This window comes from Promicromonospora sp. NPDC023805 (genome assembly GCF_040639635.1).
In the GTDB taxonomy this organism is placed as follows: domain Bacteria; phylum Actinomycetota; class Actinomycetes; order Actinomycetales; family Cellulomonadaceae; genus Promicromonospora.
This window is the reverse complement of record NZ_JBFAAH010000008.1, coordinates 112,624-167,834: the sequence shown is the minus strand read 5'-3', so window position 1 is coordinate 167,834 and position 55,211 is coordinate 112,624. Positions and strand designations below refer to the sequence as shown.

56 protein-coding genes and 1 pseudogene (2 of these 57 only partly in view) are annotated in these 55,211 nt (G+C 70.6%); 35 read left to right on the top strand and 22 right to left on the bottom strand.

Annotated features, from left to right (window positions below; genetic code table 11):
* Positions 1-422: the 5' portion of a CGNR zinc finger domain-containing protein gene (locus AB0F70_RS10910; RefSeq protein WP_357447503.1), read on the bottom strand. It extends 106 nt beyond the left edge of the window; the window shows 422 of its 528 coding nt (coding positions 1-422); the start codon lies at positions 420-422; its stop codon lies off the left edge, out of view.
* A gap of 25 nt (positions 423-447) precedes the next feature.
* On the opposite strand from AB0F70_RS10910, the gene AB0F70_RS10905 reads away from it, so the two are divergent.
* Positions 448-1,371, top strand: a complete 924-nt coding sequence (locus AB0F70_RS10905; RefSeq protein WP_357447500.1) for an AEC family transporter — start codon at positions 448-450, stop codon at positions 1,369-1,371.
* Positions 1,372-1,422: 51 nt separating this feature from the next.
* On the opposite strand, the gene AB0F70_RS10900 is transcribed toward AB0F70_RS10905, so the two are convergent.
* Entirely contained in the window at positions 1,423-2,076 is a 654-nt protein-coding gene (locus AB0F70_RS10900) for a TetR/AcrR family transcriptional regulator (RefSeq protein ID WP_357447497.1), read from the bottom strand.
* 51 nt (positions 2,077-2,127) lie between these two features.
* Here AB0F70_RS10900 and AB0F70_RS10895 point away from each other — a divergent pair, with 51 nt between their 5' ends.
* Both AB0F70_RS10895 and AB0F70_RS10890 read left to right on the top strand, forming a co-directional pair.
* The gene (locus AB0F70_RS10895) at positions 2,128-3,156 is read left to right on the top strand and encodes an aldehyde reductase (protein ID WP_357447494.1); all 1,029 of its coding nucleotides are present in this window, start codon (positions 2,128-2,130) and stop codon (positions 3,154-3,156) included.
* A gap of 257 nt (positions 3,157-3,413) precedes the next feature.
* Positions 3,414-3,977 (top strand): hypothetical protein, encoded by a 564-nt coding sequence (locus AB0F70_RS10890; RefSeq protein WP_357447491.1) that lies wholly within the window; start codon positions 3,414-3,416, stop codon positions 3,975-3,977.
* 75 nt (positions 3,978-4,052) lie between these two features.
* Here the strand turns inward: AB0F70_RS10890 and AB0F70_RS10885 are convergent, their stop codons facing one another.
* Positions 4,053-5,060, bottom strand: a complete 1,008-nt coding sequence (locus tag AB0F70_RS10885; protein WP_357447488.1) for an NAD(P)/FAD-dependent oxidoreductase — start codon at positions 5,058-5,060, stop codon at positions 4,053-4,055.
* A 92-nt stretch (positions 5,061-5,152) separates the two neighbouring features.
* On the opposite strand from AB0F70_RS10885, the gene AB0F70_RS10880 reads away from it, so the two are divergent.
* From AB0F70_RS10880 to AB0F70_RS10865, 4 genes are all read left to right on the top strand, one after another.
* Positions 5,153-5,755, top strand: a complete 603-nt coding sequence (locus tag AB0F70_RS10880) for an XRE family transcriptional regulator (RefSeq protein ID WP_357447485.1) — start codon at positions 5,153-5,155, stop codon at positions 5,753-5,755.
* Between the two features lie 10 nt (positions 5,756-5,765).
* Entirely contained in the window at positions 5,766-6,605 is an 840-nt protein-coding gene (locus AB0F70_RS10875) for a hypothetical protein (protein WP_357447482.1), read from the top strand.
* 110 nt (positions 6,606-6,715) lie between these two features.
* A complete protein-coding gene (locus AB0F70_RS10870; RefSeq protein WP_357447479.1) occupies positions 6,716-7,264 on the top strand; it encodes a hypothetical protein in 549 nt (182 codons plus the stop codon).
* Positions 7,265-7,362: 98 nt separating this feature from the next.
* On the top strand, positions 7,363-8,670 hold the full coding sequence (locus AB0F70_RS10865; protein WP_357447476.1) for an MFS transporter: 1,308 nt from the start codon (positions 7,363-7,365) through the stop codon (positions 8,668-8,670).
* A 14-nt stretch (positions 8,671-8,684) separates the two neighbouring features.
* On the opposite strand, the gene AB0F70_RS10860 is transcribed toward AB0F70_RS10865, so the two are convergent.
* Entirely contained in the window at positions 8,685-9,617 is a 933-nt protein-coding gene (locus AB0F70_RS10860) for an NAD(P)-dependent oxidoreductase (protein ID WP_357447473.1), read from the bottom strand.
* Positions 9,618-9,721: 104 nt separating this feature from the next.
* Here AB0F70_RS10860 and AB0F70_RS10855 point away from each other — a divergent pair, with 104 nt between their 5' ends.
* The 4 genes from AB0F70_RS10855 (at position 9,722) to AB0F70_RS10840 (ending at position 13,152) form a co-directional block, all read left to right on the top strand.
* Positions 9,722-10,717: an NADP-dependent oxidoreductase gene (locus AB0F70_RS10855; protein ID WP_357447469.1), complete on the top strand. Its 996-nt coding sequence runs from the start codon at positions 9,722-9,724 to the stop codon at positions 10,715-10,717.
* Positions 10,718-10,785: 68 nt separating this feature from the next.
* Complete coding sequence (locus AB0F70_RS10850) at positions 10,786-11,652, top strand: alpha/beta hydrolase (RefSeq protein WP_357447466.1); 867 nt, start codon at positions 10,786-10,788, stop codon at positions 11,650-11,652.
* A 7-nt stretch (positions 11,653-11,659) separates the two neighbouring features.
* Positions 11,660-12,451: a strictosidine synthase gene (locus AB0F70_RS10845; RefSeq protein ID WP_357447464.1), complete on the top strand. Its 792-nt coding sequence runs from the start codon at positions 11,660-11,662 to the stop codon at positions 12,449-12,451.
* Positions 12,452-12,552: 101 nt separating this feature from the next.
* A complete protein-coding gene (locus AB0F70_RS10840) occupies positions 12,553-13,152 on the top strand; it encodes a TetR/AcrR family transcriptional regulator (RefSeq protein WP_357447461.1) in 600 nt (199 codons plus the stop codon).
* 78 nt (positions 13,153-13,230) lie between these two features.
* On the opposite strand, the gene AB0F70_RS10835 is transcribed toward AB0F70_RS10840, so the two are convergent.
* The gene (locus AB0F70_RS10835) at positions 13,231-13,641 is read right to left on the bottom strand and encodes a nitroreductase/quinone reductase family protein (RefSeq protein ID WP_357447458.1); all 411 of its coding nucleotides are present in this window, start codon (positions 13,639-13,641) and stop codon (positions 13,231-13,233) included.
* A 351-nt stretch (positions 13,642-13,992) separates the two neighbouring features.
* On the opposite strand from AB0F70_RS10835, the gene AB0F70_RS10830 reads away from it, so the two are divergent.
* Complete coding sequence (locus tag AB0F70_RS10830) at positions 13,993-17,988, top strand: S8 family serine peptidase (RefSeq protein WP_357447455.1); 3,996 nt, start codon at positions 13,993-13,995, stop codon at positions 17,986-17,988.
* Positions 17,989-18,086: 98 nt separating this feature from the next.
* Here AB0F70_RS10830 and AB0F70_RS10825 read toward each other — a convergent pair whose 3' ends face one another.
* Positions 18,087-19,511: an MFS transporter gene (locus AB0F70_RS10825; RefSeq protein ID WP_357447452.1), complete on the bottom strand. Its 1,425-nt coding sequence runs from the start codon at positions 19,509-19,511 to the stop codon at positions 18,087-18,089.
* A gap of 90 nt (positions 19,512-19,601) precedes the next feature.
* Here AB0F70_RS10825 and AB0F70_RS10820 point away from each other — a divergent pair, with 90 nt between their 5' ends.
* Positions 19,602-20,060, top strand: a complete 459-nt coding sequence (locus AB0F70_RS10820) for a helix-turn-helix domain-containing protein (protein WP_357447450.1) — start codon at positions 19,602-19,604, stop codon at positions 20,058-20,060.
* Between the two features lie 276 nt (positions 20,061-20,336).
* Here the strand turns inward: AB0F70_RS10820 and AB0F70_RS10815 are convergent, their stop codons facing one another.
* The gene (locus AB0F70_RS10815; protein WP_357447447.1) at positions 20,337-21,092 is read right to left on the bottom strand and encodes an aminotransferase class IV; all 756 of its coding nucleotides are present in this window, start codon (positions 21,090-21,092) and stop codon (positions 20,337-20,339) included.
* An 86-nt stretch (positions 21,093-21,178) separates the two neighbouring features.
* Between AB0F70_RS10815 and AB0F70_RS10810 the strand changes: the two genes are divergently transcribed.
* Positions 21,179-22,195: a LacI family DNA-binding transcriptional regulator gene (locus AB0F70_RS10810; protein WP_357447444.1), complete on the top strand. Its 1,017-nt coding sequence runs from the start codon at positions 21,179-21,181 to the stop codon at positions 22,193-22,195.
* A gap of 11 nt (positions 22,196-22,206) precedes the next feature.
* On the opposite strand, the gene AB0F70_RS10805 is transcribed toward AB0F70_RS10810, so the two are convergent.
* Both AB0F70_RS10805 and AB0F70_RS10800 read right to left on the bottom strand, forming a co-directional pair.
* Complete coding sequence (locus tag AB0F70_RS10805; protein ID WP_357447441.1) at positions 22,207-23,124, bottom strand: helix-turn-helix transcriptional regulator; 918 nt, start codon at positions 23,122-23,124, stop codon at positions 22,207-22,209.
* A gap of 75 nt (positions 23,125-23,199) precedes the next feature.
* A complete protein-coding gene (locus AB0F70_RS10800) occupies positions 23,200-24,450 on the bottom strand; it encodes a multidrug effflux MFS transporter (protein WP_357447438.1) in 1,251 nt (416 codons plus the stop codon).
* Between the two features lie 101 nt (positions 24,451-24,551).
* Here AB0F70_RS10800 and AB0F70_RS10795 point away from each other — a divergent pair, with 101 nt between their 5' ends.
* Positions 24,552-25,445, top strand: a complete 894-nt coding sequence (locus AB0F70_RS10795; protein WP_357447435.1) for a helix-turn-helix transcriptional regulator — start codon at positions 24,552-24,554, stop codon at positions 25,443-25,445.
* A gap of 36 nt (positions 25,446-25,481) precedes the next feature.
* On the opposite strand, the gene AB0F70_RS10790 is transcribed toward AB0F70_RS10795, so the two are convergent.
* Positions 25,482-26,642, bottom strand: a complete 1,161-nt coding sequence (locus AB0F70_RS10790) for an alpha/beta hydrolase (protein ID WP_357447432.1) — start codon at positions 26,640-26,642, stop codon at positions 25,482-25,484.
* Positions 26,643-26,866: 224 nt separating this feature from the next.
* On the opposite strand from AB0F70_RS10790, the gene AB0F70_RS10785 reads away from it, so the two are divergent.
* Complete coding sequence (locus tag AB0F70_RS10785; protein ID WP_357447429.1) at positions 26,867-27,268, top strand: cupin domain-containing protein; 402 nt, start codon at positions 26,867-26,869, stop codon at positions 27,266-27,268.
* A gap of 102 nt (positions 27,269-27,370) precedes the next feature.
* Here AB0F70_RS10785 and AB0F70_RS10780 read toward each other — a convergent pair whose 3' ends face one another.
* The gene (locus tag AB0F70_RS10780; RefSeq protein WP_357447426.1) at positions 27,371-28,393 is read right to left on the bottom strand and encodes a zinc-dependent alcohol dehydrogenase family protein; all 1,023 of its coding nucleotides are present in this window, start codon (positions 28,391-28,393) and stop codon (positions 27,371-27,373) included.
* A 372-nt stretch (positions 28,394-28,765) separates the two neighbouring features.
* On the opposite strand from AB0F70_RS10780, the gene AB0F70_RS10775 reads away from it, so the two are divergent.
* Entirely contained in the window at positions 28,766-29,866 is a 1,101-nt protein-coding gene (locus tag AB0F70_RS10775) for an AI-2E family transporter (RefSeq protein ID WP_357447423.1), read from the top strand.
* Positions 29,867-29,871: 5 nt separating this feature from the next.
* Here the strand turns inward: AB0F70_RS10775 and AB0F70_RS10770 are convergent, their stop codons facing one another.
* On the bottom strand, positions 29,872-30,267 hold the full coding sequence (locus AB0F70_RS10770; RefSeq protein WP_357447420.1) for a type II toxin-antitoxin system VapC family toxin: 396 nt from the start codon (positions 30,265-30,267) through the stop codon (positions 29,872-29,874).
* A complete protein-coding gene (locus tag AB0F70_RS10765; RefSeq protein ID WP_357447417.1) occupies positions 30,258-30,482 on the bottom strand; it encodes a type II toxin-antitoxin system prevent-host-death family antitoxin in 225 nt (74 codons plus the stop codon). Before AB0F70_RS10765 ends, AB0F70_RS10770 begins: the two co-directional genes overlap by 10 nt.
* 202 nt (positions 30,483-30,684) lie before the next feature.
* Between AB0F70_RS10765 and AB0F70_RS10760 the strand changes: the two genes are divergently transcribed.
* A complete protein-coding gene (locus tag AB0F70_RS10760; RefSeq protein ID WP_357447414.1) occupies positions 30,685-31,680 on the top strand; it encodes a LacI family DNA-binding transcriptional regulator in 996 nt (331 codons plus the stop codon).
* On the opposite strand, the gene AB0F70_RS10755 is transcribed toward AB0F70_RS10760, so the two are convergent.
* Positions 31,594-33,174, bottom strand: a complete 1,581-nt coding sequence (locus tag AB0F70_RS10755) for a family 43 glycosylhydrolase (protein WP_357447411.1) — start codon at positions 33,172-33,174, stop codon at positions 31,594-31,596. The genes AB0F70_RS10760 and AB0F70_RS10755 overlap by 87 nt on opposite strands.
* A 184-nt stretch (positions 33,175-33,358) precedes the next feature.
* Here AB0F70_RS10755 and AB0F70_RS10750 point away from each other — a divergent pair.
* From AB0F70_RS10750 to AB0F70_RS10740, 3 genes and pseudogenes are all read left to right on the top strand, one after another.
* Positions 33,359-33,709: pseudogene (locus AB0F70_RS10750) on the top strand (aminocyclopropane-1-carboxylate deaminase/D-cysteine desulfhydrase family protein); the annotation flags it as partial.
* 222 nt (positions 33,710-33,931) lie between these two features.
* Positions 33,932-34,216, top strand: a complete 285-nt coding sequence (locus tag AB0F70_RS10745; protein ID WP_357447408.1) for a UBP-type zinc finger domain-containing protein — start codon at positions 33,932-33,934, stop codon at positions 34,214-34,216.
* A gap of 116 nt (positions 34,217-34,332) precedes the next feature.
* Positions 34,333-34,638: a hypothetical protein gene (locus AB0F70_RS10740; RefSeq protein ID WP_357447405.1), complete on the top strand. Its 306-nt coding sequence runs from the start codon at positions 34,333-34,335 to the stop codon at positions 34,636-34,638.
* A 32-nt stretch (positions 34,639-34,670) separates the two neighbouring features.
* Here AB0F70_RS10740 and AB0F70_RS10735 read toward each other — a convergent pair whose 3' ends face one another.
* A complete protein-coding gene (locus AB0F70_RS10735) occupies positions 34,671-35,570 on the bottom strand; it encodes a LysR family transcriptional regulator (RefSeq protein WP_357447402.1) in 900 nt (299 codons plus the stop codon).
* Positions 35,571-35,641: 71 nt separating this feature from the next.
* Here AB0F70_RS10735 and AB0F70_RS10730 point away from each other — a divergent pair, with 71 nt between their 5' ends.
* Genes AB0F70_RS10730 through AB0F70_RS10720 form a run of 3 tightly spaced genes read left to right on the top strand, consistent with a single transcriptional unit; the run spans position 35,642 to position 37,292 of the window.
* Positions 35,642-36,583, top strand: a complete 942-nt coding sequence (locus AB0F70_RS10730) for an EamA family transporter (RefSeq protein ID WP_357447399.1) — start codon at positions 35,642-35,644, stop codon at positions 36,581-36,583.
* A 48-nt stretch (positions 36,584-36,631) separates the two neighbouring features.
* Positions 36,632-37,042: a DoxX family protein gene (locus tag AB0F70_RS10725; protein WP_357447396.1), complete on the top strand. Its 411-nt coding sequence runs from the start codon at positions 36,632-36,634 to the stop codon at positions 37,040-37,042.
* A 49-nt stretch (positions 37,043-37,091) separates the two neighbouring features.
* Positions 37,092-37,292, top strand: coding sequence for a hypothetical protein (locus tag AB0F70_RS10720; RefSeq protein ID WP_357447393.1), 201 nt, complete (start codon positions 37,092-37,094; stop codon positions 37,290-37,292).
* Between the two features lie 68 nt (positions 37,293-37,360).
* On the opposite strand, the gene AB0F70_RS10715 is transcribed toward AB0F70_RS10720, so the two are convergent.
* Positions 37,361-38,608 carry an MFS transporter gene (locus tag AB0F70_RS10715; RefSeq protein WP_357447390.1) on the bottom strand — a complete coding sequence of 416 codons (1,248 nt, stop codon included), beginning with the start codon at positions 38,606-38,608 and terminating at the stop codon, positions 37,361-37,363.
* A 51-nt stretch (positions 38,609-38,659) separates the two neighbouring features.
* Entirely contained in the window at positions 38,660-39,145 is a 486-nt protein-coding gene (locus tag AB0F70_RS10710; protein ID WP_357447388.1) for a MarR family transcriptional regulator, read from the bottom strand.
* 89 nt (positions 39,146-39,234) lie between these two features.
* Between AB0F70_RS10710 and AB0F70_RS10705 the strand changes: the two genes are divergently transcribed.
* On the top strand, positions 39,235-39,858 hold the full coding sequence (locus tag AB0F70_RS10705; protein ID WP_357447385.1) for an NADPH-dependent F420 reductase: 624 nt from the start codon (positions 39,235-39,237) through the stop codon (positions 39,856-39,858).
* On the top strand, positions 39,855-40,766 hold the full coding sequence (locus tag AB0F70_RS10700; RefSeq protein ID WP_357447382.1) for a VOC family protein: 912 nt from the start codon (positions 39,855-39,857) through the stop codon (positions 40,764-40,766). The genes AB0F70_RS10705 and AB0F70_RS10700 overlap by 4 nt, the downstream gene beginning before the upstream one ends.
* 56 nt (positions 40,767-40,822) lie before the next feature.
* Here the strand turns inward: AB0F70_RS10700 and AB0F70_RS10695 are convergent, their stop codons facing one another.
* From AB0F70_RS10695 to AB0F70_RS10685, 3 genes are read right to left on the bottom strand one after another with little or no spacing between them, the layout of a single operon-like run.
* Complete coding sequence (locus tag AB0F70_RS10695; protein WP_357447379.1) at positions 40,823-41,608, bottom strand: MerR family transcriptional regulator; 786 nt, start codon at positions 41,606-41,608, stop codon at positions 40,823-40,825.
* Entirely contained in the window at positions 41,605-42,435 is an 831-nt protein-coding gene (locus tag AB0F70_RS10690; protein ID WP_357447376.1) for an alpha/beta hydrolase, read from the bottom strand. The genes AB0F70_RS10695 and AB0F70_RS10690 overlap by 4 nt, the downstream gene beginning before the upstream one ends.
* Before the next feature lie 46 nt (positions 42,436-42,481).
* On the bottom strand, positions 42,482-43,090 hold the full coding sequence (locus tag AB0F70_RS10685) for a TetR/AcrR family transcriptional regulator (protein ID WP_357447373.1): 609 nt from the start codon (positions 43,088-43,090) through the stop codon (positions 42,482-42,484).
* A gap of 120 nt (positions 43,091-43,210) precedes the next feature.
* Here AB0F70_RS10685 and AB0F70_RS10680 point away from each other — a divergent pair, with 120 nt between their 5' ends.
* The gene (locus AB0F70_RS10680; protein ID WP_357447370.1) at positions 43,211-44,086 is read left to right on the top strand and encodes an alpha/beta hydrolase; all 876 of its coding nucleotides are present in this window, start codon (positions 43,211-43,213) and stop codon (positions 44,084-44,086) included.
* 88 nt (positions 44,087-44,174) lie between these two features.
* Here the strand turns inward: AB0F70_RS10680 and map are convergent, their stop codons facing one another.
* Positions 44,175-44,951, bottom strand: a complete 777-nt coding sequence (gene map / locus AB0F70_RS10675; protein ID WP_357447367.1) for a type I methionyl aminopeptidase — start codon at positions 44,949-44,951, stop codon at positions 44,175-44,177.
* Between the two features lie 67 nt (positions 44,952-45,018).
* Between map and AB0F70_RS10670 the strand changes: the two genes are divergently transcribed.
* The gene (locus AB0F70_RS10670) at positions 45,019-45,321 is read left to right on the top strand and encodes a helix-turn-helix transcriptional regulator (protein ID WP_357447364.1); all 303 of its coding nucleotides are present in this window, start codon (positions 45,019-45,021) and stop codon (positions 45,319-45,321) included.
* Positions 45,322-45,339: 18 nt separating this feature from the next.
* Here AB0F70_RS10670 and AB0F70_RS10665 read toward each other — a convergent pair whose 3' ends face one another.
* Positions 45,340-46,149 carry an SDR family oxidoreductase gene (locus tag AB0F70_RS10665; RefSeq protein ID WP_357447361.1) on the bottom strand — a complete coding sequence of 270 codons (810 nt, stop codon included), beginning with the start codon at positions 46,147-46,149 and terminating at the stop codon, positions 45,340-45,342.
* Positions 46,150-46,463: 314 nt separating this feature from the next.
* On the opposite strand from AB0F70_RS10665, the gene AB0F70_RS10660 reads away from it, so the two are divergent.
* From AB0F70_RS10660 to AB0F70_RS10630, 7 genes are all read left to right on the top strand, one after another.
* A complete protein-coding gene (locus AB0F70_RS10660) occupies positions 46,464-47,237 on the top strand; it encodes an alpha/beta hydrolase (protein ID WP_357447358.1) in 774 nt (257 codons plus the stop codon).
* 228 nt (positions 47,238-47,465) lie between these two features.
* The gene (locus tag AB0F70_RS10655; RefSeq protein ID WP_357447355.1) at positions 47,466-48,437 is read left to right on the top strand and encodes an ABC transporter permease subunit; all 972 of its coding nucleotides are present in this window, start codon (positions 47,466-47,468) and stop codon (positions 48,435-48,437) included.
* A 30-nt stretch (positions 48,438-48,467) separates the two neighbouring features.
* Complete coding sequence (locus tag AB0F70_RS10650) at positions 48,468-49,388, top strand: carbohydrate ABC transporter permease (protein ID WP_357447351.1); 921 nt, start codon at positions 48,468-48,470, stop codon at positions 49,386-49,388.
* 124 nt (positions 49,389-49,512) lie between these two features.
* Positions 49,513-51,015, top strand: a complete 1,503-nt coding sequence (locus AB0F70_RS10645; RefSeq protein ID WP_357447348.1) for an extracellular solute-binding protein — start codon at positions 49,513-49,515, stop codon at positions 51,013-51,015.
* A 104-nt stretch (positions 51,016-51,119) separates the two neighbouring features.
* On the top strand, positions 51,120-51,785 hold the full coding sequence (locus AB0F70_RS10640; RefSeq protein ID WP_357447345.1) for a YesL family protein: 666 nt from the start codon (positions 51,120-51,122) through the stop codon (positions 51,783-51,785).
* The gene (locus AB0F70_RS10635; protein ID WP_357447342.1) at positions 51,782-54,415 is read left to right on the top strand and encodes a beta-galactosidase; all 2,634 of its coding nucleotides are present in this window, start codon (positions 51,782-51,784) and stop codon (positions 54,413-54,415) included. The genes AB0F70_RS10640 and AB0F70_RS10635 overlap by 4 nt, the downstream gene beginning before the upstream one ends.
* An 83-nt stretch (positions 54,416-54,498) precedes the next feature.
* A protein-coding gene (locus tag AB0F70_RS10630; protein WP_357447339.1) for an ATP-binding cassette domain-containing protein crosses the window boundary here: on the top strand, positions 54,499-55,211 show its 5' portion. 124 nt of this gene lie beyond the right edge of the window; only the first 713 of its 837 coding nucleotides appear in the window; it begins with the start codon at positions 54,499-54,501; the stop codon falls past the right edge of the window.

Below are 55,211 nucleotides of genomic sequence, written 5' to 3'. Positions count from 1 at the left end.
TCGCACGTCGTCCGGGCGCAGGCCCCGAGCCGGGTGCCCTCGGCCTCCACGGTGAAGATCGCGAGGCTGCCGGCCGTCACCGCCTTGACCCGCGCGACGACGTCGTCGCTCTCCGGCGCGAAGTGCAGGTGGGGCCGCAGCCCGTCGTGGGTGGTGAGGTAGGGCCGGCCCGCGCCGGTGGTGAGCAGGTGGTTGACGGCGTCGCACCGCAGGTCGGAGCTGCCTGCCTCGAAGACACGGCGCAGCGAGCGGGTCCAGTCACGCAGCTCCTGGCAGGCCCGGTCGGTGAGCTCGGCGCGGCGGACCTGGCTGTCCAGCAGCACCTCCAGGACCGTCTCGCGGGACCAGGTGCCGGTGCCGTCGAGGTTGACGAGCGCTACCGACAGCTCGGCGCCTGTCATGTTGTCATGGTTGAACTGCATTGACCCATTGCATCACGGTGGGCTGGTGCCCCTCGTCATCACCGCGATCCTGCCGGTAGTCCTGCTGCTCTCGCTCGGCGCGATCCTGCGTCGCCGCGTCGTCCCCGCCGACGCCTTCTGGCGCGGGCTGGAGCGTGTCACCTACTACGTGTTCACGCCCGCGCTGTTCGTCGGGTCGATCGCCGTGGCCGACCTGTCGGCGGTGCCCGCGCTGCCCCTCGCCGCGAGCGTCGGCGCGCCCGTCGTGGCGGTCGCGGGCCTCGTGCTCCTGCTGCGCCGTCTGCTGCGGGTCGACGGCCCGGCGCTCACGTCCCTGCTGCAGGGCAGTGTCCGGATCAACACCTACGTGGGCCTCGTCTTCGCCTCCGCGATGCACGGCAGCCCGGGTGTCGCCGTCTTCGCGCTCGCGACCGCTGTGCTGGTGCCCCTCGTGAACGTGATCTGTGTGAGCGTCCTGGCGGTCCACGGCGCGCGGACCGGAGCCGGTCCTCGTCCCCGGGGCGGGGTCTGGCGCGAGCTGGCGCTCAACCCGCTCATCCTCAGCTGTGCGGCGGGTCTCGCCCTCAACCTCGGCGGCCTGCGGCTGCCCGAGTTCCTGACCTCGCTGCTCGGCATGCTCGCCGGCCCGGCCATCGCGTGCGGCACCCTGATCGCCGGTGCCTCGATAGTGCTGCGCATGCGGCGCCAGGACCTGCTGCCGATAGCCGTCGCGTCGGTGCTCAGGCTGCTCGCCGTCCCGCTCGGCGCGGCCCTGCTGGCCACGCAGCTCGGCGTCTCCGGCGTCGCCTACGGAATCGTCGTGATCATCAGCTCGGTCCCGACGGCGCCGTCGGCGGCGATCCTCGCCGCGCGGCTCGGGGGAGACGTCCGGCTCATGGCGGCCATCACCGGTGTGCAGACGCTCCTGGCGGCCGGAACCATCCCGCTGGTCCTCCACTGGACGACCTGATGTGACCGGAGGACCTGACGCGACCGGGCGACCCGACGTGGGCGGGACGGCTCAGGGGGCGGTGGCACCCGGGTCGCCGACGTCGAACGAGCGGCCGATCTGGCCGAGAGCCCTGGCGAGCAGGTCGTCGGGATCGGTGTTCCAGGCTTCGGCCTTGAGCGCGAGCAGGCCGTCGAGCGTCAGCGACGCGAGGCCGTGGCCCAGGGCCCAGAGCGTGATGCCGACGGCCTGCGGGTCGGCGACGCCGAGCCGGTCGACCAGGTCCGTGAGGACCTTGAGCGCGGCGTCCCCGGCCTCCTGCACCGCGGGATGCTTCTCCGGCTGGGAGAGCTCGGGGCGGAACATCACCTGGAAGTGGCCGGGCTGCCGCCGTGCGAAGGTGACATAGGCGGCGGCGACGCGGACGACGTCGTCGGTCCTCGACGCGCCCGGCGACCTGCCCACCGCGCTCAGCAGGTCCTGGGTGAGCAGGTCGAAACCCCGGGCGGCGATCGCCGACAGCAGGGCGGCCCGGTCGGCGAAGTGGTGGTAGGGCGCCCCCGGGCTGACGCCGGCCTCGCGTGCGACGCGCCGCAGGCTCACGGCGCCGATGCCCTCGGTCTCGATGAGCCGCACGGACGCCTCGACCAGTTCCTCGCGCAGCGAGCCGTGGTGATACGTCTCGCGCTTGCGCACGCTGTTGACCTCCACACCGTTGACCTCCATCCAGACAATCTATACGGTGTTCATAATCTAATCACCGCTCAGACTGGAGGCATGATGTCGAGGATTCTTGTCACCGGCGCTACCGGGTTCATCGCCGGGCACGCGATCGAGGAGCTGATCAAGGGCGGTCACGAGGTCCGCGGGACGGTGCGCTCCCTGCGGGACCCGGCACGGGTCGCCCACCTGCACCAGATCGCCTACGCGCTGGGCGGGAGCCTCGAGCTGGTAGAGGCGGACCTGTCCGGGGACGAGGGCTGGGACGCGGCCGCCGCCGGCCAGGAGTACGTGCTCCACATGGCCTCGCCCTTCCCGGCGACACCGCCGCGCGACGAGGCGGAGCTCGTGCGGCCCGCCGTCGACGGCACGCGACGGGTCCTGGAGGCGAGCGTCCGGGCGGGTGTGCGGCGCGTCGTCATGACGTCGTCGACCGCCGCGGTCAACTCGGGCAGGTCGCGCGACGACGCCGAGCGGCGTCGGACCGAGGGCGACTGGAGCGACCTGGACCGGTCAGCTCCGTACGCGAGGAGCAAGACCCTCGCGGAGCGCGCCGCGTGGGACTTCGCGGCGCAGCATCCCGAGCTGGAGCTGGTGGTGATCAACCCCGGCCTCGTGCTCGGCCCGCTGCAGCATGCGGCGGCCGGCACGTCGGTGGCGCTGGTCCGCCGCCTGCTGAACCGCGAGCTCCCGGCGGTCCCGGAGCTCGGGTTCGCGTCCGTCGACGTGCGTGACGTAGCGCGGGCGCACGTGCTGGCCGTCGAGACGCCCGCCGCCGCCGGTAACAGATACATCTGCGCCGGCGAGAACGTGTGGTTCGGGGAGATCGCGCAGATCCTCGGCGAGGAGTTCGGGCCGCAGGGATACCGCGTGCCCCGCCGGCGGATGCCCTACTGGATGCTGTGGACGGCCGGCCGGTTCGACCGCGAGGTGCGGCTCGGCCTCGACTTCGTGGGCAGCGCCGATCAGGTCAGCGCGGACAAGGCCCGGCGCGAGCTCGGCTGGAGCATGCGGCCGGTGCGGGAGACGGTCGTCGACACGGGCCGCAGCATCATCGACCTCGGGCTCGTGCGGGCGCGCTCCTGACCGACGGCAGGACGACCCCGGGTACACCGTCGCGCACATTGTCGCGTGGGTGAATTTCGAGCTCATGAAGAACGTCACCGAGATCGGCCAGCTCCGTATGCTGCGGGCCGCGGCGTCGGCATGACCATGTGGAACGGACCACGCGAGGGCCTCTGACGAGCACAGACGCCCGGTCGGGGAGCCCGGCTCGGGCGCCTGTCGAAGATTAGTTCACCCGGGCGGCCCCACAGGCTACTTTCAGCAGCGATACTTGAGTGGTGACTACGTCCAGCGAGACCCCTGCGGTGGCAGGAGCAGAGATCCCGGTAGAGCTTCTCTTCCGAGTTCCATACGGCAAGGTCCTGCACGGCAGGGACTGCCAGCACCTGTCCGAGGATCGCCTGGCTGCTCTTCAGCCCGCGACCGAGCTCGACAGGCAGAAGTTCAAGGTGTGCAAGACATGCCTCATCGCCCTCACCGGTTCGAGCCGCGACGACTTCGACTCCTTCGAGGCGGCGCTCGAGGCGCTGCCCATCCCGGCGGTGCACCGGCCGGTCATGCGCGAGATGGCCGAAGGCCTCGACAAGACCCGCATCTGGATCCCGTCGTCCCGCTCGTACGTCGCCGTCTCGCCCGGCCCCGGCCAGGAGGCGACCGCCTTCTTCAACAAGGGCTTCGTCGACATCCAGCAGGCCGGCGGCGGCTACAAGCGCATCCTGATGGCCGGATTCTCGGGTACGCAGACCAACACCTTCGCGCACGCGCCCGACGCCGCCCCGGCGAGCTGCCCGGGCTGCTACATGCAGCTGCCCGCCACGGGCCGCTGCGACGCCTGCGACTGAGGTCGCCGGTCCTGATCTGAACGAGCCGGTGGGTTCCGCAGAGTAGTTCTGCGGGGAACCCACCGGCCTTCGTGCCTACCGAGCGACGTCGTGCCGTACGGCCGCCAGGGCCGCGGTCGTGTCGGCGGTGACCAGGTCGGCGTTGATGTGCGCGCCCGCCAGCGCGCCGGCCGCGGCAGACGCCCCGACCTGCGCCGACAGGTCTGTCGCGTTGCCTGCCACCCAGACGCCCGGGATCTCGGTGGTCCCGGCCGTGCCGGTGACGAAGTGGCGACCCATCCCGTTGGGCAGGTCCTGCAGCGGCAGTCCCAGGCCCTCCAGCCCCTCGGTGCGGGCCCGCATGAGCGTCGCGACGGCGACGACCCGCCGCTCCACGAGCTGTCCGTCCGCGAGGCGGACGCCTGCGATGCCCCCGCCGTCGGCCGCCACCACCTGGTCGACGGCGGCGTCCACGACCCGGATGTCGCGGGCGGCGAGCCGAGCCCTTGCGTCGTCGTCGAGGTCGGTGCCGCGGCTGAAGTAGACCAGGTCGTCGGTGAGCTGCCGGAACAGCAGCGCCTGGTGCACCGACATCGGGCTCGTCGCCAGCACGCCGATCGGCTCGTCGCGCACCTCCCAGCCGTGGCAGTACGGGCAGTGCACCACGCTGCGCCCCCAGTGCTGGGCCAGCCCGGGGACGTCGGGCAGCACGTCGCGCAGGCCGGTGGCGACCAGGAGGCGGCGGGCGTGCAGCGTGGCGCCGTCGGCCAGGGTGACGGTGAAACGCGGGTCGCCATCGGCGGACGGGTCGGCCGTGGCGGCCTTGATCACCTCGCCGGACAGCACCGTGCCGCCGTAGCCGCGCACCTCGTCGCGGCCGCGTTCCAGCAGCTCGGCCGGGGGAGTGCCGTCCAGGCCGAGCAGCCCGTGCACCCCCTCGGCGGGTGCGTTGCGCGGGGTGCCGCTGTCGATCACGACGACCGAGCGGCGGGACCGGGCGAGCATCAGCGCGCCGTTCAGCCCGGCCGCGCCGCCGCCGACCACCGCGGCGTCGACGGTCTCGTCGGGCAGCTCTCCGGTGGGCGTGGAGCTGGTTGCAGGCATGTCTCGTTCCCTTTCGTGGCGCGGCCCTGGGTGGTGGGCCGGATACGAACGACGCTAGCTCGCTCTTGCCACTTGGGCATAGAGTCTTGCTTATGACGCAAGAAACTGGTGAGCTGGACAGCCTGGTGCGCAAACGCATCCGCGCCCTGCGGGTCGCGCAGGGCTGGTCCCTGGAGGAGCTGGCCACCCGCGCCCGGGTCAGCCAGTCGACACTCAGCCGCATCGAGAACGGCCAGCGGCGTCTGGCCCTGGATCAGCTCGTCACGCTGGCGCGGGCGCTCGACACGTCGCTGGACCAGCTCGTGGAGACGGCCACGGAGGACGTCGTCATCAACCCGACGGTCGACGGCTCGCACGGCGCGATGCGCTGGTCGATCAAGGCCGAGCCCGGGATGAGCGTCGTCCGGCAGCGCATGACGAGCCCCGCGCCGGACAACCCCGCCCGCATGCGCGCCCACCCCGGCCGCGAGTGGCTCGTCGTCATCTCCGGCACCGCGACCCTGCTGCTCGGCAACCGGCGCATCCGCATCGAGACCAACCAGGCCGCCGAGTTCCCGACGATGCTCCCGCACGCCATCGGCGCGGAGGGCGGGCCGTGCGAGATCATCGGCATCTTCGACCGGGACGCGCGTCGGGGTCACCAGCGCGGGGAGGGCGCGGCAAAGCCGGCGACATCGGCCCGAGACAGGTCCTAGGCTCTCGCGCGTGATCGTCACCGAGATCGACGGGCTGCCCGTGCGGCTCCGCGCGCCGCACGATCTGTCGTTCACGGCCCGCTGGGGCAGCGTGTTCGCCGTGCTCGACCAGCAGGACTCGGGCAACCTTTGCCTCGGCATCGAAGGGCCGGCGGGGAGGGTGTTCGTCAAGTACGCGGGGGCACCGACGGCGCGGTACGACGGCGCCGTCGGGACGGCGGTCGCGAACCTTCGTCGCTCGGCCAAGGTGTACCGGGCGCTCGCCCATCCTTCGCTCGTGCGGCTGCGCGAGGCCGTCGACGTCGGAGCCGGGCACGCCCTAATTTTCGACTGGACCGACGCGACACCGGTCGGCAGGCAGTACGACCGCTCGCACGTCGTCCGGTCCCTCCCGGTGTCGGCCCGGGCCGACGCCGTCCAGCAGATCTACGACTTCCACGTGCACGCCGCGGTGCAGGGCTGGGTGGCGATCGACCTCTACGACGGTTCAGTGATGCTCGATGCCGACGGCGGGCGGGTCACCTTGTGCGACCTCGACCTCTACGAGCAGGGCCCGCTGGTCAACCGGATGGGGCGGATGTGGGGCTCGACCCGGTTCATGTCGCCCGAGGAGTACCGGCTCGGCGCGCCGATCGACGAGGTCACGAACGTCTTCGCGCTCGGTGCGCTCGCGCACACCTTCCTGGGCGACGACGCGACGAAGTCGCGGGAGGCGTGGGTCGGCTCGGACGCACAGTTCGAGTTAGCCGCCCGGGCGTTGCACGCCGAACGGGACGCTCGGTGGCCGTCGGTCGGGGCGTTCGCGGAGGCGTGGCGCGGCGTGGGACCGGCGCGCGATCTGCCGGGGTGACCCTACGAATTCGGAGTGTGTTGCCCTGAGTAGACAACGTCTACTCTCAGTGACCGAGCTCGAATTCGTACTGTCGCCCTGGGCTCCCGCTCCCGCGCCACAATGAACCCATGAGCCAGCCCCGCCGTCCCTCGCACCCCGACCTCTCCGCGCTCAGCGAGCTCAGCGAGGACGAGAAGGAGAACTTCGCCGAGCGGCTCCGCGAGCGCGTCTACGTCACGTTCGCCGCGCTCGCCGTCATCCTCACGCTGCTGGCGCACGCCCACGGGCTCACCGCTGGGACCGCCGCCGGCTCGCTGACCATCACCGCCGTCGGCACGGTCGCCGCCGCCTGGCTCGCCGAGCTCATCGCACACCTCGCCGCGCACGGCGGGTTCCCGGACCGGAAACACCTGGGCGCCATGACACGGACAAGCGGCAGCGCCCTCGTGACCATCGTGTTCCCGCTGCTCGCCCTGCTCGCGGCGGGGGTCGGGTGGTGGGAGGTGACGACGGCGCTCCGGGTCGGCGTCGGGGTGCTGATCGGGACTCTCGTGGTCATCGCCTGGCTCGGCGTCCGCCGCACCGCGCTGCCCTGGCCTGCGCGGATCCTGGCGTTGGGCATGCTCGCGGCGCTCGCCGTCGGGGTCGTCGCGCTGAAGCTGCTCGCGCACGCCTGACCGCAGGACCTGGCGTCACCGGCGGTGCGGGTGTCGCACACACCACAGCGTCCGAAATCCGCTAGTCGCCCCACCGCGGCACGGGCGAGAATCAGCCGGTGACATCCTCTCCACGCTCCGGCGCCCTCGAATTCTGGTCGGAGCTGCCCAGCGACGGCCGCTGGCTCCTGTCCACGGTGATCGTGCAGTTCTTCGGCCGCGGCCTGACGCTGCCGTTCACGATCATCTACCTGCACGAGGTGCGCGGCTTCTCGCTCGGCCTGTCCGGCACGCTCATGGGCCTGATCGCGGTCGTCGGCCTGCTCGTCACCGGCCCGGCCGGAGCCCTCGTCGACCGGTACGGCGCGCGTCGGGTCATGCTCACCGGCCTGTTCTTCGCCGTCGCCGGATACGCGGTGCTCGCGTTCGCGACGGTCCCGGCGGTCGCCGCGCTCGGGCTGGCGCTCTTCGGGGTGCAGCTCGGTGTCGGGTGGCCTTCGGTCAACGCGCTCGTCGCCACGGTCGTCGACGGCGACCTGCGCCAGCGGTACTACGGCGTGAACTTCGCGCTGCTCAACCTCGGTGTCGGTGTGGGCGGCGTCGTGGGTGGGCTCGTCGTCGACGTCGAGCGGCCCGAGACCTTCGTGATGGCGTTCCTGGTGAACGCTGCGACGTTCCTGCTCCCGATCGTGGTGCTGCTGGGGCCGCTGCGGCATCTGCACGGCCGGGTCGACCGGCCGGCGGACGACGGCGGCAGCAAGGCGGCGGAGGGCTACCTCAGCATCCTGCGCCGGCCCGAGGTGCTCTGGCTGTCCGGGCTGGGGCTGCTCGCGGCGTTCGTGGGATACGGCCAGATGGAGGGCGGGTTTCCTGCGTTCGCGCGCCTGGTGGCGGAGGTGTCGACCCGCACGATCGGCTTCGCGTTCGTCGTGAACACGGTGGTGATCGTCGCGCTCCAGTTCTGGGTGATGAACCGGGTCGGCGGACGGCGCCGCACCCGCGTGCTCGCGGTCATGGCCGTGGTGTGGGCGGCGGCGTGGCTGCTGCTCGGCGTCGCCGGCCTCGTGCCGGGCGGTACGGCCGCCGTCGTCATCGTCCTGGTCTTCCACGCCTTCTTCGGGCTGGGGGAGACCCTCATGCAGTCCGTGCTGCCCTCGCTGACGAACGACATGGCGCCCGCCCACCTGCGCGGCAGGTACAACGCGATCAGCTCCGGGGCCTTCCAGGCCGGCACGATCGCCGGCCCCGTGGCCGCGGGACTGCTGCTGGAGCGCGGGTGGGCCGGCGGTTTCATCGGGGTGGTGGTGGCCGGATGCCTCGGGATCGTCGCGATGGCGGTCGCCGTCGGGCGGCGGGTGACGCCGGAGGTCGACGGCGTGCGACAGGCGGCAGCCGCGGCACCATCCCGAGGCAACGAAGAAGCGTGATGACAGCGAGGTAGCTACCGGGTGCCGACCACGTGGTGCCGAGCCCGGAACCCGAGCACCTGCTCGGCGGCCGTGAGGTCGTAGGGCACCGCGCGGCCCTCGATCGGCCGCCGCACCGGAGCGTCCGGGTGGTACCGGCGCAGCAGGTCGGCTGTGGGCTCCGGCACCAGCGTCTCGGGCGCCGCGACGTGGATGACGACGGCGCCGTCGGCGGCGCAGCCGAGCGCGAGCCAGGCCGCCTCCGCGGCGTCGCGCGTCTCCAGGTAGGCCCACAGGCTCCCCGCGCCGGCCGCCGGGTCCCGCGCGACGGCGTCCGCGTACTCGGGGAGCCGCTCGTCCGTGCCCCCGATGAACGGGTACCGCAGCGCGACCACGGGCATCCGGTGGCGCCGCGCCATCATGTCGGCGGTGAGCTCGTCGGCCCGCTTCGAGAGGGCGTACGCGTCGGCGGCCTGGTCGGGCGTGTCCTGGTCGACGGGCACGTAGACCGGGTGCAGCTCCCGGCCCGCGAAGGGGAGACCTGAGGCGGCCTGGCTGCTCGCGATCACCGCACGGCGGACGCCGGCGCGCCCCGCCGCGTCGAGCACGGTGAAGGTCGACAGCGTGTTGGTCCCGAAGACGACCTCCGGCGGGTCGTCGAGCGGGGTCGGGATGGCCGCGAGGTGGATGACGCCGTCGGCCCCCTCCATCGCCCGCGCCACCGCCTCGGGCGACCGGGCGTCGCCCACGACGACGCGGTCGGCGGGCAGGTCGCCCGGATCGTCCAGGACCAGTGCGGTGGCGGGCACCGACTCCCTGGCGAGCACGTCGAGGACCGCGCGGCCGATGCGGCCTGCGGCTCCGGTGACCAGTACGCGCTGAAACCGGGTGATGGCGTCCTCCTCGGGTGGATGTCCGGGGTCATTCTGCCCGTGTTCGACGGCATTCGTATGGCATTCGTATGGCACTTCTGGAGTGGTGACGCGCGTCTCCCTGCGCTGTCTCTTGACAATTGGAGTGAGTGCGCTCAAAGTTGAGTCAACTCAGAAACACCACCTCGAAGGAAGACACCATGCGCGCGTTCGTCATGACCAAATACCAGGAGCCGCTGCAGGAGGCGGAGGTTCCCGAGCCCGTCGTCGGGGAGCACGACGTGCTGGTCCAGGTCCAGGCCGCCGGGCTCAACGTCGTGGACGAGAAGATCCGGTCGGGAGCGTTCAAGTCGTTCCTGCCGTTCGAGCTGCCGCAGGTCATGGGCAGCGACGTCGCCGGAACGGTGATCGGTGTCGGCGCCAAGGTGCGGGAGCTCGCGCTCGGCGACCAGGTGCACGCCCATCCCCGCATGGACCGCATGGGGACCTTCGCCGAGCGCATCGCGGTGCACGAGGCGGACGTGGCCCTCAAGCCCGAGACGGCTACGCTCGAGGAAGCAGGCTCCTTGCCGCTGGTCGCGCTGACCGCGTGGCAGGCGCTCGTCGAGAAGGGCAACGTGCAGCCCGGGCAGCGGGTCCTGATCCACGCCGGCGCCGGCGGCGTCGGGACCATCGCGATCCAGCTCGCCAAGCACCTCGGCGCCACGGTCGCCACGACGGTCAGCGCCGGCAACATCGACTTCGTCCGGGAGCTCGGCGCCGACAGCGTCGTCGACTACCGCAACCAGGACTTCGAGCAGCTCCTGGACGGGTACGACCTGGTGCTGGACAGCGTCGGCGGGGAGACCCTCGAGAAGTCCCTCCGGGTGCTGCGTCCGGGCGGCAAGGTGATCGGGATCGTCGGGCCGCCCGACGCCGCGTTCGCCCGCGAGAGAGGCATGAACCCGGTGCTGCGCCTCGTGATGGCAGCGCTGAGCAGCAAGGTCCGCCGGCAGGCGAAGAGGCTCGGGGTGGCCTACGAGTTCCTCTTCACACACCCCAGCGGCGACCAGCTCCGCCAGATCGGCGCCCTCGTCGACAAGGGCGCACTGCGTCCCGTCGTCGGACGGGTCTACGACTTCGACCAGACCCTGGAGGCCGTGCAGTCGATCGGCAAGGGCGGCATCCGCGGCAAGGCAGTCGTCACCAGGGCCTGACGGGCCTTTCTCACCGTTCTACCACCCACCCTCACCACCCATCGCAGAACCAGTTACAGGAGAGCACCATGAGCACCAACGACACCTCGAACGAGTCCCTCATCACCTCGTACGCGCTGGCCCCGGCCCGCACGATCTCCGCCGGTGGCATCACCTACGCCTACCGGGAGCTCGGTCCGAAGGGCGGGATCCCCGTCGTCTTCTTCGTGCACCTCGCCGCGACCCTCGACAACTGGGACCCCCGGATCGTCGACGCCATCGCGCAGAACCGCCACGTCATCACCTTCGACAACCGGGGCGTCGGCAGCTCCACGGGCAGCGTGCCCGACAGCGTCGAGGCCATGGCCGACGACGCCTACACGTTCATCAAGGCCCTCGGCTTCGACACCATCGACATCTTCTCGTTCTCCCTGGGTGGCATGGTCGCGCAGGACCTGGTGGTCAAGCACCCCGAGCTGGTCCGCAGGCTCGTCCTGACCGGCACAGGACCTCGGGGCGGCAAGGACATGGACAAGGTCGTCGGCGTCACCTACTGGGACATACTCCGCGCGACCCTGACCCGGTCGGACCCGAAGGAGTTCCTGTTCTTCAACCGCAACGCCACCGGCAAGCCCGCCGCCAAGGCGTTCGTCAAGCGCCTCCAGGAGCGCACGATCGACCGCGACACGGACATGCCGCTGAAGGGGTTCCGCACGCAGCTCAAGGCGATCCAGAAGTTCGGCCGCTCGGCGCCGTCCGATCTGTCGAAGCTCACGCAGCCCACCCTGATCGCCAACGGTGACAACGACCGGATGGTGCCCTCGGTCCTCTCCGAGGACCTGCACCGTCGCATCAAGAACTCGACGCTCGTCATCTATCCGGACTCCGGGCACGGCGGCATCTTCCAGTTCCACGAGAAGTTCGCGCCCGTCGCCGCCGAGTTCCTCGCCGGCTGACAAGAACATGGCTACCGCACCTCGCGCGACGAAGAAGGCGTTCGTCTCCTCGATCCCGCTGTGGTTCCGCACCGACCAGCCACGCCAGACAGGCGTGGACTACTGGAAGGGCCCGCACTCGAAGATCATCTCCGCGACGCCGGGCTTCGAGGAGTACCGCCAGATCCATCTGGCTGAGCACAACCCCGGGCTGTGGCCGGCGACCCCCGGCGTCCAGACCGCCATCCCCGCCGACCGCCAGATCGACGGCGTCGCCGAGGTCACGTTCCGCTCTGTCCTGTCCCCGCTGCAGGGCCGCAAGCAGACCAAGCTGGCCTACCAGGACGAGATCAACGTCTTCCGGCGCACCTTCCTGTACGTCGGGCCGCCGAGCTCGGCACGCTGGTACGACGTCGCCGGGCCGGGCCAGCAGGTCGGCGCGCGGGCGCTCGTCTACCTGAGGCGGCGGGACAGCGTCCGGACCGGCGCGTTCCGCAAGCACCTCAACGAGCTCGCGAGAACGCTCGCCGGTACGGGACAGCTCCGGGAGCTGCGAACCCAGGTCTTTCTGCCTTGGAACGAGAAGCTCTGGGACACCCCGAACGTCGCGCACGACAACCCTGTCGACCAGCAGTTCCACGCCTCCCTGATCCTCGGCTTCGCGGGCCCGGCGGCGCGGGCGGCCTTCTTCGGGAGTGCCGAGCTCGCGAGGCTGTCCGAGGCGCTCGCCGCGTACGCCTCCGCCGCCCACGCCTACGAGGTGACCGACGCGCTCACCTTCGTGAAGGACGGCAAGGCGCTCCAGCACTTCGAGCGATGACCACGGCGAACGATGACCCGAGGAACGATGACGGCGCTGGTCACCGTGGAAGAATGACCGTGCTCAGTACTGATCCCACCCAGCAACGAAGGAGGGCAGCCATGCCACTCGCCTCCAAGCCGGTCGGACGGCGCGAGCGGAACAAGCAGCTGAAGCTCGAACGCATCATGGCCGCCGCCAGCGAGCTCTTCGCCGAACGCGGCGTCGACGAGGTCACCACCCAGGAGATCGCCGACAAGGCAGACATCGGGGCGGGCACGCTGTTCCTCTACGCCAAGACCAAGGGTGAGCTCCTGCTGCTCGTGCAGAACTCCCTGTACGCCGAAGCCCTCGTCCGGGGGAAGCAGGCGGCCGAGGGCATCACCGACCCGCTCGACGCAGTCATGGCGATCGTCCGGCCGGTCGTGGAGTGCAACCGCAAGCAGGTCGACAACGGGCGGACCTACCTGCGCGAGATCGTCTTCGGTGACCCCGCCGAACCGCATCACCGCGAGGCGCTCGGCCTGACCATCCAGACCGAGGAAGCGATCGTCGCCGTCCTGCTCCGCGACGAGCGCACCGCGCCGGACGCCGCCGCGCTGGCGCACATCGTCTCCGCGATCATGGTCGTCGCCATGGCGCCGACCATCAACAGCGCCAAGCCGGTGGAGGACGTCGTGCAGGAGATCCGGGCCCAGGTCCGCGTGATCCTCCCGGTGTGACGCGCCGTCGACGGCCGGCGTGACGCCGACCGCGAGCGGGCCCGGCCCGGACGGCGGTCGCCGGCCGGGCCGGAACCGTCAGCCGACGAGCCGGAAGATCGGGAACACCCGTCCCTCCGCCGTCTTCTCGTAGCCGGCGAAGCCGCTCGAGAACGCCTTGAAGCGCTCCCACCAGGCGTCGCGCTCGTCGCCGGTGATCTCCTCGACCTTGGTCTGCAGGGTCTTGACGGGCTCGCCGGGGACCTCGAGGTTCACCTGCTCGGTCCGGCGCAGGCCGTAGACCCAGGCGGGGTTCTTGGGCGAGCCGCCCGCCGACCCGACGATGTGCCAGGCGCCGTCCTCGTGGATGGCCGCGAGCGGCGCGATACGGATGCTGCCGTCCTTGCGGGGTACGTGTACGAGCACGAGCCCCTTGCCGAACTGGATCGGCTCGTTGACCTCTCCGCCGTTGGCGCGGAAGGTATCGATGATCTGCTGGTTGAAGTCCATGTCGGCCCCAACGTCGCCGTCTGCCCAAGACATTCCGAGCAAGTGCTTATTAATTCACCCGGTCCGTTCTGAGAACGTCGTCCGGCATGCTCTCGTGCCCGGAATCAAGCCGAACAGCGTTCTCGGAGCGGACCGCGGACGGCGGCCGCCGGGCCCCTCACCCGGGTGACTTTCGTTGCCCTTTGAATCTCCGGCTCACAGAGTGTGACCTGGCACACGCTCGTGGGCCAGTGGTCGCGCCCCGCGCGGGGCGCTTGCACCCCGGAGGCAAGAATGCACAGTCGCATGCCACGACGACGCGCGCCTATCGCTCTCGCAGCGGTCGGCGCCCTGTTGGCAACAGCGGTGAGCGTGACCCCCGCACTCGCGAGTACGCCGACGACAGCCGGGCTACAGCCCGCCGTCACCACCGACGTCCCGAAGCGGGCGGCGGACAAGATCACGCCGGCCGTGCAGACCCGGTTCGACATCAAGGAGTCCGCCGACTTCTGGATCCGGTTCGCGGACGCGCCGGACCTGGAGCCGGCCAAGGACATCGCCGACTGGGGCGACCGCGGCCAGTTCGTCTACGACGCCCTGACCAGCACGGCGAAGGCGTCGCAGGCGGACGTCGTCGCCGACCTGAAGGCAGCGGGCGCCGACTACGAGACCTACTGGATCAGCAACGCGATCCTCGTCGAGGACGGTACGGAGGCCCTCGCGAAGCAGGTCGCCGCCAGCCGCGAGGTCAAGCAGGTCCACGAGCGGTTCGCGGCCCAGCCCATCGAGCCGGTCGAGCGCAAGGCGCCGACCGCCAACGCGCCGCTCGCCACCGAGTGGGGCCTGGACGCCATCAACGCGCCCGACGTGTGGGACCAGGGGTTCACGGGTGAGGGCATCACCGTGGCCAACATCGACTCCGGCGTCGACGTCGAACACCCGGCCCTGCTGCAGCACTACCGCGGCTACCTCGGCGAGGAGGGGCTCAGCAACGACTACAACTGGTTCGACGCGGGCGGGTTCTGCGACGGAGCGCCCTGCGACATCGACGCCCACGGCACCCACGTGATGGGCACCATGGTGGGCGACGACGGCGAGGGCAACCAGATCGGCGTCGCACCCGACGCCGACTGGATCGCGGCCAACGGCTGCGCCTCCTGCTCCGACGAGGACCTGCTCGCCTCCGGGCAGTGGATCCTCGCGCCGACGCGCGCCGACGGTTCGGACCCCGACCCGTCCCAGCGCCCGCACGTCGTGAACAACTCGTGGGGCATGCAGGAGCCCGGCGCCATCGACGACTTCATGTCCGAGGAGATCGCGGCCTGGGAGGCCGCCGGCATCTTCGGTGCGTGGGCGGCGGGCAACGCGGGCGAGGCGGGCTGCCAGTCGACGTCGTCCCCCGGGGCGAACCTGGCCACCTACGCGGCGGGCGCGTTCGGGGAGAGCGGCGACATCGCCGTGTTCTCCTCCCGCGGCCCGGGCGAGGACGGCGAGACCAAGCCGAACCTGTCCGCGCCCGGCGACGAGGTGCGGTCCTCCATCCCCGGCGGCGACTACGCCGAGTTCAGCGGGACCTCCATGGCGTCCCCGCACCTCGCGGGCGCCGTCGCACTCCTGTGGAGCGCAGCTCCGGTCCTGGTCGGCGACATCGAGTTCACCAAGCAGCTGCTGGACCAGACGTCCACCGACGTCGCCGACGACTCCTGCGGCGGCACCCCCGCCGACAACAACGTGTGGGGCGAGGGCAAGCTCGACGTGGAGGCGCTGATCGCCAATGCGCCGATCGACGGCTTCGGTTTCGTCGCGGGTACCGTCACCGGGCCCGACGGCGAGCCGGTCGCCGGCGCGCGGGTCACCGCCGGTGAGCGTTCCGACACCACCGACGCGGAGGGCGCCTACCGCCTGGGCCTGGAGGAGGGCGCCCAGGAGCTGAGCGTCTCCGCCTTCGGCTTCCTCACCGGGACCGCGCAGGCCGACGTCGTCGAGGGCGAGACCGCCACTGTCGACGTCACCCTGGAGGCTGCACCGACCACCACCGTGAGCGGTACCGTCACCGACGGTTCCGGGCACGGCTGGCCGCTCGACGCCAAGATCTCCGTGCAGGGCGCACCGAGCAGCGTCGTTGCCTGGACCAACCCGTTCACCGGTAAGTACTCGTTCAAGCTTCCGCAGTCGGCGACGCACACGCTGGTCGTGCAGCCGTCCGTGACCGGGTACGGGGCGTTCAGGCAGGAGATCGAGGTGGGTACGGCGCCGGTGTCCGCCAACGCCGCGCTGTCTGTCCTCAACGAGTGCACGGCCCCTGGTTACGCCCTGACCGGGGCGGGCGCCGGGACCGAGGAGTTCGAGTCCGGCGAGGTGCCCGACGGCTGGACCGTCGAGGACCTGGCGGGCACCGAGCAGGTCTGGACGTTCGACGACCGCTTCGAGTTCGGCAACGTCACCGGCGGTGAGGGTCTGTTCGCCGAGGTGAACAGCTCGGGCTACGGCGAGGGCGGGGTGCAGGACACGACGCTCACGTCACCGGCGTACGACCTGACCGACCTGGACGCGCCGCTCCTGACGTTCGACCAGGGCTACCTCGCGTTCGAAGACTTCGCCGACGTCAACTTCAGCGTCGACGGCGGCGAGACCTGGGCGACGGCGCTGCACCAGACCTCGGACGTGCTCGGCCACGCGATCGTCGCCCTGCCGGGTGCGGGCGGTCAGTCCGACGTACGGGTCCAGTTCCACTACGGCGACGCGGAGTGGTCCGGGTTCTGGCAGGTCGACAACGTCTCTCTCGGGGAGTGCGCGCCGGTCGACGGCGGCCTCGTGGCCGGGTTCGTCAAGGACCGCAACACCGGTGACGGCGTCAACGGCGCCACGGTGACGGCTGGTGCCGACCGCAGCACCGAGTCTGCTGACCCCGAGAACCCGAAGGCGGGTGCTGGGTACTACTCGCTGTTCTCGCCGAAGGTCGGTGCGCAGAAGATCGGTTATGCGGCCAAGGACTACAAGTCCAGGAAGGTAGCGGTGAGCGTCGTCGCCGACGCCATCGTCCGGCAGGACGTGAAGCTCGCGGCCCCGCTCCTGACGGTCTCCCCGGGCTCCCTGGCCAGGGAGGTGCAGCTGGGCGGTACCAGGTCCGGCAGCTTCACCGTGACGAACGAGGGCACCGCGCCCGCCGCCGTCGAGGTGGCTCCGGGATCGTCCGACTTCGAGATCCTCGGGTCGAACGGCGGCGCCGGCGTCATCAAGGGCGCCACCGGTGAGGCGACAGAGGTGCGCACGGCGACGTCGAAGGCAGCGGTCGCGGACCGAACGGCCGCCGCGAAGGACGGCGACCGCCTGGCCCGGAACGGGAAGCGCCCGGGCAAGGCGGTGACTCCGTCGGCCCCGCCGTCACTGCTGGCGGGCGAGGGAACCACGATCACCCACTCCTCGTCGCAGGACATCACGCCGGGCAACTCCGCGGCGTGCCCGGTCGGTCCGACGAAGTTCCTGCGCACGTTCACGCTGGAGGACTTCGAGATCGCGGGCGAGTTCGCGGTGACGAACGTGTCCTTCGGTGTGGAGATCGCCGAGAGCGCCTCTGACGTGACGGTCAACCTGTACGAGCTGGACGGGGAGTTCGTCTACGACAACATGACCCTGCTCGGTTCGTCCGTCGTGTCCCTGGAGGCGCAGGAGCTCACGATGGTGGACGTGCCGGTCACGGGCACCGCGCCCGCGGGCGGGACGCTCGTGGTCGAGGTGGTCGCGGAGGTCGGGTTCTTCATCGGGTCCAACGCCGAGCCGGAGACGGCGCCGTCGTACATCGCGTCCACGGACTGCGGCAATCCCGAGCCGACCCCCACCGCCGAGGTCGGTTTCCCGGACATGGCCACGGTGATGAACGTGACGGGTGAGACCACCGTCGACGTGCCGTGGCTCGACGTCCAGCCGCCGGCGTTCACGCTGGAGCCCGGACAGTCCGCGAAGGTGTACGTCGACCTCGACAGCAGCCGCGTGGACCAGCCGGGCACCTACACCGCTGGTGTCATCGCGAACGGCAGCACGCCGTACGACGAGCCGCGCGTGCAGGTGTCGCTGAAGGTGACCCCGCCGCCCAGCTGGGGCAAGATCGCCGGCACGGTGACGGGCGCGACCTGTGACGACGAGACCGTCCCGCTGGAGGGCGCCTTCGTGGTCATCGACGGTTCCGAGCACGACGTCACGCTCGTGACCGGGGAGGACGGTGGTTACGCCCGCTGGATGGGTGTTTCCAACAACCGGCTGACGCTGCTCAGCTCGGCGACCGGGTACCCGCCGGAGTCGAAGAACGCGCGCATCATCAAGGGCAAGACGGTGGTGCACAACTTCGAGCTGAACGAGTTCTGCGGCTAGCGGTACGTCGTAGGTAGAGCTCGCCCAACCGTTGGTCGAGCTTGCCGAGACCTCACCAGGTCTCGACAAGCTCGGCCGACGGCTTTTTGGGCGGGGTCTCAGGACGAGGGCTGGGTTCGGCGGGCGCGGGCCCAGGTCGAGATACCGAGAGCCAGGGCCAGCGCCGCGCCGATCGCCGGCACCAGCAGGGCGCGCCGGTAGTCGGACCAGTCGGCGTCCGCGGCGTGCCCCTCGACGAGCGCGATGGTGGCGATCGAGACGCCCAGCGCCGCGCCGAACTGGAACGCCGTGTAGACGACGCCGCCCGCGACCCCGTGCTCGGCCTCGTCGAGGCCCGCGGTGGCTGCCGCCGTCAGCGGCCCGTACACGAGCGCGAACATCACACCGACCAGCACCAGCGACGGCAGCAGGTCCAGGTATCCCCAGCTCCCGTCGATGCGCAGCGGCAGGGCGAAGGCCACCGCGCCGGCGAGCAGCCCGGCGACCATCACCGGCGCGTTCCCGAAGCGCTTGACCAACCGGTGCGTCACCAGGGGAGCGAGGATCATGTCCAGGCCCATGACGGCGAACGTGAGGCCCGTCGCGATCGGGGACCAGCCGCGGAACTCCTGGAGGTAGAGCGTGACCAGGAACTGGAACGCGAAGAACGCCCCGATGAACAGCAGTCCCGCGGCACTCGACCGCAGCAGCAGCCCCTCGCGCAGCACGGCGAGGCGGAGCAGCGGGTCCGCGACCCGGCGTTCGATGAGCACGAACAGGCCGATGAGCACGGCGGCGGCCACGAACGACACGACCCCGGCAGCGGCGGACCCGCCCTCACCGATCGCCACGACGCCGTAGATCAGCGCGACCATCGCCGACGTCAGGGTGATGGCGCCGCCCAGGTCGAACCCGCGGCGCGGCAGCTCGGAGACGGGGTCCGGCCGGATCACGGCCCGTCCGGCGATCCAGAGCGCGGCGCCCACGATCACCGGTGCGAAGAACACCCAGCGCCAGCCGACGTCGGTGAGGAAGCCGCCCGCCACGACACCGAGCGTGAATCCGCCGGCGCCGATGGCGCCGTAGATCGCCAGTGCCCGGTCGCGCAGCGGTCCCTCGGGGAAGCTCGTCGTCAGGAGGCTGAAGCCCGCCGGCGTCATGAACCCCGCGGTGGCGCCGGTGACGAACCGGGCGACGATCAGCACCCAGGCGTCGTCGGCCAGGCCGCCGAGCCCGGAGAAGGCGACGAAAACGGCAAGGGCGACCAGGAACGTCCGGCGTCGGCCCAGCAGGTCTGCCGTGCGCCCGCCGAAGATCATGAAGCCGCCGTAGGCGAGCACGTAGGCGCTGATCACCCAGTGCGCGTCGGCAGTGGCCAGGCCGATGTCGGCGGCGATGGCCGGCACCGCGACGTTGAGCATCGCGATGTCGATCCCCTCGAGGAACAGCGCACCGCACACGACGGCCAGCACTCCCCAGCCGGTCCGTGCAGCGTTCGCTGACGGGTTCGCTGCCGGCCGTACGGAATCTCGCACGTCTGTCACAAGGATCTCCTCGCTCAAGGTCCCGCATGGTTACCACTTGTAACCATGACGATCCTTGGGCACGATCAGTGGATGGCACAAGAAGGCACTTTGACGTCACCCGGTTCCCTCGAGGGAACCAACCAGGTCGGCGCGAAGCACGTCGGCCAGGAGGATGCGGAGGCGTGCAGGTTCGACCGCGACCCCTTCCAGTGGGACGCCCGCGAGGACTGTCAGGTGCGGCAGATCCTGGACCGGATCGCCGACAAGTGGTCGCTGCTGGTGATCGCGCTGCTGGACGAGAAGACGCTCCGGTTCGGGGAGCTCGTCCGGGAGATCGACGGGATCAGCAAGCGGATGCTGACCGTGACCCTGCGCAACCTCGAGCGGGACGGCCTCGTCGGGCGCACCGTGTACCCCGAGGTGCCGCCCCGCGTGGAGTACGAGCTGACGGTGCTGGGCCGCACGCTGCTCGGCACCACGCAGGCGCTGGTGAGCTGGTCCGAGGAGCACCAGGAGGAGATCGCCAGGGCCCGCCAGAAGTTCGAGGCGGCCAACGCCGCCGGCTGACGCAGGGTCTGCGGCTGAGCCGCGCGCGGAGATCTGCGGCTGGGCCGCGCGAGGCACTGTGTGCTGTTGTGGAGGGTGCCAGGTGGGCTGAATCTTGTTCGGCGCAGCCCCGGGTATGCGGGTTCAGCCGAACTGTTCAGCCTGTCCGAACTATGCGGGGCCTGGCCGAACGAAATTCAGCAGACCTGGCAGGTGCTCCAAGGGGTCACCTTGCCCGGCGGACCTTGCCCGGCGGACCCGCCCCAGCCCAGCCCGCCCCGGCCGCGGGCCCTCGGCCTAGACGCGCTCCCACGGGACGGCGGCGAGACGCTCGACCACTCCGGCGAGGAGCGGCCCGGGTTCGGGCAGCGGCACGTCGTCGATCGAGGCGACGGCGACGACGCCGATCGAGTTGACCAGGAACGCGCCCGCGAACGCGGCGACGTCGTCGCGCCGCACCACACGCCGGGTCGACGGCGTGGTGGCCTCGACCAGCTGCATCGCGATGCCGTGCAGCTGCGGCGCGTCCGGCCAGACGACGCTGCCGTCGTCCCGGAGGAACCCGATGTTCGCGATCGACGACTCGGCGACGGCGCCGTCGGGTGCGGTGAGAAGGGCGTCGTCGTACCCGTCGAGGCGGACGCGGCGTGCCCACTCGAGCTGCGCGAAGCTGCCCAGATGCTTGAGGTGCGGGAACGGGCGCAGGTACTGCACGGAGCGCAGGCGCTGCGGTGCGGCGGGCGGGTGGTGCGGTTCGGCTACCGACACCGAGATCCGTTCGGTGTCGCGCAGCAGGACGCGCACCGAGGCATCGGCGGTACCGGCAGCGCCGGCAGCATCGGCAGCGCCGGCCAGGGCGTGTCGCACCAGGTCGCGGACCCGCTCGCCCGGGAGCTGGCGCCCGAACAGCTCGCGGTGCGCCGCGTCGAGCCGGTCGAGGTGGTGCGACAGCCCCTGGACCGCGCCGTCGCGCACCTGCATGGCGGTGAAGTGGCCGTAGGTGCTGAACAGCTCTGCTGCCGTCGCGGGGCGGCCATCGGTCTCGATACGCACCCTCGGACCCTAGTGAATCGCCACGACCTCTGCTGGTAGGGATTAATTGCGCAGTCTCAGGCCGCGGTCCGTGATGAGATGGAGGCGTGAATCGGCGTAGCGACGAAGGCCCAATAACGATTTATGACGTCGCTCGCCAGGCAGAGGTGTCGGTGGCGTCGGTCTCGAACTTCCTCAACTGGCCAGACCGGGTGTCGGCGACGATGAAGGAACGCATCGCGGCGGCCATCGACAGCCTCGGTTTTGTGCCGAGCCTTGCCGCGCGGCAGCTCCGCGGCCGGCCCAGCGGGATCGTCGGCGCCTCGTTCGTCAACGCCTCCAACCCGTACTTCGGTGGCATCGCCACGGCGGTCGAGAAGCTGGTGGCGGAGAACGGGCTCGCCGTGGTGGTGGGCAGCACGCACGAGTCGGCAGTCCAGCAGAAGCGGTTCCTCGACCTGTTCGAGCAGCTCCGGTTCGACGGCGTCGTCGTCTCGCCCTCGGACGACGACCTGGAGCCGCTGCGCCGACGCCGGGACCAGGGCACCCCTATCGTCCTCGTGGACCACGAGGACCCGGAGCACCGCCTGTCTTCCGTCTCGCTCGACCATCGCGAGGGCGGCCGGCTCGCCGCGCAGCACCTGCTCGACGTCGGACGGCGACGTCTGCTCTTCGCAGCAGGACCCGAGGGAGTGCGGCAGGTCGAACGCCGTCTCGACGGCTGCCGGCTCGCGGTGGGGCAGACGCCTGGTGTCTACCTGGAGATAGTCCGCGCGCCCGACCTCGACCTCGCCGACGGGACCGCCGTCGGACTGCGGATCGCGGAGCTGCCGACCGACCGCCGGCCCGACGCGGTGGTGGCCGGCAACGACCTGCATGCGATAGGCATCATCGCGGGCCTGACGTCCGCGGGTGTGCGCGTCCCCGACGACATAGCGGTGGTCGGGTACGACGACATCCCGTTCGCCGCCGTCGCCGCCGTACCGCTGACCACCGTGCGCCAGCCCATCGCGGAGATCGGGACCGCCGCGGCCCGGCTCCTGCTGGACGAGATCGCGCAGCCCGGCCGCGCGTCGCGCGAGGTGGTGCTCGCCCCCGAGCTGGTGGTGCGCGCGAGCGCTTAGCCCTCAGCTGGTCAGTCGCTGCTCGCGGGCTGGCTCACGCCGTCGTGCGCCCTGCTCACCAGGCCGCCGTCCGGGGCGTGCTCCGCCTCCTGGGTGGCCGCCCAGCTCGCCAGCAGCGCGAACTTCTCCGCCGAGTCGGTGTTCGGGGGAGGGCTGTACGTGACGATGTGCAGCCCTGTCTCGCCGGGCATCGCGAAGACGTCGAACGCGACCGTGACGCGCCCGACCACCGGGTGCTGGAAGGACTTGACCCCGGTGCGGTGCTCGTGGACGTCGTGCCCCGACCAGTCCTCGCGGAACTGCGGGCTCCGGGTGGAGAGCTCGCCGATGAGCGCGGTGAGGTCTTTGTTGAGCGGGTCGCGGCCGGCCTCGAGCCGCATGATCGCCGCGGCGGTGCGCCGGGCCAGTGCCCAGTCGACGTAGTAGTCCCTGGCGCGTCGGTCGAGGAAGATGAACCGGGCGATGTTCGGCGTGCCGTCGGTGTCGAAGTGCGGGGCGTAGAGGGCGCGACCCATGATGTTCGCGGCGACGAGGTCCTGGTTCGAGTTGTGCACGATCGCGGGCACGGCCATGTTGTCCAGCACGCGCTGCACGGAGGTGCGTACCGACTGTGCGACGGGCTTGCGGTCGCGCGCGGCCGCTGAGGCGGGGGCCGTGCGGGCGAGGTCGAACAGGTACTCGTGTTCGGCGTCGTTCAGCTGGAGGGCGCGGGCGATCGCGCCCAGCACGCTCTCGGACGCGCCGCGGATGTTCCCGCGCTCCAGCCGTGTGTAGTAGTCGAGGCTGACGCCGGCGAGCATGGCGACCTCCTCGCGGCGCAGCCCGGGTACCCGCCGCTCCCCGCCGAAGTCGGGGATGCCCGCCTGCTGCGGGGTGACGTTCGCGCGGCGGGAGACCAGGAACTCCCGCACCTCGTCCTTGGTGCTCATGATTTCCACGGTAGGTGCGACCTCGCCGACGTGGGAGGCCCTGGCAGGGCACCCCGGGTGGGACGTCGTCGGAGATCAGACGGCACGCGAGGTTTCCAGAGGTATGCGCACGGGCTCGGCTGGCTTGTCCGACCGGGCGGCCAGCGCGAGGTAGGCCGCCGCCGCGAGCACTACCGATGCGGTGGTGACGATGCCGAGGGGCAGGATGGTCGCCGCGCCCGCGATCCCGACCAGTGGCGCGGTGACGCCGCCGAACCCGAACCGGACCATGCCGAGCAGCGACGACGCGGTGCCGGCCAGGTGCGGGTAGTCGACCAGCGCGAGCGTCGTCGCCGGCGGTGAGGTGATTGCGACGCCGCTCGCCAGGGCCAGGAGTGACACGATCACCACCCACAGCGGCAACGTCGTCAGGCCGGCCGCGAGCAGGCCGAGGGCGCCGAGGCCCGCCACGACGATGCCGGTGGTGAGGGTTCGGGGCAGGCTCCAGCGCTCGGCGGCCCGGCCGGCGAGGTGGCCTGCGACCATGAACCCCGCCGAGTTCAGGCCGAACGCGAGCGCGTAGCCCTGCGGGGAGAGCCCGTAGATGCCCTGCAGCACGAACGTGGCACCCGAGAGATACGCGAACAGCGCCGCGTACATGAAGCCCTGGTTGAGTACCGCGCCCAGGAACACGCGGTCGGACAGCAGCACCCGGAAGTCCCGCCCCGTCTGCGCGAACCCGCCGGTGGTCCGCCGCGCCGCGGGCAGGGTCTCGGGGAACGCGACCGCCGCGGTCACCAGGAGCGCCGCGCCGACCACGGCGAGGAAGACGAACAGGCCACGCCAGTCCGTGACGGTGTTCAGCTGGCCACCCAGCAGCGGTCCGACGACGGCGGCGAGCCCGCCGACCACGGTCAGCCGCCCGTAGAACCGGATCAGGGCTCCGCCGGAGAAGACGTCGCGTCCGGCGGCCTGGGCGATGACGATCCCGACCCCGCCCGCCAGTCCCTGGACCAGCCGCGCGAGGATCAGCAGCTCGACGGTGGGGCTCGCCGCGCACAGGGCAGAGGTCACGACGTAGGCGACGACGCCGATCAGCAGGATGCCGCGCCGCCCGAACCGGTCGGACAACGGTCCAGCGATCAGCTGCCCGGCCGCGAGGCCGATGAGGCACGCGGTCACGGTGAGCTGCGCGACCGACGTCGCCGCCCCGAGCTCGGCGGTGAGCGCCGGGAGCGCTGGCAGGTACAGGTCCATGGAGATCGGCCCGAACACGGTCAGCAGCAACAGCAGGGTGGGTAGGAACCGGCTGAACCGAACGGGCGCGGGAGCAGTGGTCTGGGACATGCGAATCAGCCTTCACGAGCGGGCGCACCCGCGGGAGTCCCTGCCGAAGGGTGTACCGCCAGGGCACCTCTCGATGTGATGCCGCGGCTTAGCCTGGCTGGATGGACAACCGAGCCGAGGTGCGCGAGTTCCTCATGTCGCGCCGTGCGAAGGTCGCGCCGGAGGCCGCAGGCCTACCGCAGGGAGTCAGTGCTCGCCGGGTGGCGGGGCTTCGCCGCAGCGAGGTCGCGATGCTCGCCGGGGTCAGCGTCGAGTACTACGCCAAGCTCGAGCGAGGCGCGATCGCCGGGGCGTCCGCGTCCGTGCTCGACGCCGTGGCGATCGCCCTCAGGCTGGACGACGCCGAGCGCGCGCACCTGCTGGACCTGGCCCGTGCCGCCGACGGCATCCCCTCGTCTGGCCGGGCCCGCAGCCGTCCGGCCAGGCCGTCCGCACCCCGGATGAGCCTGGAGTGGGCGATGACGGCGATCACCGACGCCGTGGCGGTCGTCCGCGACCCGCGGCAGGACCTCCTGGCCTTCAACGCCCTGGGCCGGGCGTTCTACTCGCCCATGATCGGCGACGGCGGCCGGACGCCGAACTTCGCCAGGTTCCAGTTCCTCGACCCGGCGGCCCGCGACTTCTACCCCGACTGGGACCTGTTCGCGGACATGTGCGTGTCGATCATGCGCGCCGAGGCAGGACGCAACCCGCACGACAGGGGCCTGCAGGATCTCGTCGGCGAGCTGTCCACCCGGAGCGAGGTCTTCCGCACCCTCTGGGCGGCGCACAACGTCCGCATCCACGGCGCGGGTACCAAACGCTTCAACCACCCGGTGGTCGGCGAGGTGGTGCTCTCCTACGAAGAGCTCGCGATCACCGCCGAACCCGGGAACGCGCTGCTGGTCTACACAGCGGAACCCGGGTCGCCGTCGGCCGAACGGCTGAGGCTGCTGGCGTCCTGGAGCGTCGGGACGGTCAGCACGGCACCCGTCACCGAGGGCGGGGAGCGGTAGGTCGCCGCTCCCCGCGCTCGGCTGCGGGGACCGGGGTCAGGCGGCGAGATGCCGGACGAAGAAGCTGGTCAGCTTGTCGAACGGGATGAGGGTGACGCGGTCGTAGAGATCGACGTGGCCGGCTCCAGGCACCCAGACGAGCTCCTTGGGCTCGGCCGCCCGTGCGTAGGCGTCCACGCTGAACTCCTTGGAGTGGGCCTGGTCGCCGGTGATGAACAGCATCGGCCGCGGTGAGATCGTCTCGATGTCGTCGAACGGGTAGAAGTTCATGAACTTCGGGTTGCTCGACAGCGTCGGGTGCGTCGTCAGCCGCGGCGACGAGCTCGCGGGCGTGAACTCGCCGCGCGGGGTGCGGTAGAAGTCGTAGAACTCCCGCTGGACGTCGGGTGTGTCGTCCGTGAGCTCGTGGACGGTGCCGCCGGTGTACTGGGTCTCGCCGCCCGTGAACTCGACGTAGCGCTGCTGGGCAGCCGCCGCGATGATCTCCTTGCGCTGCTCGACGGTCTGGGAGTGCTCCAGGCCGTTGCGGTTGACGGCGCCCATGTCGTACATGCTCACCGTCGCTATCGCCTTCATGCGCGGGTCGAGCTTGGCCGCGCTGATCACGAAGCTTCCGCTGCCGCAGACGCCGATCACACCGATGCGCTCCCGGTCGACGAACCGCCGGGTGCCGAGGTAGTCGACGGCGGCGCTGAAGGCCTCGGCGTAGACGTCGGGCAGCACCGCCTGGCGCGGCCTGCCGTCGCTCTCGCCCCAGAACGACAGGTCGAGCGACAGGGTCACGAAGCCCTGCTCGGCCATCTTCGTGGCGTACAGGTTCGCGCTCTGCTCCTTCACCGCGCCCATCGGGTGCCCGACGACGATCGCCGGGTGGGCCGTGCCCCGGTCGAGGCCCTTGGGGGTGAAGAGATTGCCCACGACGGTCATCTGGTACTGGTTCCGGAACCGGACCTTCCGCACGGTGACCCGGTCGCTGGTGTAGAAGTTGTCGGCGCCCTCTGGCAGGTCAGCGGACGGCGTTCCTACAGGTGCCGGCCGGCCGACGTTCTGCGGAGTGGCCTGGGCGCTCGCGAAGCCGGTGAGGGAGATCGCCCCGGCCGCTGCGGCCCCGACCCCGGTCGCCCTCAGCAGGCTGCGCCGGTCGATCCCGCGGCCGATCACGCGGTCGCGGGTCTCGGTCTCGTGCTTCTTGTCCATCTCGTGTCTCCTCGTTCAGTGGTGCGGTCAGTCGTGCGGTCAGTGGTGCGAACCCTCAGCACCGTAAGGACGCACGGCGGGCGACCGGGAGGCCCTCGTGAGACCCCCCACCCCGTGCGGCGTGGGGGGTTCTGACCGGCCCTGTCACGGGTCCGGATCCGGGTGGACGCTGGACGTGCGGGCACGAGCGCCCGGAGACCCGAGCACGAAGGAGCACGAGCGAGATGAACATCGAACCCAAGCCCGCGACGGCCAAGGGCTCGCCCGACTGGTTCACCGGAGACGTGTGGGTGGACATGATCGCCGCACCGCACGACGACCGGCAGCGGATGATCGTCAGCCGCGTCCGGTTCGCGCCCGGGGCCCGCACCGCCTGGCACTCCCACGAGCAGGGCCAGACCCTGCACGTCACCGGCGGTGTCGCCCTGCTGGGTACTCGTGACGGCACCGTCATCGAGGCCCGGCCCGGACAGACGATCTACACGCCTCCGGGGGAGGAGCACTGGCACGGTGCGACGCCGGACGACTTCATGGAGCACCTGGCGATGCTCGAGAACGGCGACGACCCGGCGACCACCACGGTCTGGCTGGAGCACCTCCCCGACCGGGACTACGTCAGGCCTTGAGGGCGCGACGACACCGGCGGGCGGGAGACCTCGGGGAGGCCGCCCGCCCGCCGGTGTCCTTCTCTGGTCAGGGTCTCGATGGTCGGGGTGGCGGATCCGGCGTCAGAGCGTGAGCAGCACCTTCGTGGCGCGGCGCTCGTCCATCGCCTTGTACCCCTCGGCCGCCTCTTCGAGCGGCAGGGTGAGGTCGAAGACCTTGCCCGGGTCGATCGTGCGGTCCCAGATGAGCTGGATCAGCTCGGGCAGGAAGCGGCGCACGGGGGCGGGGCCGCCGTGCAGGTGCACGCCGGTGAAGAACAGGTTCAGGCCGTCGAGCTGGACGCCGTGCGTGACGCCGACGTAACCGACGTAGCCGCCCGGCCGGGCGGAGTGGATCGCCTGCCACATCGACTCCTCGGTGCCCACCGCCTCGACGACGCCGTGGGCGCCGTACCCGCCGGTGAGCTCCTTGACCTTCGCGGCGCCGGCGTCGCCGCGCTCCTCGATGATGTCGGTCGCGCCGAACTCGCGGGCGAGCGCCTGCCGCTCGGGGTGGCGGCTGAACGCGATGATGCGCTCGGCGCCGAGCTGCTTGGCGGCCAGGACCGCCGAGAGCCCGACCGCGCCGTCGCCCACGACCGCGATGGTCTTGCCCGGACCCGCCTCGGCGGCCACGGCGGCGAACCAGCCCGTGCCCAGCACGTCGGAGGCGGCGAGCAGCGACGGGACGAGGTCGGCGTCGGGCGTACCCGGGGTGGCGACCAGGGTGCCGTCGGCCAGCGGGATGCGGGCGAGCTGGGCCTGCGTGCCCTCCGAACCCATCATCACGTTGTGGATGCAGCGGGACTGGTAGCCCGCCTGGCAGATCTCGCACGTGTTGTCCGAGGCGACGAACGAGCCGACGACGTAGTCGCCGACCTTGATGTCCCGCACCTCGGTACCGACCTGCTCGACGATCCCGATGTACTCGTGGCCCATCGGGGTCGGTCCATTCAGGGCCTCGATCCCGCGGTACGGCCACAGGTCCGAGCCGCAGATGCACGCGGCGGTCACCCGGATCACGGCGTCGGTCGGCTCGATGATCCTGGCGTCCTCGCGCTCCTCGACCCGGACGTCGCCTGGCGCGTACATGACAACTCCACGCATGGGTACCTCTCCTTGCTCGGTTCCCGTGCCGAGTGGTGCGGCACGGGGTCAGTGCTCCTATCGGAACCCATCACACCCCGGCCCGCCTCTCGTGCGGGAGGCCCGGACAGAACCCCTCAGCCGCTCGACCCGGTAGATCGACCCAGCAGGTCGACGTCGGTCCGCGAGCCGATGGCGACAAGCGGCCCGCTTTCCGTAAGGCTGTGACCCGCAGCGTGTTCATCGCGGACACCCTGAGAACCCACCTGAGAACCCACCTGAGAACCCACCTGAGACCCATGGAGCGCAATGGCCCGCTTGCCGCAACGTCCCGGCGCCCTGCCGCGATCGTCGAGTGCGCGGAGGCCGGGTGCACAGCACGACCTGGCGCGCGTGAGGTCACCGCGGCTCCCACGTGCTCGCAGCGCGGGCGGGCGGACGTCGAGGGTCGGTCTGCCCGCGAACCCGTTCGGGTACGCGGTGCTCGCGACCCTGGGCGTCGGTGCGGGTCTCGTGGTGCTGGGCGCCGTCGAGGCGGTCGCGACCGTCCTCGTGTACGTCGGGCTGGCGCTGTTCCTGGCGCTGGCGCTGGATCCGGGGATCCGGTTCCTCGTCTCGCGGGGCCTGGTGCGGTGGGTGGCCGCGACGGTGATGATCGTGGGTTCCGCCGCCGTGCTCGCGCTCTTCGTCGTGGCGGTGCTGCCGCTGGCCGTCCCGCAGGTCGGGATCTTCGTCGCCCAGCTGGTCGACGCGCTGCGCGAGCTGCCCCATCAGGCCTGGTACGTCTGGACCAACGACAACCTGGTCGCGCTCAACCTGAGCGGTCTGCTGGCGTCTGCGACCGAGCTGCTCACCGACCCCCGCCAGTTCACGGCGATCGCGGGTGGCGTCCTGCAGGTCGGCACCGGGCTGATCAACGGCGTGACGGCGGTCATCATCGTCGCGGCTCTGACGATCTACTTCGCCGTATCCCTGCCGACCATGGCCGCCGCCGTCCTGCGGCTCGTGCCCCGGTCCCGGCGGGACATCACCGGTTCCCTCCTGAACGAGGTGCTGGAGTCCGTGGGCCGGTATGTCGCGGGCCAGCTGTTCCTGGCGACCATGAACGCCACGTTCACCCTGTTGCTGACGGTGTTCGCGGGCAGCCCCGCGCCCATCCTCCTCGCCGTCCTCGCGTTCGTCGCGGCGCTCATACCCGTCGTCGGAACGGTCATCGGCTCCATCCTCGTGGTTCTCGCGACGCTGACGGTGAGCCCGGTCGCGGCGCTCGTCGTCGCGATCCTCCTGCTCGTGTACATGCAGGTGGAGGCGTACGTGCTGTCCCCGCGGGTGATGAGCCGGGCCGTGGCCGTGCCGGGTGTGCTGGTGATCGTCGCGGCCCTGGCCGGTGCGGCGCTCGGCGGGATCCTCGGCGCGCTCGTGGCCGTCCCGGTCGCGGCGGCGGGCCTGCTCGTCATCAAACGTGTGGTCATCCCCTACCAGGAGACGCGGTAGCGGGTCTACCAGGCGGTACGGACTGCCGGGAGGGTCTCGAACGCGGCATCGGCGGTCACGAGTACCACGTTCTCGACGATTGCCTGGGCAGCGAGCAGGCGATCGAACGGATCCCGATGGGCCCATGGCATCGATCCGGCGTGCAGCGCATGTGCCGTGGTGAGGTCCAACGGTTCCGCGTCGATGTCGTCCACCCGGCGTTCCCACGTACTCACCAAGGAGCCGGCCTCGTCGAACTTGCCGAGGCGGACCTTGGTCGCTACCTCCATCGCGGAGACCGCTGAGACGAGGAGGCGGTTCGCAGTGGACCCGAGCTCAGATCGCAGTGGCTCGCCGATCCGGTCAGGCGAGCCGAGCAGCCACACGAACGCGTGGGTGTCGAGGAGGTAGGTCACTCCCATGCGGCGAGCTCCTCCTCGTCGATCGGCTCGAAGAAGAACCCGTCCGGGATGGTGACCGGCACGGTGCCGAACGTGCGCTGAGCCACGGGTTCCACCGGGATCAGGCGGACGGCGGGCTTCCCGGACCGCGCGACGATGACCTCCTCGCCGTGCTGGGCACGGGAGATCAGCCGGGAGAGATGAGTTTTCGCTTCCTGGACGTTCACGACGGTCATGAGTTCATGATCGCCTGGACGCCTGGTCTGGTCAAGATGACCAGACCAGGTAAGAAGTGGCCTTATGGCTCGCCGCGATACCGGCCGCACGGACCGATAGGATCCCGGACGACAGCTCCTCGGTCCGGCCTCCTGGGCCGGTCGAGAAGCCGGACCAGGGAGAGCGGGGTCGAGCATGGCGCAGGGCAGACGACCCCCGACCATGGTCGACGTCGCACGCGCCGCCGGCGTCGCGCACATCACCGTGAGCCGGGTCGTCAACAACGAGCCGACAGTGCGGCCGGCGACCCGGGACCGGGTCCTGCGGGTCATCGACGAGCTCGGCTACCGGCGCAACGACTCCGCCCGCATGCTCAAGAGCGGGCGGTCGACCATGCTCGGTGTGGTCCTCGCGGGCTCGGAGCTCTTCGAGCTGCCGCGCGTGCTGCTGGGCATCGAGCAGGGCGCGAAGGACGCCGGTCACTGGGTGAGCCTCACGAGCTGGCAGGGCGGCACCCACGAGCAGCTCGAGGAGTGCCTCGGGCAGCTCGTGGGGCAGGGCGCCGCGGGGGTCGCGGTCATCGCGGACCGGCCCATGGCGCTGGAGGCGCTCGGCCGGACGGTCGCACGCGTGCCGATCTCCGTGGTGATGTCCGGCAACGTGGCGAACCCCGCTATCGGGTCGGTGGAGCTCGACCAGGTGGAGGGCGCGCGCCTCGCCACCCGCCACCTGCTCGACCTGGGCCACCGCGACGTCGTCCACCTGAGCGGCCCCATGGAGACCTACGACGCCCGGGCCCGCGTGGACGGCTGGCGCGGCGAGCTCCAGCGTGCCGGGATCACCGAGCCGCGCGTGCTCCACGGCGACTTCACCGCGCGCGGCGGGCACGCGCTCGCCGCCGGGCTGGTCGACGGGCTGACCGGCGACGGCGCTCTGCCCACTGCGATCTTCACGGGCAACGACCAGATGGCGATAGGCGTGCTCTCGGCCCTCGCCGCCCGCGGGCTCTCGGTGCCCGGCGACGTGTCACTCGTGGGATTCGACGACATGGCCGGAGCCGACTACCTCGTTCCGGCCCTGACCACCGTCCGGCAGGACTTCGTGACGCTGGGCCGCCTCTCGATCGAGGTGCTACTCGACCTGATGGGCGGGGGAGCCGCTCGTCACCATCTGCTGCCGCCGTCGCTGGTGGTGCGCGCCAGCACCCGCGCCGTCTGACAGCGCGCCCTCCGACGCCGGTGCCGGCGCGGCGTACCGGACGCCGCGGAACGTCAGCGGCTCCGCCTCCACCGCCGCCTCGTTGACCAGCCCGAGGAGCACCCCGACGAACCCGCCGGCGGTCTCCGTGCTCAGCGCGGTGTGCGGGAAGGTCGCCAGGACGTCCTCCCCGATGCGGGTGACGCAGGAGAACGTGTAGGACTGCCCGTCCGACCGGATGCGGAGCACGGCGTCGCCCGTGACCGGCACCTCCGAGCGCACGACCTCCGCGCCGCCAACCTTTCCGGCCACACGGACGACGCACCCTTCGGGCCGACGCCGGACCCGCGCGGCCAGGAACGTGTTCTCGTCCTGGAAGGCGACCACCCCGGCGTCGTGCCCCACTATCCGATCGGTCTCGACCATCGTCTCGAAGACGAAGCGGTGCATGTCCTGGCGCCTCCCGAGGAACGCAGGGGTCTCGCGTCCCGAGAGCGGCGCGGGCAGCGGGCGGAGCGTGATCGTGTCGTCCACCACGTCGGCGGGCACGGGGCCGCGCAGCGACAGCCAGTCCGCCGGCCGGGTGGTGGTGTCCGGCAGGCCGGGCAGCACCCCCTGCACCCGCCCGGCGCCGGGCGCGAGGACCGGGCCGTGCTCGTCCCACTCCACCGGGACGAGCAGCACCTCGCGCCCGAGCGTGTGGTGCCCGTTGACCGGGCGGACGCCGAGCACCACCGCCCAGGAGTCGCCGTCGGGCGTCTCGACGATGTCGGCGTGGCCGACGTTCTGCACGAGCTCGCCCGCGCCGAGGTGCCGGTGCGTGAGCAGGGGGCTGCGCGGATCCGTCGAGTACGGTCCGGTCACCGTGTCGGACGTCGCGGCGGTGACCGCGTGGTTGCGTTCCGTGCCGCCCTCCGCGCCGATCAGGTGGTAACGGCCGTCGCGCTCGTAGATGTGCGGAGCCTCTACCCACTGCCGGGTGAGGGCGCCGTGCCAGAGGACGTGCGTCGGGCCGACCAGCGTGAGCGTCTCGAGGTCGAGCTCCCGCAGCCAGATCTCGCCCGGCCCGGTGGCGTCGGGCGTGATCGCGTCCCGGGCGGCGGTGAACCACGCCCGGCCGTCGTGGTCGAAGAACAGGGACGGGTCGATCCCGTCGGCCTCCAGCGGAGCCGGGACGGTCCACGGGCCCGCGGGGTCCACGGCAGTGGTGACGTAGGCGGTCGAACCCTCGGCCCCTCGCACGATCGTGACCACCACGTAGAAGACGCCGTCGTGGTGGCGAATCGTCGGCGCCCAGACGCCGTGGGACACCGTGTTGCCCTCCAGCGGGAGCCAGCTGTCGCCGTCGAGCACGTGTCCCACGAGGCGCCAGCTGACCAGGTCGCGGCTGTGGTGGACGGGGATCCCCGGGTGATAGGCGAACGTCGAGGTCACCATGAAGTAGTCCGCGCCGACCCGGACCACTGACGGGTCGGGGTGGCAGCCGGGCAGGACGGGGTTGGGGACCAGACGCATGTGCGCTCCTTTGCACGAGAGATCGTGCTCGACGGAATGGCAACGTTGCCATGGGCAGCATAGAGGCAATCGCGCGGAGCCCCGCAATGCCCTTGCCACTCTTGCTATCGGTATGCAATATATTGCATACCCGTCTACGAGGAGTATCCATGGCCCTGTCCGACTTCCTCCGCCACCCGCTGACGGGATCGACGCGAGCGCGAAGCTCGACGAGACCCGCGACCAGGTGGCCCGGATCGCGCGCGCCACGGCCGAGCTGATCGGCGTCGGGCGGCCGCTGCGCGACGACGAGATCACCGTGCTGCCCGGCTGGGCCGGCGACAAGTACGGGATCCCCGTCGAGTCGACGCTCCACGCGATCCGGCTCACCGGCCGGCTCGAGGGCGTCATCATCGACCCGGTCTACGAGGGCAAGTCCATGGCGGGCCTGATCGACCTCGTCACGAGCGGCGAGATCCCCCGGGAGTCCACGGTCCTGTACGCGCACCTGGGCGGCCAGCCGGCCCTGAACGCCTACAGCGGCCTGTTCACCTGAGCCCGCCGGCGCCCGGCCCGGGTCAGGCCCCCACCCCCGGGCGACCCCGACTTCCTGAATCTTCGCGGCCCGCGAAGGCGGCGAGCGCAGAGTTGGTCGCTCTATGAGCGCTCAGAGCGCTACCAGCTCTGCGCCCGGCCCCGGGGTGGTGCATGCCTAGGATCAGGGGAGCAGAGTCGGCGGAGTCAGTAGAGCCGGCAGGAGACCTTGAGGAGTCGAGCGATGAGTGATGTGTGTACGCACCTGGACCAGGTTGCCGTCCTGGAACCCGCCAGTCGTGAAGGCTGCCCCGAGTGCCTGGCGCACGGCGGCTCATGGGTGCACCTCCGCAGCTGCCTCGTGTGCGGCCAGGTGGGCTGCTGCGACTCCTCGCCGGCCAAGCACGCCACCGGACACTTCCGGGAGACCGGCCACCCGCTGATGCGGTCGATCGAGCCGGGCGAGGGCTGGGGCTACTGCTTCGAGGACGAGGCGACCCTGCGGACGGTGGAGCTGCCCGCCCGCTAGGTCCCGATCTGGTTCCCCGGCCGACCGGCCCTGGAGAGGAAGAGGTTCGCGTTGTCGTCTCGAGTGGCCCTGCATGCTGGGGCGTGTGCGCTGCGTCGGACACCAGGCTGATGGCCGTGGACATCTCGCTCTGCAGGGTCGAGCAGCAGGGGACGAGCCCGCGGCGCAGGAAGCCGACCCTGCTGGGGTCCTACGCCGACCGAGGCGACGAGTTCGCCAACGCCTGTGCGGCGACGTCGCTTCCGATGATGGTGCGGGTCAAGCCCTACGGATCCCTGGTGCTGCTGCCAGCAGACATGGAGCAGTTCGTCGCTGAGCTGCGACAGCTCCGGCTCGACCCGTCGGCCAAGGAGGAGATCTTGGCGCTCGCTGAAGCCTGTGCGGCTGACCGGAGCACGGAGCTGCACCTCGACGGAGACTGACCTGTCCGGGCTGTGCGCCAGCACGGCGACCCTCAGCCGACCACCTCCCGGCCCACCGCCCGCAGCGTGTCCAGCACCGTCCTGACCGCTAGCCGTTCGGCCCGGTCAGGCCGCAGGATCGCGACGATCCACCGCGCGGCGTCCATCCCGTGCACCGGCCGCAGGACGATGCCCGCGCCCGGCGTGGTGCTGTACCGGGGGAGCACCGCCACCCGGTCGCCCGACGCGACGAGCGCCTCGACCAGCCGGTTGTCGCGCAACCGCTGGACCACCCGGACAGGGGTGCCGACAGTCGTCTCGACGGCGATGCGCAGGTCGTCGAACGGGTAGCCGAGCGGCACCCCGTACCACTCGTGGAGCACCAGGTCCTGAGCCGTGACCCGCGCCTTGGTCGCCAGCACATGGTCGGCCCGCATGGCGATGTCGAGCGGTTCGCGGAGCAGTGCCGCGGTGGCCAGGTGTTCCGCTCCGGCGGGGACGGGCCCGGTAAAGCTGTGGCCGACGACGATGTCGTGGTCGGCCACCATCCCCGGATACTCCGACTCGGCGATGTCGACGTCGGTGCACTCGAGGCTGACCGCCGTGTCCGCGAGCCGGCTCAGGACCTCGGGCAGCAGGACCGCAGCCGCGCTCGGCAGGGCCGCCAGGCGCACGGTGCCGGACGCCGAACCCAGGTACGCATCCCATCTGGCCTGCACCTGGGCGATCGTCCGCGCGAGGTCGCGTCCGCCGTCGGCCAGGAGCCTGCCCGCCTCGGTGAGCCGCACGCCCCGGCCGTGCGGCTCCACCAGCGGTATCCCGCCCAGCTCACGCTGCGCGGTGCGGAGCTGCTGCGACACGGCCGACGGCGTCCGGTGGGTCGCCTCCGCGACCGCCGTCACGGAGTGCCGGTCGGCGAGCTCGCGGAGCAGGTCGAGGTGACGAGGGTTCATGAAGGCAACCTACAAGGACCTGTAGAAAGTTTCGCTTGTCCTTCAGAACCGCCGCCGCACACACTCGGGCCATGCCGATCTCGCACCGCCTGCTCGCCGTCTCCGTCGCGGTCATGTGGGGCCTCAACTTCATCGCGATCGACGCCTCGCTCGGTCAGTTCCCGCCGTTCCTGCTCGTGGCGCTCCGGTTCGCGATCATCGCCGTCCCGACCCTGCTCCTCGTGCCGCGTCCGCAGGTGCCGGTGCGCTGGCTGCTCGGGTACGGCATCGGCTTCGGCACGCTGCAGTTCCTGTTCCTGTACTGGGGGATGGCCGTCGGGATGCCGACAGGGCTGGCGTCGCTGGTGCTGCAGTCGTCCGCGCCGTTCACCGTGCTGCTCGGCGCGGTCGCCTTCCGGGACCGGGTGTCCGCACGGCAGCTGGTAGGGCTCGGCGTGGCGACCCTTGGACTGGCGGTGGTGGGCTGGTCCCAGGCGCAGGCCGCCGCCTTCGCGCCGTTCCTGCTGGTGCTGGCGGGTGGGTTCGGCTGGGCGATCGGCAACGTGTCGAACGCGCGGGCCAGGGCGACGAACCCGCTGCACCTCACGCTGTGGATGTCGGTGGTGCCGCCCGTGCCGATGTTCGCGCTGTCCCTGGTGGTGGAAGGCCCGGACGCTATCGCGGCTGCGTTCGTCCCCGGGCCGCACATGGTTCCGGCGCTGGTCGGGCTGGCGTACACGGTGCTGATCGGCACGCTCGTCGGATCCGGGATCTGGACCTGGCTGATGGCCCGACACCCGGCAGGCGTCGTCGCGCCGTTCTCGATGCTGGTCCCCGTGGTGGGACTCAGCGCGTCGGCGGTGCTGCTGGGCGAGCACATCGAGGTCGCGACCGCGCTCGGCGCCGCACTGGTGATCGGGGGTGTGCTCTGGGGGTCGCTGCGCAAGGCCGGCGCCCGGACGTCTCCGGCCCCGGCCGGCACCGAGGAAACTGTGGCCCCGCCGCACTCGACGCGAGAGCCGGTCGGGTCATAAAGTGTGAAGGAATCGTGAGCGACTGTAGGTCCTCAACCGGAGGCGACCATGGATGTCGTACTGCTGATCGGCCGGGTGCTCTTCGTGGCGCTCTTTCTCGGGAGCACCGTCGGCCACCTGACCCAGACGGAAAGCATGGCCGGCTACGCGGCGTCCAAGGGCGTGCCGATGGCGAAGCAGGCAACCCTCGTCAGCGGCGTGGTCATGCTGCTCGGCGCGCTGTCCGTCCTGCTCGGCGTCTGGGGTGACCTGGGCGCGCTGCTCCTCTTCCTCTTCCTCGTCCCGACGGCGTTCCTCATGCACGGGTTCTGGCGGGAGACCGACCCGACGGCCAAGCAGATGGAGATGATCCAGTTCAACAAGGACGTGGCGCTCGCGGGCGCGGCGCTGGCGTTCTTCTGGGTGTTCAGCCAGGATCCGGGCCTGACCCTCACGGGACCGCTGTTCTCGATGGGCTGACCGGTACGCCCTCTCGCAACGACTCACCACAACCAGCTCGGAGGCAGTCGTGAAGTCAGGTCTGATAGTGCTCGGCGCAGTCCTTCTCCTCATGGGCGCAGTCTTCGCCTTCCAGGGACTCGGCTACCTCGCCGGCAGCGCGATGACGGGCGTGACGCTGTGGGCGGTCGTCGGCCCGATCCTCGCCGTCGTCGGGGTCGTGCTCATCATCTGGGGCGCACGAGCGGGCAGGCCCGGTAAGCACAGCTGACACGGGGCGCGGCGCTCGGGCGCCGCCGGCCGGGCTCGGCGGGGCTGGTCTGGCTCGGCGGGACGGCCTCAGGCGGCCGGCCCGTCGGCGTCCTCCAGCTCCTCCGGGTTGGGCAGCCTGGACAGGAACCGGAACGACACGAGCGCGACCAGGGTCGCGATGCCGCCCGCGATCAGGAACGGCGCGCGCAGGTCGATCCTGCCGAGCAGCCCGCCCAGCAGCGAGCCCAGCGGCATCGTGCCCCAGAGCAGCGTGCGCCACGTGCCGTGGACCCGGCCGAGCAGGCGGCTCGGGATCGCGGCCTGGCGCAGCGACATGACGAGGATGTTCCACGCCGTCGTGCCGCCTGCCGACAGGAAGTAGCCGAACGCGACGACGCCGAGCACGGGGACCGCGCCCATCAGGACCAGCGCCGCGAGGGCCAGGATCTGCGCGACGGCCATCACCGGTCCGGCTCGGAACCGCTCCTTGAGCCGGTTGGTGATCGACGCCGCGCCGAGCGAGCCCACCGCGCCGGCCAGGATGAGCGCCCCGTACCAAGCCTCGGGCACGCCGAGCCGGTTCAGCACGTAGAGCACCATCGTGGCGGTGGCGGCCGAGAAGCACAGGGCGATCACCACGCTGATCAGCCAGAGCTTCCGCAGCATCGGGTTGCTCAGGATGTACCGGAACCCGTCGGTGAACTGGCGGTACCAGGCGACGTGCGGCACGCCGCTCGGGTCGGTGTGGTGCCTGCCCGCCGCGGCGAGCGGCAGGAACACCGCCATGACGCTCGCCACCGCATAGGTCAGCACGTTGATCCCGAGCGGCACCACCACGGAGACGGCGAACAACGCCGAGGTGAGCGGGCCCGACAGGAATCGCTCGACGACGATCTCCCCGGCCTCGACCCGCGAGTTGGCGCGCGGCAGGTCCTGCTTGGCGGCGATCGACGGCAGGACGGCGCGGAGCGCGCCGTCGTAGATCGTCTCGAACGCCCCGTACGCGAACACGACGCCGTAGAGCCACCAGATCGTGAGCCCGTCCGTCGCGAACAGCGTCAGCAGGAGAATCGCGAGCAGCGTCCGGGCGCCGTTGGCGAGCGTCATGGCGCGCCGCCGGTCGATCCGGTCCAGCAGGATCCCGGCGGGGATCGAGAAGATCAGCCACGGCAGCATCGCCACGGCCGCTATCCCGGAGACGAGCAGCGGGTCGTCGGTCAGCCGCGCCGCCAGCAGGGGAGCTGCCACCTTGGCGATGCCGTCCCCGAGGCTGGAGCTGACGTTCGCGACGATGACGTTCCTCAACGCCCGGCCGAGCGGCTGCCTGTTGCTCACGCGAAGAGCCTAGGCGGCGTTGACGGTGGTGGGGTGGGCAGCGGCGGCCAGCTAGGAGGCGGGCTGGCCGTCCGGCGGCTCCTCCGCCAGGCGGGCCGCGATCGTGCCAGTGATCTCCGCCAGGGCGTCGAGCTGCTCGGGCGTGAGCGCGTCGATGACCAGCCGCCGCGCCGTCGCGATGTGCCCGGGGACCGAGCGGATCAGCTCGCGTCGGCCGGCGCTCGTCAGGCCGACGTTGGTGGCGCGGCGGTCCTCGGGGCAGGGGGCGCGGGTGATGAGCCCGCGCTTCTCCAGGCGCCCGCAGACGTGGGACAGCCGGGGCAGGGTGGAGACGGTGGCCTCGGCGAGCGCCGTCATCCGCATCGTCGGCCCGTCGCTGAGCTGGAGCCTGGAGAGCACGACGAACTCGAAGTGCGTCAGCCCGGAGTCGCGCTGGAGCTGCCGGTCCAGCGCGGCCGGCAGCAGCTGGAACACGGCGGTCAGGCCGAGCCAGGCCGCCGACTCCTGCTCGTTCATCCGGGGTACGCGTCGCTTCACCCGCCCATCCTAGCGTTTGGTTGACGCGACAAGTAATCGGTGCGAGACTCGGCGTGTTGGTTGTAGGAACAACTACTTTGGGAGTGCACATGACCACGGTCACCGTCATCGGAGCAGGAAGCTTCGGCAGTGTTGTCGCGGGCATCGCGGCGAAGGGCGGGACCGGCATCCAGGTCCTCGCCCGCGACGTCGAGAAGGCGCGCGCGGTCGCCGGCCCGCTGGGCGGCACGGCGGGCACCGTCGGCGACGAGGTGACCGGCGACGTCGTCGTGCTGGCCGTGCCCTACGGCGCCGTCGCGGACCTGGTCGAGGTCTACCCGAGCGCGTTCGACGGGAAGGTCCTCGTCGACGTCACCAACCCCGTCGACTTCAGCACCTTCGACGACCTCGTCGTCCCCGCCGACTCCTCGGCGGCGAAGCAGCTGCAGGACGCCGTCCCCGGCGCGAAGGTCGTCAAGGCGTTCAACACGAACTTCGGCGGCACGCTCGCGAGCGGCGAGATCGGCTCGGTGCCGACGACGGTGCTCGTCGCCGGCGACGACGCGGACGCCAAGCAGACCCTCGTCGAGCTGGTCACCGCGGCCGGGCTGCGCGGGCTGGACGCCGGTTCGCTCAAGCGGGCCCGGGAGCTGGAGGCCGTCGGCCTGCTGCAGATGACCCTCGCCGGCGCCGAGAAGATCTCCTGGGGCGGCGGACTCGCCCTGATCTCATGAGCACGCCGAACATCGTCCCCGCGTGGCGGCAGGGCAGTGTCGCCACCGCGGGGACGGCGCCCGACGGCACCCGGATGGACACCGTGGAGCTGCTCGTGCGCGACCTCGACGTCATGACCGCGTACTACCAGGACGCGGTGACCCTCGACGTCCTCGACCAGTCGGGCGCGAACGCGACGCTGGGTCGGGGCGGCGTGCCGATCATGGTGCTCCGCCAGGAACGGGACCTGCCGGGCGCGGACCCGCGCGGCGCCGGGCTCTATCACACGGCCATCGTCTTCGAGGACGAGCGGCGCCTGGCCGCGTCGCTCGCGTCCATGGCGCAGCGGGTGCCGGAGACCTACACCGGCAGCGCCGACCACCTGGTGAGCGAGGCGTTCTACTTCACCGACCCCGAGGGCAACGGCGTCGAGCTGTACCGCGACCGCCCCCGCGAGGAGTGGACGGTCCGCCCGGACGGGACCGTCGCCATGGCCAGCGAGTACCTCGACCCGAACCAGTTCCTGCGGCGCTGGCACGACCCTGCGGCGCCCGATGCCGGTCCGTCCGCCGCCATCGGGCACGTGCACCTGCAGGTGGGCGACCTCGTGTCGGCGCGCCAGTTCTACGTCGACACGCTCGGGTTCGACGTCACCGCGCAGCTGAGCGACTCCGCCCTGTTCGTCTCGGCAGGCGGCTACCACCACCACATCGGCATGAACACCTGGCGCAGCGCGGGGGCGGCGCCCCGCGCCTCGACGCTCGGCCTCGGCGACGTCCGGATCCTCGTCCCCACCCGGTCCGACGTCGGAGCCCTTGCCGACCGCCTCCGGTTCCACGGCATCCCGACGTCCGACGACGGCGCGACGCTCCGGTTCGCGGACCCGTGGAACACGCGGCTCGCCGTATCGCCGGAGACCGAGGGCTGATGGGCGGCTGATCGCGGGTTGGTCGGCGCGGCCCGGCCGCAGCGGCCGGGCCGCGGTCACTGGTGGGGTACCCGCACCCCCGCGGCGCGCAGCCTCGCCTCGACGAGCGCGGTCAGCCGGGCCGACGTCGGCCACTCCTCCTGGCCGTGGGTGTTGACCATCCCGTACCGCGTAGCCGTGTCGGGCTGGGCCCGGAACCCTGCGGGCATCGCGAGCAGCTCGGGCTTGGCCAGCAGGTTGTCGGCGAGCGCGGACGCCAGCTCCTCGACCCGCGGGTCGTCCGGGTCCCACGACAGCGCGTCCCAGCTGCGCTGGGTCAGGTCGACGAACTCCGGGTCGTCCAGCCGGTGCTCGAGCTGGGTCACGAAGCTGTCGAAGCCCTCCGGCACCAGCGCCCGGAACAGCACCAGCGCCTCGCGCTGGCCGGCGACGTAGTCGGGGCTGAGGCCGAGCTCACGCATCCGGTCGAGCACCGCGCAGGCGCGGTCGGGGAGCAGCGCCCGGTCGTCGGCGAGCCGGTGCAGCGTGTCCCGCCGGGTGATCAGGTCCTCGATCCGGTCGGTGAGCTGCTGCTCGACGTCGGTGAGCGCCACGGCGAACCGCTCGGCGTCGGCGTCGAGCAGGGTGCCGATGTCGGCGAGCGGGACGCCGGCCGCCGCCAGCGTCCGGACCTGGACCAGCCGCAGCAGGTCGTCCGACCCGTACCGGCGGTACCCGGAGCTGTCCCGGTCCGGCTCCTCGACCAGACCGAGCTTGTGATAGTGCCGCACGGTCTTGATGGTGACCCCGGCGAACGCTGCTGCCTGGCCGATGGTGATGCCGCCCGCCGTCCGTCCGCTCATCGCCCCAGCATGCCCTGCGCTCGCGGGGCGGCGGCGAGCTCGCGCACGGCATCGGCGACGGCGGGGGAGTCCTTGCGCAGGATGCTGCCGTGGTTGCTGGAGACCTTGGCGCTGATCCGCAGGTTCGGGTTGCCGGCCAGCAGGGGGTCGACGGCCTTGCGCATCTGTTCCTGCAGGTCGTCGCGGCTGCCCAGGGCCTCCCCGGAGGCGACGACGTACCGCGTCGGGACGGTCAGGTCCGCCAGCGTCGGGCCGAGGGCGGCGTGCAGGTGGTGGGCCTCGATGGCGAGCTCGGCGTGCAGCTCGGCGGAGAACCGCCCGGCCAGGCCGAGCATGCGGGCCAGCGGCATCATCGGCTTCATCCGGTCGAACACCTTGCGGATCTCGGCGTGCCCGGCCTCGTCGGTCCAGCCGACCGGGTACGGGCCGTCGACCCCCACGACGCCCAGGGTGCGCTCCGGGTTGCGGCTCGCCCAGTGCACCGCGAGCAGCGCGCCGTAGGACCAGCCCACGAGCAGGGCGCTCTCGACGCCCCGCGCCACGAGGACCGCGTCGATGTCGCGGACGCAGACCTCGAACGAGTAGTCCGCCGACTGCTTCGACCGGCCGCGGGCACGCTCGTCGAAGCTGATGTGCCGGTAGCCGCTGCCGAGATCGGCGATCACGCGCTTCCAGTGCCGCTGCGAGGCATAGGAGCCGTTGAGGTAGATCACGGGGATGCCGGGGCCGCCGGAGTCGGTGACGGCCAGCTCCGTGTCGTCGACGGGGACCATTCCGGTCCACGAGGCGCTGTTCGGACGGGGTGAGTTCGTGTCGAGGTTGCTCATGCGACGAGCCTCCACGTTGACCTCGGGTCAAGGTCAAGGCCTGCCATCAGACGTGTTTTCCGGCCGGCGGCTGCCAGCCCGCGCTGCGTCGGTCCAGCTCAGCGGCCAGGTCCTCGAACGCCGCCCGGACGCGCTCCTCGTCGTCGGTGACCAGCAGGTCGACGAGCAGCCCGCGCAGCGTCGAGAGCAGCGACGTCGCCAGCGCGGAGGCCTGCGGCTCCGGACAGCCGTGCCGCACCAGGCCCGCGGCCAGCAGGGCCGTCCGCTGCTGTATCGACCGTGCCACGGCGTCACGCAGCTTCGGGTTGTCGTGCATGGCGTGCCCCGTGATCGCGGTGAACAGCCGGATGTAGCGGCGCCCCGTGTCCGACGTCGCCCGGCGCCAGATGGTCTCCAGCGGTTCCGGGTCGTCGTCGGCCAGGTCGGGCAGCGCGAGCGTCTGGGCGATGACCAGGTCGACGATCGCGGCGACCAGGTAGTCCTTGGTCGAGAAGTGGTGCACCAGCGTCGCGTGGCTGACGCCGACCGTCTGGGCCACCTTGCGCAGCGACAGGCCGGCCAGGCCGTGGTCGAGCGCGTGCTCGGTCGCGGCGCGCAGGACCTCCCCACGGCGATGTTCGAAGCGCAGCTTGCGGCCGTCCACGTGCTCATTCACGGTCCGACCCTAATCAACGACCGCTGTGCATCAATCTCAAGAATGTCTTGACCGAGTGGTAGAGCTACTTTATCGTCGGTCCGGTCAGTAGTTGTCTCACCGATCTCGAAGGGGCGATTCATGAGGCATCGCATCCGCAAGGCTGGTGCAGCGCTCGTGACCGGGCTGCTGCTCGCCGGCACCGCCGTCGTGGGCCTGCCGGTCGCACAGGCCGCCGACAACCCGTACGAACGTGGTCCCGATCCGACCGTGGCGAGCATCGAGGCTCGCCGTGGTTCGTTCGCCGTCGCCGACGTGAGCGTCTCGCGTCTTGCCGTCACCGGTTTCGGCGGCGGCACCATCTACTACCCGACCAGCACCGCCGAGGGCACGTTCGGAGCGGTGGCGGTCGCACCCGGCTACACGGCCAGCCAGTCGAGCATGGCCTGGCTCGGCCCGCGGCTCGCGTCGCAGGGGTTCGTCGTCTTCACCATCGACACGAACAGCACCTCGGACCAGCCGTCCTCGCGTGGGGACCAGCTCCTGCGGGCGCTGGACTACCTGACGACGCGCAGCGTGGTCAGCAGCCGGATCGACGCCGGCCGGCTGGCCGTCATGGGCCACTCGATGGGTGGCGGGGGATCGCTCGAGGCGGCCAAGGACCGGCCGTCGCTGCAGGCGGCTATCCCGCTCACGCCGTGGAACACCGACAAGACGTGGCCAGAGGTCAGCACGCCGACCTTGATCGTCGGCGCGGAGAACGACTCGGTCGCCTCCGTACGCTCGCATGCGGAGCCGTTCTACCAGTCCCTCCCCAGCGGCGCCGACAAGGCGTACCTGGAGCTGCGGGGTGCCAGCCACTTCGCGCCGAACACGGACAACACGCCCATCGCCAAGTACAGCATCTCCTGGCTCAAGCGCTTCGTCGACGACGACCTGCGCTACGACCAGTTCCTGTGCCCGGCGCCGTCCACGAGCACGACGATCAGCGAGTACCGCAGCACCTGCCCGTACTAAGGGACGGGCTCAGCTGGTCGAGCCGCTCTCGCTGGTCGAGCTTGTCGAGGCCCACCGAGGTCTCGACAAGCTCGACCAGCGAAGAGGGCTACGCCGGCTTCGGGAGCGTGAGGATCTCCGCCCCGTCCTCGGTGATCGCGATGGTGTGCTCGCTGTGCGCCGTCCGGCAGCCCGTCGCGCTGCGGAGGGTCCACCCGTCGGCGTCGGTGACCAGCTCGTCGGTGTCCGTCATGACCCAGGGCTCCAGCGCGAGCAGCAGCCCGGGCCGCAGCTTGTACCCGCGGCCCGGCCGCCCCGTGTTCGGGATGTGCGGGTCCTGGTGCATCGTCGATCCGATGCCGTGCCCGCCGAACTCGACGTTGATCGGGTATCCGTCCGCACTGAGCACCGTGCCGATGGCGTCGGAGATGTCACCGATGCGAGCCCCGGGGCGGGCGACGGCTATCCCGGCTCGCAGCGCGCGTTCGGTCGTGTCGATCATGGCGACGCTCTCGGCGGGCCTGGTGTCGCCGACGATGAAGCTGATCGCCGAGTCCGCTGCGATGCCGTCCAGCGAGACGGCGAGGTCGAGGGTCAGCAGGTCGCCGTCGGCGAGCCGGTAGTCGTGCGGCATCCCGTGGAGGACGGCGTCGTTGACGGCCGTGCAGATGTAGTGGCCGAAAGGCCCGCGCCCGAACGACGGCGCGTAGTCGACGTAGCAGGACTGCGCACCGGCGTCGACGATCATCGCCTTGGTCCACCGGTCGACGTCCAGCAGGTTCGTGCCGACCACGCACCGCTCGCGCAGCGTCTGCAGGATGGTGCCGACCAGGGTGCCCGCGCCCCTCGCCCGGACCAGCTCGGTGGGGTTCAAGATCTCGATCATGTGGTGCCCTTCGCACGTCTTCCAATAACTATCCCGGCCATAGTATCCCGGTACTATGATCGGGAGCATGGTCAGGTTGCCGCTCACACCCGCGGAGGTCGAACGCGGACAGCGTCTCGGCGCCCTTTTGCGTCGCGCGAGGGGCGAGCGTTCGATGCTCGAGGTCGCGCTCGACGCCCGCGTCTCCCCGGAAACCCTCCGGAAGATCGAGTCGGGCCGCGTCGCGACCCCCGCCTTCCCGACGGTCGCGGCGATCGCGGAGGTCCTCGGGCTCTCCCTCGACGCGGTGTGGGCAGAGATGAACCCGGCCGACGACGGCGTCGGCTCCGCGAGGGCCGGTCGTAACGCGCGGGAGTGGCTGGCGTCGTAGCCGGACTTTGGGGACCCCTCAGTCGACCAGCGCGCCGCCGGTCAGGTTCACCACCGTCCCGGTCATGGCCCCGGCGCGGTCCGAGGCCAAGAAGGCGGCAGTCTCCGCGACGTCGGCGAGTGTCGGTAGCCGCTTGAGCAGCGTCCCGTGCTGCATCGCGTCGTCCAGCAGCTCCTCGATCGACTGGCCGGCCGCCTTCGCGGACGGCGCGAAGACGTCCTTGGTGTAGGAGCCCGCGGCGACCGCGTCCACGACGGCGTGCGGCCGGATGGTGAGGACACGGATGTTGCTGGGGGCCAGCTCCGCGGCCAGCACGCGCGAGAACGCCTCCTTGCCGGCCGCGCTCACGCCGTGGCCGAGGATGCCCTCGACCGCCAGCTTCGCACCTGGCTCGGACAGGTTGAGGATGACGCCGGGGCGGTCGCCGCCCATGTGCCGCGCCACTGCCTTGCTCGTGATGAAGAGCGTGCGCAGGAACCCGTCGATCGGCCGCATGAACTCCTCCAGCGAGAGGTCCGCGAGCGGCGTCCCCTGGTCGTGCATGACACTCACGGCATTGAGCGCGACGTCGATGTGGCCGGCCGTCGCGGCGACGGCGTCGGCGTGGCGCTCGACCGCTTCCGGGTCGAAGGCGTCGACCACCGCCGTCTCGACCTTCCCGCCTGCGGCAGTGATGTCGCGCGCCACCGCGTCGAGCTTCGCCTGCGTCCGTCCGGCGATGAACACCCGTGCACCCTCCCTGGCGAAGACCCGCGCGACGGCGCCGCCGATGGCACCCCCGCCGCCGTAGATCACGGCGTTCTTGTTCTCGAGCAGCAGTCCACTCATGGCTGTTCTCCAGGTGTTCGGTGGTGGTGGCCGGCTCAGGTACGACGACGGGTGCTGGGGAAACTCATCGCACGGCTTCCAGGCGGCGGACCGGGAGCCGACTATTCCGTTGCCGTCCCCGGCCGGAGCCCGTGAGGCTGTCCGTCGATGATGCCGTTGACCGAGATCGACCGTCTGAAGCGAACAGTCACCTCCGCGTGGGAGAGCCCGGTCGCGTACGTCCTGCGCGATCTGACCGGGCCCGTCGGGGACCGGCCGGGGGCTTGGTGACCACTGAGGTGCGGGTTCAACGAGGAGATACGTCCATCTTCGTCATGGACAGCGGCGGCGAGGGCCCGCCAGTGTTGCTGCTGCACGGATTGGCGGGCAGCTTCCGGGAGCTGCTGCCCACAGCACACGCGCTGGCCGACCGGTTCCGTGTCCTCCTGATCGACCAGCGAGGGCACGGGCGCAGCACGCGCCGGCCCGCAGATCTCCGGCGCGAGGCCTTCGTGGGCGACGTAGTGGCCGTTGTCGAGGGCGTCCTTCATGGTCAGCCGGTCAGGCTGGTCGGCCAGTCGATGGGTGCTCACACGGCGTTTCTCACCGCGGCGACCCGGCCCGATCTGGTCGACAGGCTCGTGCTGCTCGAGGGCCACGTCGCCGGCGACGACCGCCCCGAGGAAGCCCGCAAGCTCGGCGACTACTTCGCGTCCTGGCCCACACCGTTCGCCGACGTCGACACGGCCCGCGCTTTCCTCGGCACGTCTCCGTTGGCCGATGCCTGGATCGACGACCTCCGAGCCACGGCTCGAGGTCTGTACCCACGGTTCGACCCCGATGTCATGCGGACGGCGATCGCCGCCGTGCACGCTCCGCGTTGGACCGAGTGGGAGAACCTCGCGACGCCCACCCTGGTGGTCTTCGCGGAGCACGGCATGTTCACGGACGAGGAGAAGGACGAGCTCGTCCGACGTCGGCCCGGCACCAGGCGCGCCGACATTCCCGGCGCCAGTCACGATGCCCATCTCGACGGCTTCGACGCGTGGTCCGAGATCCTGCGCGGCTACCTCGACGGCGACGCCGAGACTCCGTCAGCCGCCGGATAGGCCCCCAGACGCGGCTGCCGCGGGCGTCCAGCACTTTTCGCGGCATACGTTCCACCGTTACGGAACCGTGATTTCCAGTGCTTGACCGGACGGAGGCGTGCGTCCTACTCTCATGTTCACGTTAACTTGTTATCGTTAACATACGGGCAACGATGCTCAGCGGGCCTTCAACGGAGAGTGGCGTATGACAGAGATTCCGGTCGTCGAACCGGCTGAACGGCGATGGCTATGGCAGTCACGCTGACAGGGCCGGTCGTCCAGTCCGAGAAGCTGACGGTGAAGAAGCCGAAGTCGCTGCTGAAGAGCATCGCCCGCAACAAGGTGCTGCTCCTCATGTGCCTTCCGGCGATCGTGTTCTTCATAGTCTTCAGCTACGGTCCGCTCCCTGGCGTGTGGATCGCCTTCACGAGCTTCAACTACCGCGACGGGATCTTCGGCAGCGAGTTCGTGGGGATGCGGAACTTCGAGTTCCTCATCCAGTCCGGGCAGCTGTGGCAGCTCACGCGGAACACGCTGCTCTACAACCTGGCCTTCATCATCCTGGGCAACATGCTGCAGATCGCGCTGGCGATCATGCTGAACGAGATCAGGTCGAAGTACTTCAAGAAGATCAGCCAGGCCATCATGTTCCTGCCGTACTTCATCTCGGTGGTCCTGGTCGGCGTCATCGCGTTCAACCTGCTCAACTTCGACACCGGCGCGATCAACGCGCTGATCGAGCAGACGGGCGGCGACCCGGTCAAGATCTACAGCACGGCGGGCCTGTGGCCGATCATCATCATCCTGTTCCAGCTCTGGCAGAGCACCGGCTACGGATCGATCGTCTACTTCGCGGCGATCATGAGCATCGACAACTCGTTGTTCGAGGCCGCGGCCATCGACGGGGCCTCGGCCTGGCAGCGCATCCGCTACATCATCCTGCCGAGCCTGAAACCCACGTTCATCATCCTTCTGCTGTTCTCGCTCGGCGGGATCATGCACGGCAACTTCGGGCTGTTCTGGAACCTGGTGGGCAACAACGCTGCCCTGTTCGCCACCACCGACATCATCGAGACGTCCGTCTACCGCATGATCCTCTCGCAGAACAACTTCACCTCGTCGACGGCCGTGGGGCTCTACCAGTCCCTGTTCGGGTTCGCCCTCGTGATGCTGGCCAACTGGATCGTCCGAAGGATCAACAAGGACTATGCGCTGTTCTAACCTGCGCCGTTCTGACAGAGAGGGGGCGTGATGAGTCACGTCGTCGCAGTGAAGCGGCCGAGGAAGGTCAGGCTCGACAAGAGCGACTACGTGCTGCGGGGTATCTCCTACTTCACGGTCACGCTCTTCACGGCGTTCTGTGCGCTGCCCTTCATCCTCATCGTCTCCGCGTCCTTCTCCAGTGAGGGCGCGATCATGAGGGACGGGTTCGGCCTGCTGCCCAACGAGTTCACGTTCGCGGCCTACGAGTACATCTTCCGGGCGCCCCGGCAGATCATCGGCTCATACGTCGTGACGATCCTGATGACCGTGTGCGGTACGGCGCTCGGGCTGTTCATCATCGCGATGACCGGGTACGCCCTCCAGCGGCGCGACTTCCCCTTCCGGAACTGGATCTCGTTCTTCATCTACTTCACTACCCTCTTCTCCGCGGGTCTGGCGCCCACCTACCTCTGGGTGGCGCGTGATCTCGGGCTCAAGGGAAGCTATCTGGCGGTATTCCTCCAGCTCCTGATGACCCCGTGGCTCATCATCCTGATGAAGAACTTCGCGCGCTCCATGCCCTACGAGATCATCGAGTCCGGAAAGGTCGACGGCGCGGGCGACTTCCGGATCTTCCTGCAGCTCGCGCTCCCCATGATGAAGCCGGCGCTGGCCACTCTCGGCCTGTTCCTGGCGCTGGGGTACTGGAACGAGTGGTATCTCTCGTCGCTGTATCTGGGCAGCACCGTGGAGTTCAAACCGCTCCAGTACCACCTGTACAACATCATCAACACCGCGAACGCGCTCAGAAACTCGGTGGCCGGCTCGAACGTCAGCATCACCGACCTGCCGAGCAACACCCTGAAGATGGCGAGCGCCGTCGTCGCCACCGGGCCGATCGTGCTCCTGTACCCCTTTGTCCAGAAGTATTTCGTCTCCGGCATCACTGTCGGCGCCGTGAAGGGCTGACGCCCGCTTTCATGACCGTTTGAAACATTCGCAAGAACATCTGCAGCACGAACAACGATTCGAGGGAGTCTCAACGATGAGAAAGTCTTTCGCGAGGGTCGGAGCGGCAACGCTCGCCCTGGCCATGAGCACAGCAACACTGGCCGCCTGCGGTCCGGCTGGCGGATCCGACTCCGGCGAACCGACCGAGATCACCATGCTGGTCCTGGGCGACAAGCCGGAGAACGGCCGCCTGGAGGCCATGCTGGAAGAGCTGAACCCGCGCCTGATCGAGGAGGCGAACGCCACCCTGGACTTCTACTACGTGGAGTGGGCCGACTGGCAGACGCAGTACAACACCCAGCTCCTCTCCGGCGACGACAGCATCGACCTGATCACCACCGCCACGGACTGGCTGTTCGCCTGGGAGAACTCGGAGAAGGGCGCCTTCCTGCCGCTCTCGGAGGAGATGCTCCAGGAGCACGCCCCGCGGACGTGGGAGCAGGTCGAGGCGAACGGGAACTGGGAGAACGCGACGCTCGACGGGGAGATCTTCTTCATCCCCGAGGACAACTACACCCAGTGGACCAACCACGGGTTCTTCTACCGTGGCGACTGGGCGACGGAGGCGGGCTTCGAGGACGGCACGATCACGAAGTTCGAGGACTTCACCACCTACTTCGAGTGGGTCAAGGAGAACAAGCCGGAGGCCTACCCCTGGGACGTCTCGCTGTCCATCGACGCCGCGCTGACGGGGTACCTCCAGGGGCACACCGACAACCAGACGATCCAGCAGATCACCGCGGGCAACTACTTCCCGTTCCAGACCACCGAGGCCGACCCCAACACGGTGACCTCCTGGTACATGGAGGGTGACGAGCTGCTGGAGGCTGCCGAGCTGGCCAAGGAGTGGAACGACATCGGTGTCTGGCGCGAGGACGCGCTGAACTACGACGGCCAGACGCGGGAGCAGTTCTACGCGGGCCTCTCCGGCGCGGACCAGCACCACGCGTCGACGTTCGTCAGCGCGATCGTCGACAACATGACCAAGAAGCAGCCCGGGTCCGACCCGAAGTTCTTCTACTGGGGCCAGGAGAACGGGAACTTCTTCCGGGACATCCCCACGCACGGGGCCATGGCGGTGAACGCCACCTCGGGCAACCCCGAGAAGGCACTGGAGGTCTACGACGTCCTGCGCAACGACGAGGAGATCTACACGCTCCTCAACTACGGCATCGAGGGCACCGACTACGTCATGACGGACGACGGCAAGCTGGACCGTCCCGAGGGCTGGGACGAGACCACCGACGCCCTGGGGTCGAACTTCTGGGGCGGCCGGATGGACGAGTTCGAGCCGGACCGGGTCACCGACGCGCCGAACAAGCAGGAGATCTACGACGGGCTCGACGCGGTGGCGAAGGACTACCCGTACACGACCCTCATCGTGAACAAGGACCTGATCGACCCCTACCTGGCTGCCATGGGCGGCGTGCTCTCCGAGTACATCCCGCAGCTCCAGTACGGCAAGTTCGAGGACCCGGCCGCCGCCATCGCGGACATGCGCGCGGAGCTTGAGGCCGCGGGCTACGACGACGCGAGGGAGGCCGTCCAGGGAGACCTGGACGCCTGGGCGGAGACCCAGGGCTAGTCCTCGGACTGGTCATCGGTGGTCGAGCTTGTCGGGACACGGGTCTCGACAAGCTCGACCACCGACAGCCGTACCACCGGCCACATCAAGGAGACAGGGCGATCGTGAGCAAGATCTTCCACCCGGACTCACCGCTCCTGCGGTTCCTGGACAAGGTCGCGGACGTGATGATCCTCAACCTCGTCTTCATCGCGACGGCGATCCCGGTCGTGACGATCGGTGCCGCGCTGACCGCCCTGAACTACACCGCCCTGAAGATCGTGTCCGGCGAGGGCACGTCGGTGGCGAGCGACTACCTCCGGTCGTTCCGGAAGAACTTCAAGCAGGCGACGCTCCTGGGGCTGGCCGTCGTGTTCCTCGCCCTGGTCCTGGCGGCCTGGTACGTGGTCGTCGACAACCTCGACGTCCCCGTCATCGTCCGGATCGTCCTGCTGGTGGTGTTCTACCTCGTCGCGTTCCGGTTCGTGCTGGCGACGCTGTACGTCTTCCCGTACAACGCGACGTTCGAGAACACCGTCCTGGAAGTGCTGAACAACTCGCGCCTGATGTCGCTCCGGCACCTCTTCGGGTCCCTGGCGATCGCCGCGGTCACCGCGCTCCCCGTCGTCATCACCGTCTTCTACCCCAGGGTGGCGGTGTACGGGCTGCTCTGGTTCCTCATCGGGTTCGCGGGGATCGCCGTCGTGAACGCCGTCCTGTTCACGAGGATCTTCCGCACGTACATCACCGAACCCACCAACGAACCCGCCGAGAGCGAAGGTACGAGATGACGACGCAGACGGACGCCACCGTGGGCCTGCGCCCCTCCGGGCTCGTGCTCGACGGCACCGAGCAGGTGCACCTGTGCGCCTCGCTGTTCTACTTCAGGGTGCCGCGCGAGGCCTGGGCGGACCGCCTGGCCCAGGTGGCGGCGTCCGGCTACACGCTCGTGGACGTCTACGTCCCGTGGAACTTCCACGAGACCGCGCCGGGCCGGTGGGACTTCACCGGGCGCCGCGACGTCGGCGAGTTCCTCGACCTGGCCCGCGACGCCGGGCTCGGTGTCATCGCGCGGCCCGGCCCGTATATCTGCTCCGAGTGGGACGGCGGCGCGCTGCCCGCGTGGTTGACCCTCGAGGACGGACTGGCGCTGCGGCAGGCCGAGCCGCGCTACCTGCGGCACGTCGAGGCCTGGTTCGACCAGGTGCTGCCGCTGCTCGCGGCCCGGCAGCGCGACCGGGGCGGCGCCGTCGTCGCGGTCCAGGTGGAGAACGAGCTCGACTTCTTCGACACCGCTGACCGGCCCGCGTACCTGACCCGGCTGCACGACCTGACGGTCAGTCACGGCATCACCGTGCCCGTCGTGGCCTGCGCCGGGCAGGGCGACCTCGCGGGGGCCACCGGGGGAGTCGACGGCATCACTCCCGCGTTCAACTTCTACCCCGACGACCTGTCGCCGTTCGTCGAGGCCGAGGTGCGGCAGTACGCCGACCTCGTCGCCGGCCGCGGCGAGCCGCTGCTGGTCATGGAGACCAACCGTCGGCACGCGACGCTGCGCAGGCTGCTGGTCAGCGGCGCGAAGGTCATCGCGCCCTACCTCCAGGCCTCCGGATTCGACTTCGGCTACACGCCCTCGGTGGGCAACTGGGGCGACCCGGGTGGCTTCATGTCCCACGACTACGACTTCGGCGGGTACCTCGACCCCGTCGGCGCGCCCCGCCCCGAGATGGCCGAGGCCCGCGTTCTCGCGCGCGTGCTGCGCACCCTCGGGCCCGCGCTCGCCCGGTCCACCACCGCGTCCGCCGACGGCGCCTTCCGGGTCGACGTCGCCACCAGCGCCTCGCCGTCCAGGCTGGTGCTCGACGGCGGGGGCGAGCTGATCGGCATCCCGAACCTGACCGACGACGCCGGGACCGCCGCCTTCCCTGCGTGGTTCGGCGGACCCGAGGTGGCGGTGCCGCTGCCCGCCGCGTCGTGCCTGCTGGTGCTGCGGGACCTGCCGCTGGACCGGTTCGGGCTGCCGGGGACCCTGCGCCTGGCGAGCGCCGACCTCGTCGGCGCCGGACCGGACGGGATAGTGCTGGCGACGACCGGCGCGAGCGTCGTCGTGCTGGAGGCCCCGGGCGGGCGGCCGGTGCTGGTCGAGCTGGACGCACCCGCACCCGGCGCCCCGGTCCGGACGCGAATCGAGGCAGGGGTCGACGGCGTTGCGTGGGCGGTCGTCGTCCGCCATCCCGCGGACGTGGACGCGGACGTGGACGTGGACGTGGACGCACCGTCCGACGGCGGAGCCGCCGCGGACGAGGCGACAACCGAGCATCCGCCGTTTACGGCCCTGACCGAGCTGAGCCTTCCGGCCCGCACCGGGCACACCACGCGGCACGACGTGCCGCCGTCGTCGGAGGCGATGGGTGTGTACCGCGGTCGCACGCACTACTCGACAGACCTCGACGGGGCGGACGAGCTACTGGTCGAGGGTGCGTCCGACATCGTCGACCTCGCCCTCGACGGGGCGGCGCTCCCCACGATCGCGGGCTTCGGTGCCACGTTCCTGCTGCCGGTGGCCGGGGCCGCGCGCCTCGACGCGACTGTCGAGACCTGGGGGCATGCGAACTTCGACGACGTCCGCCTCCCGGCGCTGCGCCTGGGGTCGCTGCGCGGGCTCGGCAGGGTGTGGACTGTCGTCGGCCGGTCCGACGTGTCCGCACTGTGGCGCGTGAGCGCGGCGGGCGGCTGGCCGGGCGAGCCGGCGCCGCTGCGCACGCTCGCCGGCTGGAGCAGCACCCGCGTCGGGGAGCCGACCACCTACTCGCGCGGCCTCGCCATAGATGACGACGCAGGCGATGCGCACCACCACGCGCTCCGCCTGGCCGGGGTGGCGGGGTCGGTCCAGGTGAGCGTGGACGGCGTGGCGCACACCGTGACCGAGGACGACCCCTGGCTGCACCTGGCCCCGGGTGCGGGGCGCGCGGTCGCGATCACCGTGCCGCACCAGCCGGGAGCCGGACTGGCCGCCGAGCTGTTGCGCCTGGAACCGGTCAGCGGCTGGGACGTGGAGGCTCAGCCCGACGAGGTGATCCTCGACCTGTCGCAGGCGGTCGCCGCGGGGGAGTCCGCCGCCCTGCCGCTGGAGCTGGCGCCCGGCGAGGAGCGATGGTTCGAGGCGACGGTGCCGTCCGGCGGGCTGTCGCTCGGGTTCGAGGGCGCACAGGTGCGGGTCAGCGCGTTCGCCGGCGGGGAGCTGCTGGGCCGGGTATGGCTCGACGACCCGGCACGGCCGCGCTTCACGGGCGGCGACCCCGGTCGGCTGTGGCTGCCGGCCGCGTGGAACGACAGGACGGTCCGACTCCTGGTCCGCGCCACGCGCGGGGCCGAGGCGTCGGTCCTCGCAGGTGTGCGCCTCACCGCGACCCAGGGCTGAGCCCGGCCGCGGAGACAAGGCCGCGGAAATAACCTCGATGCGGGGTTGACCCTGACGCAGGGTCAACCCCGCATCCTCATCGCATGAACACACGAACGGACATCGGAACGAGTCCCGGAGCCGGCGCGGGAGCACCCGCGATCCACGTGCACGGGCTGGAGAAGTCGTACAAGGACCTGCTCGTCCTGAAGGGCGTGGACTTCCAGGTCGAGCGCGGCAGCATCTTCGCCCTGCTCGGCTCCAACGGCGCGGGCAAGACCACGGTTATCAAGATCCTGTCGACCCTGCTCAAGGCCGACGGCGGCAGCGCGAGCGTGAACGGGTACGACGTCGCGACCCACGCCGCCGAGGTGCGCGAGTCGATCAGCCTGACCGGCCAGTTCGCCGCCGTCGACGAGATCCTCACCGGCCGGGAGAACCTGGTCCTGGTCGCCAAGCTGCGGCACCTGAACAACCCCGGCAAGATCGCCGACGACCTGCTCGCCCGCTTCTCCCTGACCGAGGCCGGTAGCCGCAGGGCCGCCACGTACTCCGGCGGCATGCGCCGCCGTCTCGACATCGCGATGAGCTTGATCGGTGACCCCTCGGTCATCTTCCTCGACGAGCCGACGACGGGCCTCGACCCCGAGGCGCGCGTCGAGGTCTGGCGCACCGTCAAGAAGCTGGCCGACGGCGGAACGACGGTCCTGCTCACCACCCAGCACCTCGACGAGGCGGAGCAGCTCGCCGACCGGATAGCGATCCTGCACCAGGGCCGCATCATCGTCGACGGAACGCTCGCCGAGCTCAAGGCGCT

Excerpts from the sequence above, each read along its gene's own strand:
- AB0F70_RS10900 (WP_357447497.1), bottom strand. The coding sequence starts at position 2,076 with ATGGAGGTCAACGGTGTGGAGGTCAACAGCGTGCGCAAGCGCGAGACG.
- AB0F70_RS10895 (WP_357447494.1), top strand. The coding sequence starts at position 2,128 with ATGATGTCGAGGATTCTTGTCACCGGCGCTACCGGGTTCATCGCCGGG.
- AB0F70_RS10885 (WP_357447488.1), bottom strand. The coding sequence starts at position 5,060 with ATGCCTGCAACCAGCTCCACGCCCACCGGAGAGCTGCCCGACGAGACC.
- AB0F70_RS10880 (WP_357447485.1), top strand. The coding sequence starts at position 5,153 with ATGACGCAAGAAACTGGTGAGCTGGACAGCCTGGTGCGCAAACGCATC.
- AB0F70_RS10870 (WP_357447479.1), top strand. The coding sequence starts at position 6,716 with ATGAGCCAGCCCCGCCGTCCCTCGCACCCCGACCTCTCCGCGCTCAGC.
- AB0F70_RS10855 (WP_357447469.1), top strand. The coding sequence starts at position 9,722 with ATGCGCGCGTTCGTCATGACCAAATACCAGGAGCCGCTGCAGGAGGCG.
- AB0F70_RS10850 (WP_357447466.1), top strand. The coding sequence starts at position 10,786 with ATGAGCACCAACGACACCTCGAACGAGTCCCTCATCACCTCGTACGCG.
- AB0F70_RS10845 (WP_357447464.1), top strand. The coding sequence starts at position 11,660 with ATGGCTACCGCACCTCGCGCGACGAAGAAGGCGTTCGTCTCCTCGATC.
- AB0F70_RS10840 (WP_357447461.1), top strand. The coding sequence starts at position 12,553 with ATGCCACTCGCCTCCAAGCCGGTCGGACGGCGCGAGCGGAACAAGCAG.
- AB0F70_RS10835 (WP_357447458.1), bottom strand. The coding sequence starts at position 13,641 with ATGGACTTCAACCAGCAGATCATCGATACCTTCCGCGCCAACGGCGGA.
- AB0F70_RS10805 (WP_357447441.1), bottom strand. The coding sequence starts at position 23,124 with ATGAGCACCAAGGACGAGGTGCGGGAGTTCCTGGTCTCCCGCCGCGCG.
- AB0F70_RS10800 (WP_357447438.1), bottom strand. The coding sequence starts at position 24,450 with ATGTCCCAGACCACTGCTCCCGCGCCCGTTCGGTTCAGCCGGTTCCTA.
- AB0F70_RS10795 (WP_357447435.1), top strand. The coding sequence starts at position 24,552 with ATGGACAACCGAGCCGAGGTGCGCGAGTTCCTCATGTCGCGCCGTGCG.
- AB0F70_RS10790 (WP_357447432.1), bottom strand. The coding sequence starts at position 26,642 with ATGGACAAGAAGCACGAGACCGAGACCCGCGACCGCGTGATCGGCCGC.
- AB0F70_RS10785 (WP_357447429.1), top strand. The coding sequence starts at position 26,867 with ATGAACATCGAACCCAAGCCCGCGACGGCCAAGGGCTCGCCCGACTGG.
- AB0F70_RS10780 (WP_357447426.1), bottom strand. The coding sequence starts at position 28,393 with ATGCGTGGAGTTGTCATGTACGCGCCAGGCGACGTCCGGGTCGAGGAG.
- AB0F70_RS10770 (WP_357447420.1), bottom strand. The coding sequence starts at position 30,267 with ATGGGAGTGACCTACCTCCTCGACACCCACGCGTTCGTGTGGCTGCTC.
- AB0F70_RS10765 (WP_357447417.1), bottom strand. The coding sequence starts at position 30,482 with ATGACCGTCGTGAACGTCCAGGAAGCGAAAACTCATCTCTCCCGGCTG.
- AB0F70_RS10760 (WP_357447414.1), top strand. The coding sequence starts at position 30,685 with ATGGTCGACGTCGCACGCGCCGCCGGCGTCGCGCACATCACCGTGAGC.
- AB0F70_RS10755 (WP_357447411.1), bottom strand. The coding sequence starts at position 33,174 with ATGCGTCTGGTCCCCAACCCCGTCCTGCCCGGCTGCCACCCCGACCCG.
- AB0F70_RS10745 (WP_357447408.1), top strand. The coding sequence starts at position 33,932 with ATGAGTGATGTGTGTACGCACCTGGACCAGGTTGCCGTCCTGGAACCC.
- AB0F70_RS10735 (WP_357447402.1), bottom strand. The coding sequence starts at position 35,570 with ATGAACCCTCGTCACCTCGACCTGCTCCGCGAGCTCGCCGACCGGCAC.
- AB0F70_RS10730 (WP_357447399.1), top strand. The coding sequence starts at position 35,642 with ATGCCGATCTCGCACCGCCTGCTCGCCGTCTCCGTCGCGGTCATGTGG.
- AB0F70_RS10725 (WP_357447396.1), top strand. The coding sequence starts at position 36,632 with ATGGATGTCGTACTGCTGATCGGCCGGGTGCTCTTCGTGGCGCTCTTT.
- AB0F70_RS10705 (WP_357447385.1), top strand. The coding sequence starts at position 39,235 with ATGACCACGGTCACCGTCATCGGAGCAGGAAGCTTCGGCAGTGTTGTC.
- AB0F70_RS10700 (WP_357447382.1), top strand. The coding sequence starts at position 39,855 with ATGAGCACGCCGAACATCGTCCCCGCGTGGCGGCAGGGCAGTGTCGCC.
- AB0F70_RS10695 (WP_357447379.1), bottom strand. The coding sequence starts at position 41,608 with ATGAGCGGACGGACGGCGGGCGGCATCACCATCGGCCAGGCAGCAGCG.
- AB0F70_RS10690 (WP_357447376.1), bottom strand. The coding sequence starts at position 42,435 with ATGAGCAACCTCGACACGAACTCACCCCGTCCGAACAGCGCCTCGTGG.
- AB0F70_RS10680 (WP_357447370.1), top strand. The coding sequence starts at position 43,211 with ATGAGGCATCGCATCCGCAAGGCTGGTGCAGCGCTCGTGACCGGGCTG.
- map (WP_357447367.1), bottom strand. The coding sequence starts at position 44,951 with ATGATCGAGATCTTGAACCCCACCGAGCTGGTCCGGGCGAGGGGCGCG.
- AB0F70_RS10670 (WP_357447364.1), top strand. The coding sequence starts at position 45,019 with ATGGTCAGGTTGCCGCTCACACCCGCGGAGGTCGAACGCGGACAGCGT.
- AB0F70_RS10665 (WP_357447361.1), bottom strand. The coding sequence starts at position 46,149 with ATGAGTGGACTGCTGCTCGAGAACAAGAACGCCGTGATCTACGGCGGC.
- AB0F70_RS10660 (WP_357447358.1), top strand. The coding sequence starts at position 46,464 with ATGGACAGCGGCGGCGAGGGCCCGCCAGTGTTGCTGCTGCACGGATTG.
- AB0F70_RS10655 (WP_357447355.1), top strand. The coding sequence starts at position 47,466 with ATGGCAGTCACGCTGACAGGGCCGGTCGTCCAGTCCGAGAAGCTGACG.
- AB0F70_RS10650 (WP_357447351.1), top strand. The coding sequence starts at position 48,468 with ATGAGTCACGTCGTCGCAGTGAAGCGGCCGAGGAAGGTCAGGCTCGAC.
- AB0F70_RS10645 (WP_357447348.1), top strand. The coding sequence starts at position 49,513 with ATGAGCACAGCAACACTGGCCGCCTGCGGTCCGGCTGGCGGATCCGAC.
- AB0F70_RS10635 (WP_357447342.1), top strand. The coding sequence starts at position 51,782 with ATGACGACGCAGACGGACGCCACCGTGGGCCTGCGCCCCTCCGGGCTC.